Annotated in this window: 56 protein-coding genes and 1 tRNA gene (1 of these 57 only partly in view); 30 read left to right on the top strand and 27 right to left on the bottom strand. The window is 65.8% G+C overall.

All coding sequences use genetic code 11. The features are described from left to right. Positions 1–330 carry the start of a DUF2865 domain-containing protein gene (locus F9K20_RS12215; RefSeq protein WP_291001882.1) on the bottom strand. Its footprint begins 768 nt before the window's first position, so 330 of the gene's 1,098 nt are visible here — the first part of the coding sequence; its start codon is at positions 328–330; its stop codon lies beyond the left edge, outside the window. Between the two features lie 363 nt (positions 331–693). Between F9K20_RS12215 and cysS the strand changes: the two genes are divergently transcribed. The 5 genes from cysS to F9K20_RS12190 are packed head-to-tail and all read left to right on the top strand — an operon-like array spanning position 694 to position 5,617. Continuing rightward, positions 694–2,112 (top strand): cysteine--tRNA ligase, encoded by a 1,419-nt coding sequence (gene cysS / locus F9K20_RS12210; RefSeq protein ID WP_291001879.1) that lies wholly within the window; start codon positions 694–696, stop codon positions 2,110–2,112. Continuing rightward, positions 2,109–2,609, top strand: a complete 501-nt coding sequence (locus F9K20_RS12205) for a GFA family protein (RefSeq protein WP_291001876.1) — start codon at positions 2,109–2,111, stop codon at positions 2,607–2,609. Before cysS ends, F9K20_RS12205 begins: the two co-directional genes overlap by 4 nt. Beyond that, a complete protein-coding gene (locus F9K20_RS12200) occupies positions 2,606–2,728 on the top strand; it encodes a hypothetical protein (protein WP_291001873.1) in 123 nt (40 codons plus the stop codon). Before F9K20_RS12205 ends, F9K20_RS12200 begins: the two co-directional genes overlap by 4 nt. Positions 2,729–2,735: 7 nt before the next feature. After that, on the top strand, positions 2,736–4,346 hold the full coding sequence (cimA, locus tag F9K20_RS12195) for a citramalate synthase (RefSeq protein ID WP_291001870.1): 1,611 nt from the start codon (positions 2,736–2,738) through the stop codon (positions 4,344–4,346). Positions 4,347–4,396: 50 nt separating this feature from the next. Then, entirely contained in the window at positions 4,397–5,617 is a 1,221-nt protein-coding gene (locus tag F9K20_RS12190) for an MFS transporter (protein WP_291002004.1), read from the top strand. Positions 5,618–5,625: 8 nt separating this feature from the next. Here F9K20_RS12190 and F9K20_RS12185 read toward each other — a convergent pair whose 3' ends face one another. Beyond that, a complete protein-coding gene (locus F9K20_RS12185; RefSeq protein ID WP_291001867.1) occupies positions 5,626–7,119 on the bottom strand; it encodes a peptide MFS transporter in 1,494 nt (497 codons plus the stop codon). A 188-nt stretch (positions 7,120–7,307) separates the two neighbouring features. Between F9K20_RS12185 and F9K20_RS12180 the strand changes: the two genes are divergently transcribed. Beyond that, positions 7,308–7,583 (top strand): hypothetical protein, encoded by a 276-nt coding sequence (locus tag F9K20_RS12180; protein ID WP_291001864.1) that lies wholly within the window; start codon positions 7,308–7,310, stop codon positions 7,581–7,583. Positions 7,584–7,653: 70 nt separating this feature from the next. Here the strand turns inward: F9K20_RS12180 and meaB are convergent, their stop codons facing one another. Continuing rightward, complete coding sequence (meaB, locus tag F9K20_RS12175) at positions 7,654–8,664, bottom strand: methylmalonyl Co-A mutase-associated GTPase MeaB (protein ID WP_291001859.1); 1,011 nt, start codon at positions 8,662–8,664, stop codon at positions 7,654–7,656. Between the two features lie 46 nt (positions 8,665–8,710). Continuing rightward, complete coding sequence (locus tag F9K20_RS12170; protein ID WP_291001857.1) at positions 8,711–9,706, bottom strand: zinc metalloprotease HtpX; 996 nt, start codon at positions 9,704–9,706, stop codon at positions 8,711–8,713. Positions 9,707–9,731: 25 nt separating this feature from the next. On the opposite strand from F9K20_RS12170, the gene F9K20_RS12165 reads away from it, so the two are divergent. Together F9K20_RS12165 and F9K20_RS12160 are read left to right on the top strand one after the other, a co-directional pair. Then, positions 9,732–9,890: a DUF5993 family protein gene (locus F9K20_RS12165; protein ID WP_291001854.1), complete on the top strand. Its 159-nt coding sequence runs from the start codon at positions 9,732–9,734 to the stop codon at positions 9,888–9,890. Between the two features lie 18 nt (positions 9,891–9,908). Further along, positions 9,909–10,451 carry a disulfide bond formation protein B gene (locus tag F9K20_RS12160; protein WP_291001851.1) on the top strand — a complete coding sequence of 181 codons (543 nt, stop codon included), beginning with the start codon at positions 9,909–9,911 and terminating at the stop codon, positions 10,449–10,451. 15 nt (positions 10,452–10,466) lie between these two features. On the opposite strand, the gene F9K20_RS12155 is transcribed toward F9K20_RS12160, so the two are convergent. Further along, positions 10,467–11,099, bottom strand: coding sequence for a TIGR00730 family Rossman fold protein (locus tag F9K20_RS12155; RefSeq protein ID WP_291001848.1), 633 nt, complete (start codon positions 11,097–11,099; stop codon positions 10,467–10,469). Between the two features lie 256 nt (positions 11,100–11,355). Here F9K20_RS12155 and F9K20_RS12150 point away from each other — a divergent pair, with 256 nt between their 5' ends. Further along, a complete protein-coding gene (locus F9K20_RS12150) occupies positions 11,356–13,023 on the top strand; it encodes a hypothetical protein (protein ID WP_291001845.1) in 1,668 nt (555 codons plus the stop codon). 100 nt (positions 13,024–13,123) lie between these two features. Continuing rightward, positions 13,124–15,070, top strand: a complete 1,947-nt coding sequence (locus tag F9K20_RS12145; protein WP_291001842.1) for an ABC transporter ATP-binding protein/permease — start codon at positions 13,124–13,126, stop codon at positions 15,068–15,070. Positions 15,071–15,163: 93 nt separating this feature from the next. Here the strand turns inward: F9K20_RS12145 and F9K20_RS12140 are convergent, their stop codons facing one another. Then, positions 15,164–15,589, bottom strand: a complete 426-nt coding sequence (locus tag F9K20_RS12140) for a pseudoazurin (protein ID WP_291001839.1) — start codon at positions 15,587–15,589, stop codon at positions 15,164–15,166. A gap of 198 nt (positions 15,590–15,787) precedes the next feature. Between F9K20_RS12140 and F9K20_RS12135 the strand changes: the two genes are divergently transcribed. Beyond that, entirely contained in the window at positions 15,788–16,552 is a 765-nt protein-coding gene (locus F9K20_RS12135; protein WP_291001837.1) for a hypothetical protein, read from the top strand. On the opposite strand, the gene soxZ is transcribed toward F9K20_RS12135, so the two are convergent. Together soxZ and F9K20_RS12125 are read right to left on the bottom strand one after the other, a co-directional pair. Continuing rightward, on the bottom strand, positions 16,549–16,875 hold the full coding sequence (soxZ, locus tag F9K20_RS12130) for a thiosulfate oxidation carrier complex protein SoxZ (RefSeq protein WP_291001834.1): 327 nt from the start codon (positions 16,873–16,875) through the stop codon (positions 16,549–16,551). The genes F9K20_RS12135 and soxZ overlap by 4 nt on opposite strands. A 10-nt stretch (positions 16,876–16,885) precedes the next feature. Further along, positions 16,886–17,344 carry a thiosulfate oxidation carrier protein SoxY gene (locus tag F9K20_RS12125; protein ID WP_291001831.1) on the bottom strand — a complete coding sequence of 153 codons (459 nt, stop codon included), beginning with the start codon at positions 17,342–17,344 and terminating at the stop codon, positions 16,886–16,888. 113 nt (positions 17,345–17,457) lie between these two features. On the opposite strand from F9K20_RS12125, the gene F9K20_RS12120 reads away from it, so the two are divergent. Next, positions 17,458–18,777: an NAD(P)/FAD-dependent oxidoreductase gene (locus F9K20_RS12120; protein WP_291001829.1), complete on the top strand. Its 1,320-nt coding sequence runs from the start codon at positions 17,458–17,460 to the stop codon at positions 18,775–18,777. A 27-nt stretch (positions 18,778–18,804) separates the two neighbouring features. Here the strand turns inward: F9K20_RS12120 and F9K20_RS12115 are convergent, their stop codons facing one another. The 4 genes from F9K20_RS12115 to F9K20_RS12100 all read right to left on the bottom strand — a co-directional run bounded on the left by F9K20_RS12115 (position 18,805) and on the right by F9K20_RS12100 (position 22,162). Beyond that, a complete protein-coding gene (locus tag F9K20_RS12115; protein WP_291001827.1) occupies positions 18,805–19,611 on the bottom strand; it encodes a DUF2182 domain-containing protein in 807 nt (268 codons plus the stop codon). A 3-nt stretch (positions 19,612–19,614) separates the two neighbouring features. Then, positions 19,615–20,244: a DUF1326 domain-containing protein gene (locus tag F9K20_RS12110; protein ID WP_291001824.1), complete on the bottom strand. Its 630-nt coding sequence runs from the start codon at positions 20,242–20,244 to the stop codon at positions 19,615–19,617. Between the two features lie 262 nt (positions 20,245–20,506). Continuing rightward, positions 20,507–20,668 carry a hypothetical protein gene (locus F9K20_RS12105; protein WP_291001822.1) on the bottom strand — a complete coding sequence of 54 codons (162 nt, stop codon included), beginning with the start codon at positions 20,666–20,668 and terminating at the stop codon, positions 20,507–20,509. Between the two features lie 264 nt (positions 20,669–20,932). Further along, positions 20,933–22,162 (bottom strand): aminotransferase, encoded by a 1,230-nt coding sequence (locus F9K20_RS12100; protein ID WP_291001819.1) that lies wholly within the window; start codon positions 22,160–22,162, stop codon positions 20,933–20,935. Positions 22,163–22,382: 220 nt separating this feature from the next. Here F9K20_RS12100 and F9K20_RS12095 point away from each other — a divergent pair, with 220 nt between their 5' ends. From F9K20_RS12095 to F9K20_RS12070, 6 genes are all read left to right on the top strand, one after another. Then, the gene (locus tag F9K20_RS12095; protein ID WP_291001816.1) at positions 22,383–22,601 is read left to right on the top strand and encodes a hypothetical protein; all 219 of its coding nucleotides are present in this window, start codon (positions 22,383–22,385) and stop codon (positions 22,599–22,601) included. A gap of 173 nt (positions 22,602–22,774) precedes the next feature. Continuing rightward, positions 22,775–24,229, top strand: a complete 1,455-nt coding sequence (locus tag F9K20_RS12090) for a FecR family protein (RefSeq protein WP_291001814.1) — start codon at positions 22,775–22,777, stop codon at positions 24,227–24,229. 241 nt (positions 24,230–24,470) lie between these two features. Further along, on the top strand, positions 24,471–26,957 hold the full coding sequence (locus F9K20_RS12085) for an acyl-CoA dehydrogenase (protein ID WP_291001812.1): 2,487 nt from the start codon (positions 24,471–24,473) through the stop codon (positions 26,955–26,957). A 65-nt stretch (positions 26,958–27,022) separates the two neighbouring features. Further along, positions 27,023–29,029, top strand: a complete 2,007-nt coding sequence (locus F9K20_RS12080) for a 3-hydroxyacyl-CoA dehydrogenase NAD-binding domain-containing protein (RefSeq protein ID WP_291001810.1) — start codon at positions 27,023–27,025, stop codon at positions 29,027–29,029. A 24-nt stretch (positions 29,030–29,053) separates the two neighbouring features. Then, positions 29,054–30,358: an acetyl-CoA C-acetyltransferase gene (locus tag F9K20_RS12075; protein WP_291001808.1), complete on the top strand. Its 1,305-nt coding sequence runs from the start codon at positions 29,054–29,056 to the stop codon at positions 30,356–30,358. Between the two features lie 244 nt (positions 30,359–30,602). Beyond that, entirely contained in the window at positions 30,603–31,922 is a 1,320-nt protein-coding gene (locus tag F9K20_RS12070) for a cyclopropane-fatty-acyl-phospholipid synthase family protein (protein WP_291001805.1), read from the top strand. A 236-nt stretch (positions 31,923–32,158) separates the two neighbouring features. Here the strand turns inward: F9K20_RS12070 and F9K20_RS12065 are convergent, their stop codons facing one another. After that, positions 32,159–33,886, bottom strand: coding sequence for a long-chain fatty acid--CoA ligase (locus F9K20_RS12065; RefSeq protein ID WP_291001802.1), 1,728 nt, complete (start codon positions 33,884–33,886; stop codon positions 32,159–32,161). 399 nt (positions 33,887–34,285) lie between these two features. Here F9K20_RS12065 and F9K20_RS12060 point away from each other — a divergent pair, with 399 nt between their 5' ends. The 6 genes from F9K20_RS12060 (at position 34,286) to F9K20_RS21305 (ending at position 39,106) form a co-directional block, all read left to right on the top strand. Continuing rightward, the gene (locus tag F9K20_RS12060) at positions 34,286–34,558 is read left to right on the top strand and encodes an acyl carrier protein (protein ID WP_291001800.1); all 273 of its coding nucleotides are present in this window, start codon (positions 34,286–34,288) and stop codon (positions 34,556–34,558) included. Positions 34,559–34,698: 140 nt separating this feature from the next. Further along, positions 34,699–35,943: a beta-ketoacyl synthase gene (locus F9K20_RS12055; RefSeq protein WP_291001797.1), complete on the top strand. Its 1,245-nt coding sequence runs from the start codon at positions 34,699–34,701 to the stop codon at positions 35,941–35,943. Between the two features lie 283 nt (positions 35,944–36,226). Continuing rightward, positions 36,227–36,616 (top strand): cyclophilin-like fold protein, encoded by a 390-nt coding sequence (locus F9K20_RS12050; protein ID WP_291001794.1) that lies wholly within the window; start codon positions 36,227–36,229, stop codon positions 36,614–36,616. Positions 36,617–36,829: 213 nt separating this feature from the next. Next, positions 36,830–36,973, top strand: a complete 144-nt coding sequence (locus F9K20_RS12045; protein WP_291001791.1) for a hypothetical protein — start codon at positions 36,830–36,832, stop codon at positions 36,971–36,973. 92 nt (positions 36,974–37,065) lie between these two features. Further along, on the top strand, positions 37,066–37,659 hold the full coding sequence (locus F9K20_RS12040) for a methyltransferase domain-containing protein (protein ID WP_291001788.1): 594 nt from the start codon (positions 37,066–37,068) through the stop codon (positions 37,657–37,659). An 88-nt stretch (positions 37,660–37,747) separates the two neighbouring features. Next, positions 37,748–39,106: an APC family permease gene (locus tag F9K20_RS21305; RefSeq protein WP_367115880.1), complete on the top strand. Its 1,359-nt coding sequence runs from the start codon at positions 37,748–37,750 to the stop codon at positions 39,104–39,106. Here the strand turns inward: F9K20_RS21305 and F9K20_RS12030 are convergent. Then, positions 39,063–39,138: transfer RNA gene (locus F9K20_RS12030), tRNA-Ile, on the bottom strand. The two genes, F9K20_RS21305 and F9K20_RS12030, sit on opposite strands and share 44 nt — an antisense overlap. Before the next feature lie 147 nt (positions 39,139–39,285). Between F9K20_RS12030 and F9K20_RS12025 the strand changes: the two genes are divergently transcribed. Next, a complete protein-coding gene (locus F9K20_RS12025; protein WP_291001782.1) occupies positions 39,286–39,990 on the top strand; it encodes an SIMPL domain-containing protein in 705 nt (234 codons plus the stop codon). Between the two features lie 72 nt (positions 39,991–40,062). Here the strand turns inward: F9K20_RS12025 and F9K20_RS12020 are convergent, their stop codons facing one another. From F9K20_RS12020 to F9K20_RS11985, 8 genes are all read right to left on the bottom strand, one after another. Beyond that, positions 40,063–40,971: a carbon-nitrogen hydrolase family protein gene (locus F9K20_RS12020; RefSeq protein WP_291001779.1), complete on the bottom strand. Its 909-nt coding sequence runs from the start codon at positions 40,969–40,971 to the stop codon at positions 40,063–40,065. Positions 40,972–40,989: 18 nt separating this feature from the next. Further along, positions 40,990–41,580: a GNAT family N-acetyltransferase gene (locus F9K20_RS12015; protein ID WP_291001776.1), complete on the bottom strand. Its 591-nt coding sequence runs from the start codon at positions 41,578–41,580 to the stop codon at positions 40,990–40,992. Between the two features lie 17 nt (positions 41,581–41,597). Continuing rightward, entirely contained in the window at positions 41,598–41,972 is a 375-nt protein-coding gene (gene panD, locus F9K20_RS12010) for an aspartate 1-decarboxylase (RefSeq protein WP_291001773.1), read from the bottom strand. Positions 41,973–41,999: 27 nt separating this feature from the next. Beyond that, entirely contained in the window at positions 42,000–42,428 is a 429-nt protein-coding gene (locus F9K20_RS12005; RefSeq protein WP_291001770.1) for a ketosteroid isomerase-related protein, read from the bottom strand. A 111-nt stretch (positions 42,429–42,539) separates the two neighbouring features. After that, positions 42,540–42,692 (bottom strand): hypothetical protein, encoded by a 153-nt coding sequence (locus F9K20_RS12000; protein ID WP_291001768.1) that lies wholly within the window; start codon positions 42,690–42,692, stop codon positions 42,540–42,542. A 167-nt stretch (positions 42,693–42,859) separates the two neighbouring features. Next, entirely contained in the window at positions 42,860–43,165 is a 306-nt protein-coding gene (locus F9K20_RS11995; protein WP_291001765.1) for a hypothetical protein, read from the bottom strand. Between the two features lie 239 nt (positions 43,166–43,404). Beyond that, entirely contained in the window at positions 43,405–43,737 is a 333-nt protein-coding gene (locus F9K20_RS11990; protein WP_291001763.1) for a hypothetical protein, read from the bottom strand. 70 nt (positions 43,738–43,807) lie between these two features. Next, positions 43,808–44,686 carry a TIGR01459 family HAD-type hydrolase gene (locus F9K20_RS11985; RefSeq protein ID WP_291001760.1) on the bottom strand — a complete coding sequence of 293 codons (879 nt, stop codon included), beginning with the start codon at positions 44,684–44,686 and terminating at the stop codon, positions 43,808–43,810. Between the two features lie 347 nt (positions 44,687–45,033). Between F9K20_RS11985 and F9K20_RS11980 the strand changes: the two genes are divergently transcribed. Then, entirely contained in the window at positions 45,034–45,669 is a 636-nt protein-coding gene (locus F9K20_RS11980) for a Pr6Pr family membrane protein (protein WP_291001757.1), read from the top strand. Between the two features lie 27 nt (positions 45,670–45,696). On the opposite strand, the gene F9K20_RS11975 is transcribed toward F9K20_RS11980, so the two are convergent. Together F9K20_RS11975 and F9K20_RS11970 are read right to left on the bottom strand one after the other, a co-directional pair. Continuing rightward, positions 45,697–45,825 (bottom strand): hypothetical protein, encoded by a 129-nt coding sequence (locus F9K20_RS11975; protein ID WP_291001755.1) that lies wholly within the window; start codon positions 45,823–45,825, stop codon positions 45,697–45,699. 93 nt (positions 45,826–45,918) lie between these two features. After that, a complete protein-coding gene (locus tag F9K20_RS11970; protein ID WP_291001753.1) occupies positions 45,919–46,209 on the bottom strand; it encodes a hypothetical protein in 291 nt (96 codons plus the stop codon). A 251-nt stretch (positions 46,210–46,460) separates the two neighbouring features. On the opposite strand from F9K20_RS11970, the gene F9K20_RS11965 reads away from it, so the two are divergent. Further along, the gene (locus F9K20_RS11965; RefSeq protein ID WP_291001751.1) at positions 46,461–49,208 is read left to right on the top strand and encodes a LuxR C-terminal-related transcriptional regulator; all 2,748 of its coding nucleotides are present in this window, start codon (positions 46,461–46,463) and stop codon (positions 49,206–49,208) included. Here the strand turns inward: F9K20_RS11965 and F9K20_RS11960 are convergent. Continuing rightward, a complete protein-coding gene (locus F9K20_RS11960; protein WP_291001749.1) occupies positions 49,193–49,960 on the bottom strand; it encodes a Crp/Fnr family transcriptional regulator in 768 nt (255 codons plus the stop codon). The two genes, F9K20_RS11965 and F9K20_RS11960, sit on opposite strands and share 16 nt — an antisense overlap. 186 nt (positions 49,961–50,146) lie before the next feature. Between F9K20_RS11960 and F9K20_RS11955 the strand changes: the two genes are divergently transcribed. Then, positions 50,147–50,422 carry a hypothetical protein gene (locus F9K20_RS11955; protein ID WP_291001746.1) on the top strand — a complete coding sequence of 92 codons (276 nt, stop codon included), beginning with the start codon at positions 50,147–50,149 and terminating at the stop codon, positions 50,420–50,422. Positions 50,423–50,522: 100 nt separating this feature from the next. Then, complete coding sequence (locus F9K20_RS11950) at positions 50,523–50,966, top strand: hypothetical protein (protein WP_291001743.1); 444 nt, start codon at positions 50,523–50,525, stop codon at positions 50,964–50,966. 91 nt (positions 50,967–51,057) lie between these two features. On the opposite strand, the gene F9K20_RS11945 is transcribed toward F9K20_RS11950, so the two are convergent. Both F9K20_RS11945 and F9K20_RS11940 read right to left on the bottom strand, forming a co-directional pair. Continuing rightward, positions 51,058–52,083 (bottom strand): nucleoside-diphosphate kinase, encoded by a 1,026-nt coding sequence (locus F9K20_RS11945; RefSeq protein WP_291001740.1) that lies wholly within the window; start codon positions 52,081–52,083, stop codon positions 51,058–51,060. After that, the gene (locus tag F9K20_RS11940; RefSeq protein ID WP_291001738.1) at positions 52,064–52,759 is read right to left on the bottom strand and encodes a hypothetical protein; all 696 of its coding nucleotides are present in this window, start codon (positions 52,757–52,759) and stop codon (positions 52,064–52,066) included. Before F9K20_RS11940 ends, F9K20_RS11945 begins: the two co-directional genes overlap by 20 nt. 747 nt (positions 52,760–53,506) lie before the next feature. On the opposite strand from F9K20_RS11940, the gene F9K20_RS11935 reads away from it, so the two are divergent. After that, the gene (locus F9K20_RS11935; protein WP_291001735.1) at positions 53,507–54,028 is read left to right on the top strand and encodes a hypothetical protein; all 522 of its coding nucleotides are present in this window, start codon (positions 53,507–53,509) and stop codon (positions 54,026–54,028) included. The last annotated feature ends 179 nt before the right edge of the window (positions 54,029–54,207 follow it).

The following is a 54,207-nucleotide window of genomic DNA, read 5'->3' as shown; positions in this document are numbered from 1 at the left end:
CATGCCGCTCGAGCGCTGGCCGTCCTGGACGAGGCGCTGCTCGAGTTGCAGACATATCGGGTTCTTCGTCGACCAGTTGACCGCCGGGGCGGACTGTGGCGGCGGCATCTGCGCGCCGGGGGCAGGCTCGGGGCGTGGCTGCATGGTCGGGGACTCGCCTTGCGCGGGCGGCGGCTCGCGGTAAACCGGCTCGTCGGGAATGGGCGGACGCTCGGGCTCGGAATTGCTCCACGGCCACCAGCCCTGTGCCAGTGCCGGGCAGGCAGCGGAGATTGCCGCGGCGAGGATCGCAGCGCCAAGAGCCTGCCGCCGGACACGTGCTTTACGCATTGTCAATTCTGTCCTGCCGTGGGCCCCTGCCACCACCGGACCCTTTGCTTGGCTGGTGCGGTGCAACTATGGACACCATGGGCTAGGGGGTCAATGCGGAGCAATTGGGGCGACTGGTCGCGCTATCCCGCGGAAAACCAAAGCCAAGGGCCAAGTTAACTCGGTGCTCGCTTGACGAGTGAAGCCGAGTTTGCGCATAACGGCGGCCATGAAGCGCAAGCTGCCCACACACGCCGTCAATCTGTGCGGCATTATCATTATTTCGAGCTAGCAATCACCGCTGGCGCGCGGCGCGCTTCTTTGCCCAAATCCTGAGACAGAGAAAACGCCCCGCCAGCGGCTCCCGGGGACCTAGGGACCGTCATGGCCGAAGCGCATCCTCTGATGCTCTACAACACGCTGACGCGCCGCAAGGAGGAGTTTGTGCCTCTCAATGCGCAGAACGTGCGCATGTACGTGTGCGGGCCGACCGTCTACGACTACGCGCACATCGGCAATGCGCGGCCCGTGATCGTGTTCGACGTGCTATTTCGCCTTCTGCGCCAGATGTACGGCAAGGAGCACGTCACCTACGTGCGCAACATCACCGACGTCGACGACAAGATCAACGCCCGCGCCGCCGAGGAGGGCGTGTCGATCCGCGCGCTCACCGAGCGCACGGCCAAGCAGTTTCACGAGGATATCGCGGCCCTCGGCGTGCTGCCGCCGACGGTCGAGCCGCGTGCTACGGAGCACATCGAGGAGATGAAGGCGCTGATCGAGGCGCTCATCGCCAAGGGCCATGCGTACGTCGCCGAAGGCCACGTGCTGTTCCACGTCCCCTCGATGCCCGACTACGGCAAGCTGTCGAACCGCTCGCTCGACGAGATGGCAGCCGGGGCCCGCGTCGAGGTGGCGCCCTACAAGAAGGACCCGATGGACTTCGTCTTGTGGAAGCCGTCGAAAGCGGGCGAGCCGTCGTGGCCGTCGCCGGCCGGCATCAAGGAGCCGGGGCGCCCGGGCTGGCACATCGAGTGCTCGGCCATGGCCGAGAAGCACTTGGGCGAGGTGTTCGACATCCACGGCGGCGGCATCGACCTCGTCTTCCCGCACCACGAGAACGAGATCGCGCAATCGCGCTGCGCGCACGCAACCCCTGTCATGGCGCAGTACTGGCTGCACAACGGTTTCCTGCAGGTGGAAGGCGAGAAGATGTCGAAGTCGCTCGGCAACTTCATCACCATCCACGACCTGTTGAAGGAGTGGCCGGGCGAAGTGGTGCGTTTCAACATGCTGCGTACACACTATCGCCAGCCCATCGACTGGACGAAGAAGGGCCTCGAGGAATCGCAGGCGACGCTCGATCGCTGGGGCGAGATCAGCGACCGCATCGGCGGCTCGCTGGTCGAGGGGCTGCTGCCCGACCTCGCCGTCATCGAGGCCCTCAAGGACGATCTCAACACGCCGCTCGCCATCGCGCGGCTGCATGAGCTCGCCAAGGAGGCGCGTGGAGGTAACGAGTCGGCCGGCGAAAAGTGGCTGGCTTCCGCCGAATTTCTCGGTTTCGACGTGTCGCGCTGGCACGCCCGCGCCCAAAGCTCCGAGCTCGTCGAGGTGACCGACCCCGAGCTTGCCCTAAGCGTCAAATCGCTGGTGGCGCAGCGCGGGGAGGCGCGCAAATCGAAGAACTTCAAGGAGGCCGATCGCATCCGCGACGAGCTGGCGGCGCGCGGCGTAATCTTGAAAGATGCCAAGGATCCGGCGACCGGTGAGATCGTCACAACCTGGGAGTTGGCGCGATGACAGCAGAGCAGGCTGAGGCACGCGAGTGGAGCGGCGGCTGCCAGTGCGGCGCCGTGCGTTTCAAGGTGGAAGGACCCTTGGGCGAGCCGAGCGTCTGCTACTGCCGCATGTGCCAGAAGGCGACCGGCGGCGCCTTCGGGCTTTACGTGCGCGTCGACTACGCCAAGCTGAAGTGGACGCGCGGAGCGCCCATGCACTTTGTCTCCTCCAACGTCGCGCGCCGCGGCTTCTGCGAGAAGTGCGGCACGCCGCTGACATGGGAGTTCAAGGACTGGCTGGATGTGACCGTCGCTTCGTTCGACGAGGCGGCCAAGATCGAACCCGTGGTGCAGATGGCGATGGACGAGCAATACCCTTGGCTGTGGCGGCTCGACGCCATCGCGGTGCGCGAGCCTGCGTCCGATCCGGAGTATGCAACTTATCTCGCCTCGGTGGTCTCCTATCAGCACCCCGACCACGACACCGAGGTCTGGCCCCCGGAAGGACGCAAGGCATGAGCGAGGATTGGCACAAGGACACACCGGAACCGCGCCACTGGCTGTTCTACGTGCTGGTGAAGATCGGCATCGCCGCCTTCGCCATCTGGGTGGCGGCGCGCAGCTTCGGATACGTGTGAGTCAGTGATGAGCAAGGAACGGCTTTACCTGTTCGATACGACGCTGCGTGATGGCGCGCAGACGACGGGGGTCGACTTCTCCGTCGAGGACAAGCGCCGCATCGCCGCCGTGCTCGACGAGCTGGGCGTCGACTACGTCGAGGGCGGTTTTCCAGGTGCCAACGCCACCGACACGCAGTTCCTCGGCGAGCCGTCGCTGCTGAAGACGGCGAAGCTCACCGCCTTCGGCATGATCAAGCGGGCCGGGCGCTCGGTGTCGAATGACCCGGGCCTGCAGGCGGTGCTGGCTTCGCGCGCGCAAGCCATTTGCCTCGTCACCAAGTCGTGGGACTATCACGTGCGCGTCGCCCTCGGCATCAGCAACGAGGAGAATCTCTTGGCGCTCGAGCAGTCGGTGAAGGCCGTCGTCGAGACCGGCCGCGAGGCGCTGATCGACTGTGAGCACTTTTTCGACGGCTACAAAGGCAATCGCGACTACGCGCTCGCCGTTGCCCGCACCGCCTATGAGGCGGGAGCGCGCTGGGTGGTGCTGTGCGACACCAACGGCGGCACGCTACCGCACGAGGTGGAGCGCATCGTCGGCGAGGTGGCGAAAGTGGTGCCCGGCGCGCACCTCGGCATCCATACCCATAACGACACCGAGAACGCCGTCGCCAACTCGCTGATGGCCGTACGCGCCGGTTGCCGCCACGTGCAGGGCACGCTCAACGGCATCGGCGAACGCTGCGGCAACGCGAACCTCACCTCCATCATCCCGACGCTGCTCTTAAAGAGCGAGTTCGCCGACCGCTTCGAGACCGGCGTCACGCCCGAGCGGCTGCGCACGCTGACGCACGCCAGCCGCGTCCTCGATGAGATCCTCAATCGCAATCCGGATCGGCACGCGCCCTACGTCGGCGAGAGCGCCTTCGCCACCAAGGCCGGCATCCACGCCTCGGCCATCGTCAAGGAGCCGCAGACCTACGAGCACATCGCACCGGAGGCGGTGGGCAATCAGCGGCGCCTGCTCGTCTCCAAGCAGGGCGGCAGGTCGAGCATCCTTGCCAGCATCGAGCGGTTGGGCATCCCGATCGGCAAGGACGACAGCCGGGTCACGAAGCTGCTCGAGGAGGTCAAGCAGCGCGAGGCCGCCGGCTACTCCTACGAGGCGGCGGAAGCCTCCTTCGAATTGCTGGCCCGCCGCATGCTGGAAAGCGTTCCGCGCTACTTCTCCGTCGACAGCTTCCGCGTCATGGTCGAGCGCCGCCACAACGCGCGCGGCAAGCTCGTCACCGTGTCGGAGGCGATCGTCAAGGTGTTCGTCAACGGCGACAACGAGCCGCTGTGGTCGGTCGGCGAGGGCAATGGCCCCGTCAACGCGCTCGACCGCGCGCTGCGCAAGGACCTCGGCCGCTACCAGAAGCACATAGATGGCGTCGAGCTCGTCGACTACAAGGTGCGTATCCTAACGGGTGGCACTGAGGCCGTGACGCGGGTCCTGGTCGAGAGCCACGACACGCTCACCGGCAACCGCTGGTTCACCGTCGGCGTTTCGCCCAACATCATCGACGCGAGCTTCGAGGCGCTGCTCGATTCGATCAACTACAAGCTGATGAAGGACAACGCCCAGGCCGCGTGAGGAAGAGAGCGCCGCCCGGGCTTCTGACGGGGAGCGCCAGGAGGTTTGCCATCGAACCGGCGCAGAGCGGTCTGCGGGCGATCCCGCGCGGCGTGTGGGTCCTGGGCCTCGTCAGCCTGCTCATGGACGTCTCCTCGGAGATGATCCATGCATTGTTGCCGATCTATCTCGTCGTCGTGCTCGGCACCTCGGCGCTCACCGTCGGGTTCATCGAGGGCATCGCCGAGGCGGCGGCGCTGATCACCAGGATCTTCTCCGGGGCGCTTTCCGACTGGCTCGGGCGGCGCAAGCTGCTGGCGGCGATCGGTTATGGCTTGGCGGCCTTCACCAAGCCGATCTTTCCGCTCGCCAACAGCGTCGGCTGGCTCGTCGCGGCCCGGTTCATCGATCGCGTCGGCAAGGGCATCCGCGGCGCGCCGCGCGACGCGCTCGTCGCCGACCTCACCCCGGCGCCGCTGCGCGGCGCTAGCTTTGGCCTGCGCCAGGCGCTCGACACCGTCGGCGCTTTTCTTGGACCGCTGATCGCCATCGCCCTCATGATGCTGACGGGCGACAACTTCACGCTCGTCTTCTGGGTCGCAGTCATTCCTGCCTTCGCCTCGCTCGGCCTCATCGTCTTCGGCGTCGGCGATGCACCGCGCACGCAGGTGGAGAACGGGGCCAAGCGCCTGCACTGGCGCGACGCAAAGAACCTCTCCGCCGCTTTCTGGGCAGTAGTGGCGGCGGGAACGCTGCTGACGTTGGCCCGGTTCAGCGAGGCATTCCTTCTGCTCAGGGCGCAAAATGTCGGTCTCGGGGCGGCACTGATCCCGTCGATCCTTGTCGTCATGAACATCGCCTACGCCTTCTCCGCCTATCCCGCCGGCGCCGCCTCCGACCGCATCGGCCGCAACGGCGTGATGGTGGCAGGTATCGCGCTGCTCATGATTGCCGATCTCCTGCTCGCGGCGGCGACGTCGCTGCCTCTCGTTTTCATCGGCACTATCGTCTGGGGGCTGCACATGGGCTTCACGCAGGGGCTGATCGCGACGCTCATCGCCGATACGGCGCCGGCAGACCTGCGCGGAACCGCTTTTGGCCTCTTCAACCTCGCGGCGGGCATCGCCACGCTGCTATCGAGCGTTATCGCCGGCGTGCTGTGGGATGTCGGTGGGCCGGCGATGACCTTTATCGCCGGGGCGGTCTTCGCGGGCGTTGCGCTGGCGGCATTCATCGGCCTCGCGCGCTGGCAGATTGCGCGCTCGCACGGGATGGACCGCGGCGCAGCCTAGGCGGCCTCTCAGCGGACGCCGCGCATCAGGTGCTTCAGCCATGGGATGAGCGCGACGAGGGCCAGCGTCGCCGCCCCGACCATCGACGCCTGCTGCAGGAAAAACGTCGACAGGGCGCCGGGGTCGCTGGCCGTGAAGCCGCCGCCCAGCACGCCGGCGAGCTTGTTGCCCCAGGCCATGGAGAGGAACCAGACGCCGAGCACCAGGCCGACAAGTCGCGCCGGCGCCAGCTTGGTGATGGTGCTGAGGCCTACCGGGCTCAGGCACAGCTCCCCGACCGTCTGCAAGAAGAACAGCCCCACCAGCCACAGCGGGCTGACGCGCCCTTCGGCGGTGAGCATCGCCGCCGGCACCATGAGCAGGAACGACAGACCGAGAAAGAACAGCCCGAAGGCAAACTTCACCGGGCTCGATGGCTGGCGCGGTCCGAGCCGCAGCCAGAGGAGCGCGAACAGCGGCGCCAGGAGGATGACGAACAGCGGGTTGAGCGATTGATACCAGGCGGCTGGGAAGGACCAGCCGAACACCTCGTTGCGCGTCAGTTCGAGGCCGAAAAGGGCGATGCTGATGCCGGCCTGCTCGAAGATGGCCCAGAAGAGCATCGACGCGATGAAGAATACGAACATCGCGGCCATGCGCTCGCCATCGATATCGCCGCGCGCCGCGAACCAGAAGATGGCCGCGACCGGCAGCAAGAGGAATGCCGCGCGCAGCCACTGGAAGCGCGGCTCGTCGGAGAGCACCGTGAGCCCCATGATGGCGAGCGCGCCGACGATGACGATGAAGCTCGTCGCCCACGATCCGCCGGCCACTGGCGGCGTGCGTCCCACATTTTCCAGGCGCTTGGCCTGCAGCACGTAGCCGATGAGCCCGAGGGTCATGCCAACGCCGGCGGCGCCGAAGCCCCAGTGCCAGCTGGCGGCCGGATCAAAACCGTTGGCGGCGAGCCAGCTCTTGAACAGATCGCTCTGGGCGAGGAAGCCGGTGACGAGCGGCGCCAGCAGGCCGCCGATGTTGATGCCCATGTAGAAGATGGAGAATCCAGCGTCGCGGCGCTCGTCGGCCGGCGCGTAAAGGCCGCCGACCATGGCGCTGATGTTGGGCTTGAAGAGGCCGGTGCCGAGGGCCACGAGGGCGAGCCCGAGATAGAATGTGATCTCGGCCGGTACCGCCAGCGTAAAGTGGCCGAGCGCAATGATCGTTCCGCCGATGATCACGGAACGGTGCGCGCCGAGATAGCGGTCGGCGATGAAGCCGCCGGGGATCGACAGCAGATAAACGGCCATCGTGTAATTGCCGTAGATGCGCGCCGCCTCGACGGCGGAAAGCCCAAGCCCGCCGGCCGGCATCGGCGCGACGATGAACAGCGTCAGCAGCGCGCGCATGCCGTAGTAGGAGAAGCGCTCCCACAGCTCAGTGAAGAACAGCGTCGAGAGGCCGCGCGGCTGTCCCGCAAATGCCATCGTCCCCGAACTGCCGGCGCCCGCGCCCGTTTCTGCCATTCTTTGTCGTTTGCCCCGCCTGCTTGGTTCAGCAACGTTCCGCAATGGGCACAATAGCTACAAGTTCTTTTACTGGACACCAACGGATCGGGCGCAGGCTGAGCGCAATACGCGGCAATCTCGCCACCAACTCCTCCGATGGAACAGGTGCGATTCCCTACGGCGCATCTGAAGGAAGGTCACCCAGGATGAACACCAACGCCATCTTTGCGATCGCGACTGTTCTCGCACTCGGCGGTTCTGCGACCACGTCCGTCGCGCGCAATTTGCCCACAAACGAGCCTGGCGCGGCGCCGGCGACCGCTTCGGGCATGTCGATGCCGAAAGATTCCTCGATCAACTATGGCTCGCGTGCTCAGGTGCGGATCTATCGCCCTGACGGCATCTACGACGTCCGCGACGGATACTATGTGCTCAGCCCCTCGGGTTTCGGCGACGCTGACACCGATACGCCGGACGATTGATTGCTGCACTCAACTTGGCGGTGCGTGGTCAGGAGGGCGCCCCCGACGGGCGCCCTTTCTATCTCGGCCCTCACTTGTCCAGCAGGCGCCGCGCCGCTTCCTCCGGGCCGATGGCGCCGGCGAGCACCTGGTCGGCGAGGGTGTCGAGCGCTGTGGGGCCACCGGCGCGCACGCGCTCTGCAACGAGGTCGGAGGCGGCACGGGCAATGAGGTAGCGCGCCCGCCGCCGCCGTCGCGCCAGCGGGCCGGCAGTCTCAAGCTCGCGCCCCATCGTGGAGACGGCCGCGACGAGCTGCTGCACGCCTTCGCCGGTCGTCGCCGTCGTCTTGAGGACGGGCACGGAATGACGCCGCATGGCGCGGATCGACAGCGCCCCGACGAGCTGCTGCAGCGTCTGTTCGGCCCCGGGGCGGTCGCCTTTGTTGACCACCATGATGTCGGCGATCTCGAGCAAGCCCGACTTCATCGCCTGGATGTCGTCGCCCAGTCCGGGCGCGGAAATGACGACGCGCACATCGGCCACCTCGGCGACGTCGATCTCGCTCTGTCCAGTGCCGACCGTCTCGAGAAGAATGACGTCGCGGCCTGCCGCGTCGAGCGCGTCGATGACGCGGACGGCGGCCGGCGACAGTCCACCCAGGTAGCCGCGGCTCGCCAGCGAGCGCACGAAAACGCCGTCGTCGTCGAGCGCCGCCGTCATGCGGATGCGGTCGCCGAGGATGGCGCCACCCGAGACCGGGCTCGAGGGATCGACGGCGATGACGCCGACGCTCTTGCCCGTGCCGCGCAGCTCGGCGATCACGGCGTTGACGAGCGTCGACTTGCCGGCGCCGGGCGGCCCAGTGAAGCCGACGACCAACGCGTGCCCGAGGTAGGGCTGCATGGCGCGCAACAGGATCGGCGCCGCCGTCGAAAGCCGCTCCAGCTCGGTAATTACCAACGCGGTGGCGCGCCGCTCGCCGGCGCGCATCTTGTGCACGAGGGCCGTGGCCTGAGCATCGGTCTCGATGCGCTCCCTGGCCCCAGAGGTCGTCGTCTCAGCCATCACCGGCTGATACGCGTAAACGGCCAGGGCGCGCAAGCGCGGCCTGCTGCCTCGTCCCCTGGAACCACAGCTACTGCCGTCGCTAGAACCATACGCCCGGCCAGCGATAGCGCGGCCGCATTTCGATGGGGCCGACGCCGATGAGCGAGATGCGCGGTCCTTCGGCGATGTCGAGCGGCGGCATGGGCGGCGCCTGGAAGGTGTTGAGTCGGGCGATGCGCCGCTCGGACGGCGGTGGGGCAAAGCGCAGCATCGACGGCAGCGGCACCTTGCGCGCCGGCACCGGCGGGATGAGGTCCTCGAGTGGCGAGCCCGGCGAAGCGTCGAGGCGCGAGATGGCGGAAGCGACGCCGAGCGGATCGCCGGTCAGCAGCGCCGCCGCCCGATCGACTTCGATTTCGCGCGCGCGCGACAGGGCGAGCTGCAGAAGCGTCATCAAGGCCGGTGCGAGGATCAACAGCACGACGCTGAGCCACGGCACTGGCTCCCCGCCGCCGATGCCGCGCAGAAGGTTGAGAGCAGCCAGCGCCAAGCCGATGTAGTAGAGGCCTTGCGCACAGCGTGTGACGACGTCGGCAATGCCGAGCACGAGGAGATCGCCGCGTTGCGCGTGCGCCACCTCACGCGCCAACACGGCCGCAACCTCGCGCATGGTCAGACGGCGCAGCAGTCCTTCGGTGAGGGCCGTGGCGAAGCGCTGGGAGGAGCCGACGGAGAAAGCGCTGAGCAGCATGCTCGGTACGACGTAGAGCCGCGGCGCATAGCGCAGGCCGGCACGGCGCGCCAGCTCCGCCGTGATGTGGTCGAACTGAGCGAGGTCCCCGGCCTGGTAGGGGCGCGCGCCGTAGATCAGCATCATCATGCTTGGGGCGATGCGTGTCGCCAGCACGACGATGCCGGCGGCCGCCAGCACGGCGATGGCCAGGGCGCCGCGCCCGAACTCCGGCCACAGGACGCCGGCAGTGAGCGCGCCGAAGCCGCCGAGCAGCACGGCAGCCTGCGCGTAGTTGGCGAGAGCTGCACCACGCTCGATAGGCCGACTCGGATTATGCTCCGCTTCCATTGTCATGCCGGGCATCAGAGCCTAACCCGCGAGCCGTAGCATGGAATTCTTCATCGCCTTCTTCAATTTTGCCCTCGCCATGTGGCTCGCATGGCGCCATGAGGCCCCCTCGGCGACCTACGTGTTCTTTGCCGGCCTGGTGTTTACCGCCGCACTCTATCTGCGTCACGCGACCGATGCGCTGCCCCTGTCGTTCTAGGGAGCTGTAGTGGTGGATATGAGCCCGAAACTGGCGATCACCCTCAATGCTTTGGCGCTGTACGCCATCTCGGTGGTACTACTCGTCGCCTTCTATTGGCAGCTCGCCTACGACGAGCTGCCCTGCCCCCTGTGTCTGTTGCAGAGGGTGGCTTTTACGGCCCTCGCCGTCGGCCCGATCCTCAACATCCGCCACGGCCCGAGGCCGCAATACTACGGGCTCGTCGTCATCGCGGCGCTGATGGGGGGCGCCATCGCCGCCCGGCAAATCCTCTTGCACATCATGCCGGGAGATGTCGGCTACGGCTCCGCCTTGCTCGGCTACCACTTCTATACCTGGGCGTTCCTCGGCTTTGTGGCAGCGATCCTCGCCGCCAGTGTGATGCTGATGTTCGCCCGCCAGTTTGCGCCGTCGCAGACCGCCTCCATGCGCGGCCCGTTCGAGAACGCGGCGGTATGGCTGATCATTGCCCTCACGGCGCTCAATGCGGCAAGCGCGCTGGCCGAGTGCGGTCTTTCGGGCTGCCCGGCGAACCCGGTTCGCTACCAGTTGCTCAACTGAGGCGGCCGGCTGGCGTCAGAACTTCGCCAGCACCGTCTCGTCCGACGGGGCCGGGCGCTTTTCCCAGGCGCCGACGATCGTCGGCACGATCTTGCCGGCGTCATCGACCACCGTGAAACGCACGTCGAGGCCAGGGCGGATGAAGGTATCCGCCTTCATGTGCGTCAGCAGGCTGAGGAAAGGTGTCCAGAAGCGATCGATGTTGGCGACGACGACCGGCTTGGTGTGGCGGCCGAGCTGCACCCAGGTGAGCTGCTCGACGAGCTCCTCGAGCGTGCCGACGCCACCCGGCAGCGCCACGAATGCGTCCGAGCGGTCGAACATCAGCCGCTTGCGCTCGTGCATGTCCTCGGTGACGATGATCTCGTCGACGTCGCGCATCATCGCTTCCTTCTCGACGAGGAAGCCGGGGATGATCCCGGTCACGCGACCACCGTGCTCGAGCGTTGCGCGCGCCACCTCACCCATCAGGCCGAGGCTGCCGCCGCCGTAGACGAGGCCGATGTCGTTGCGCGCCAGCGCCTCACCCAGCGTTCGGGCCGCCTCCCTGTAGGTTGAGTTGAGACCCAGCCCCGAGCCGCAGTAGACGCACACGTTGCGCGCGCCGTCCGCGATCTTCTTCTTTCCGTTCAACCGCTTCTTGCTCATTCAAACTTCCGTCGTTTCAACAAATTGCCCCATGGGGGATGTCTAATATGGGTATCGGCAGCGGCGTGTGACAGCGCCGCCCAAGGACGCCAGCGGCTAGGGTCGCTCCGTTATCCGATTTTTTGATGTCGGTTTGGCGCGCTGCCGGAGTTGTGCTTAATGGGGTGCCGTAGCAGGCGGCAGTCTCAGAGAACCGCCATAAACAACGGGTATCCCGCCGTATGCCGGCGAGGATCAACGGGAGCGGAAAACGCTGATGACGGGTATGCGTTCCCTCTTCGTGCTGGCGATGCTCGGCGCGCAGGGCGCCGTCGCGGCCGACAATGAGCCGCCGCATGATGCGCCAGCACTGCGCCAGCGGGCCGAGGATCTGGCGCGCGCCGCCTCGCAGCGCTTCACCGACATTCTCGCCGGCGAGACGCAACCGCAGACGGCACAAGGCGCGGCACCGCAGGCACCGACGGATAGGCGCGACGGCGAAGCAGGCACCTTTGCGCCGGTCTGGGATTGGTTGGCGCGCTCGGCAAAATCCTATGACGACGTGGTGATCGCGCAGCTCAAGAACTCCGATGGCTGGACGGTCATCGTGCAGCGCGCGGGTGAGACGACACCGGTGCCGTCATCGCCGCCCCCGGCCGCCGAACCGGAGCCGCCGCAGCTCCGTGGCTGGAGCGGCCTGATGGAGATGGCGCGCGATTGGCTGGCGCGTGCCAATCGCTCCTACCGCACCCAGATCGTCACACCGCTGCGCGAGCCGGCGGCAGGAACGGCGCCGAGCGAGACCGCACCGGTCGCGGCCGAAGAGCAGATCAAGCGCGAAGCAGAAGCCGAGGCGGAGGCACGCCGCCGGTCCGCCGCCGCCAAGCGCGCAGCCGAGGAAGCCGAGGCCAAGCGCGAGGCTGATGCCGCGGCCGAGCGTGAAGTCGCGGCCGCCGCGGCAAAGCGGGCAGCCGAGGAGGCGGAGTCAAAGCGGCGCATGCAGGAGCAGGCTTCCGACGCTCAGCGTCGGGCGAATGAGGAGAAGCGCCGCGCGGCGGTCGCCGAAGCCGAGCGCAAGGCCAAAGCCGAGGCACGTGCCAAGCTCATCGCGGAGGCCGCGGAGGCGCGCCGCAAGGCAGATGCAGAAGAAAAGCGGCGAGCCGCCGAGGCGGAAGCCAGTCGCAAGGCCGAGGAGGCCAAGCGGCAGGCCGCGGAGGCCGATGTCGCCGAGCGCAGGGCCGTGGCGGAGGCCGAGGCCGAAGCCAAGCGCAAGGCCGAGATCGATGCCGAGGCAACGCGCCGCTCGCAAGCGGCTGCGCGGGCTAAGGAAGCAGCGCGCGCCGAGATCGCCAAGGCGCCAACGGCGCCGGCTCCCACTGCGTCGCAGCCCTCACCGCCGCCCACGCCGAGCGCGAGGGAAGCTGGAACCCCGAGCGCGGCCGCGCAGCCTCCGCTGCCGATCGCCAAGGAGAACTCCGCCGTAGCGGTGGCGCCCGCAACCTCCGAGGGAGAGAGGCCCGCGGCACCGTCGGCGTCGCGTGACGCCACGCCCAAGGCGCGCGAGGAAACGGTGGTGGCCGAGGCACCGCCGCCGCCGACCGCAAAGAAGAAGGTGGCGAAACGCTCGGTCGCCAAGTCACGCGCCAGCAAGAAGAAGGCGTACGCCTACCGGCACAAGAGCCGCCACGCCCACAAGCATCGCAAACCGCGCCGGGGCTACGCGCACGTCCGCAAGCGCTTCCTCCAGCCGGTCGACCTCCTGTACGTGGAGCGCCACTGTGCGTGCCGCTGCGGTCGCGTATTCGCCAAGCCGCACAGGACCCACCGCGTCCGGCACGTCTATGCACCCGTGCGCGTCTATGCCGGGCGCCCTTATCGCGTGCGCCCGCACAAGCACCATCCCGGGCGGCTTACCTATCGGCGCCACCGCCACTATATTGACTGAGGCCGTCCCAGACGCCGCTTAGATCAAAAGTCTGCCGATGCCGCTTGCGCGCGTCGGTGTTGCCGCGCGCAATAACCAACCGTCCAGCCAAGCAGGTCTCATGTCGTTTCCGCCCGCGATCCCGGCCGCTCCCAGCGACGAGCGCGAAGAGGACTATTCGGCCGCGCGTGCCAGCCATTGGGACGCCCTGCTCGGGCTGCTACCGCTGGTGTGGCCGGCGAACCGCGCCGATCTGCGCGCGCGCGTTGTGCTCGCCTTCGGCGTGCTGCTCATCGCCAAGCTGGTCACCGTCGCGGTGCCCGTCTTCTACAAGGACGCCACCGACATGCTGACGGCGGCGGCCGGCAAAGGCGCCGCGCTCGACGTCGGTAGCAGCGTCATGATCGGCATCGTCATGCTGATCCTCGCCTATGGCACGGGCCGCGTCCTCATGATGGCGCTGACCCAGGTGCGCGATGTCATCTTCACCGAGGTAGGGCAGAACGCCGTCCGCCAGCTCAACAACCGCACCTTCGAGCACCTGCATCGATTGTCGCTGCGCTTTCACCTCGAACGGCGCACCGGTGGGCTGTCGCGCGTCATCGAGCGGGCGACGCGCGGCGTCGAGCTCATCATCCGCATGGGCATCTTGAACGTGGTGCCGACGGCGCTCGAGCTGCTGCTCGTCTCGGGGATGCTGCTCTACTACTTCGATTGGCGCTACGTGGTGATCATGTTCGCCACGGTTGCCGCTTACATGTGGTTCACGTTCGCCGCCAGCGAGCGGCGCATCGCCATCCGCCGCGAGATGAACGAGAGCGACACCGAGGCCAACACCAAGGCGATCGACAGCTTGCTGAACTTCGAAACGGTGAAATACTTCGGCAACGAGGAGCTGGAGGCGCGCCGCTTCGATGCCTCGATGGCGCGCTACGAGCGGGCGGCGATCAAGACCTTCCGCTCGCTCGGCGTGCTCAACACCGGCCAGATGCTCATCTTCACCGTCGGCATGACGGCCTGCATGCTGCTCGCCGCACGCGGTATCGTTGCCGGCACGCACTCGGTCGGCGAGTTCGTGATGATCAACGCGCTGCTCATCCAGCTCTACATGCCCCTCAACTTCATGGGCATGGTCTATCGCGAGATCAAGCAGGGGCTCGTCGACCTCGAGGCTATGTTCGCGCTGCTCGGTGAGCGCCCCGAGATCAAGGACCGCCCCGGCGCCAAGCCGCTCCTCGTCACCAAGGGCGAAATCCGCTTTGACGACGTCACCTTCGCTTACGATGCGGGCGGTCGCCAGGTGCTCGGCAACGTCGCCTTCACCGTGCCGGCGGGCAAGATGGTGGCCATCGTCGGGCCGTCGGGTGCCGGCAAATCGACCATCAGCCGCATCCTGTTCCGCTTCTACGACATAGAGCGCGGGCGCGTGACGATCGACGGGCAGGACATTCGCGACGTGACGCAAAAGAGCCTGCGCGCCGCCATCGGCGTGGTGCCGCAGGACAGCGTGCTGTTCAACGACACCATCTTCTACAACATCAAGTACGGCCGCCCGGACGCCACCGATGCGGAGGTCTATGCGGCGGCGAGGCTGGCACAGGTCGACGCCTTCATCCGTACGCTGCCGCAGGGCTACAAGACCATGGTCGGCGAGCGCGGATTGAAGCTGTCGGGCGGCGAGAAGCAGCGCGTCGCCATCGCCCGCACCATCCTCAAGGGCCCACCCATCCTCATCCTCGACGAGGCAACGAGCGCGCTCGACAGCCACACCGAGAAGGAGATCCAGGATGCCCTCGACCAAGTGGCGCGCGATCGCACCTCGCTCGTTATCGCCCACCGGCTGTCGACCATCGTGCACGCCGACAACATCCTGGTGCTCGACAAAGGGCGACTCGTCGAGCAGGGCACGCACGGCGAGCTGATCGCGAAACGCGGCCTCTACGCCAGCCTGTGGACGCGTCAACGGCAGGCGGAGAAGGCGCGCGAGGAGCTGGCGCACGTGCTCGAGGATGCCGAGCGCGAAGGCGCGCTGCGCGCCGAGGACATCCGTCTGATGACGGCGAAGTAGGAAAACAAGACGCCGGCCGCCTGGGGAGCGGCCGGCGCGGGCAGACGGCGAACGGGTGCCATCCAGGGATCGTCGTCGACCCGATCGGTTGCGTCAGGGATTGAGCTGCTTGAGGAGCTCGTCCCAACGCTTCTTGGCGCCCCCAGGCGCCTTGAAGGCATCAAGCTGGTCCTTGTTGGTGTTGGTCGGCTCGCCGGCTACGATCAGCGCCACCATCCCCATGGTGTAGTGGGGGCGACACTTGATGCCGTAGATGCCCGGCTTCTCGGCCACGAACTCGGCGTCCTGGTTCATCTCGCCCTTGAGCGGCTCGACGCCCTCCGGCCACACCTCCGTGATCGCCTCGGCATTGTGGCTCTTGTCGACAATGACGAATTTCACCGTGTCGCCCGGCGCCACCTTCAGGAATTCGGGCTCGAACACCATGAACTTGCCCTTGCCATTGGTGTTCTTGATCTTGATCTCGTGCTCGGCAGCGAGCGCGGCAGAGCCGGCCCAAGCGAGCGAAAGTGCAGCCATAGTCGCGAGCCTTGCGAACCTCATGTACCGTCCCCCGAAGTATCTATACCAAAAAAGTATAGAAAGAGGGCCGCAGCTGTCAATGCGTCGGCCGTTGCGGAGCGAGTCAATTTGTCGGGCTGCGCCTGAGACGCGTCAGCGCACCGGCAGCCGTTCTGAGCTAGGCTTGCGCCAGGAGCGAGGTTTGGGCGCTCGCAGATGGGATATGCAATGTGGGAGCAACTCAGGCCTTGGCTCGAGGCGCGCGGGCGCGAGGCGGTGCATGCAGCGGCCCTAGCGGCGCGGCTCTTGGGCCGCGCGTTGCTCTCTACCTGGACGTTGGTGCGACCGGCAGTGGTGCTGACGCTCAACGTTGTCGCCGCGCTCATCCTCCTGTTCGAGGAATGGGGCTGGCGACCCCTATCGAACCTCGTTGCCCGGCTGGCCCGCTTTCCGCTGTGGGCGAAGACCGAGCTGTGGATCGCCGGTCTGCCGCCGTACGGCGCACTCATGGCGCTGGGTGTGCCGAGCGCTATCCTCATTCCGGCCAAGCTGCTCGGCGTCTATCTGCTCGCCACCGGCCATCTCATCACCGCGACGATGGTCATCGTCGCCGCCAAGCTCGCCTCGACGGCGCTCATCGCCCGCATCTTCCTGTTGACCAAGCCGGCACTGATGCAAATGGGGTGGTTCGCGCGCACTTATGAAACCTTCGTGCCTTGGCAGGAGGCGCTGTTCGCGCGCATCCGCGCGTCGTGGGTTTGGCGCTACGGCCGCATCGTCAAATGGCGCATGGGCAACTACCTGCGCGACGCATGGCGGCGATGGCGCCCGCGGCTCGAGGCGGCATGGCGCGAAATGCAGCCGCGAATTGCCGATCTCGGCCAGCGTCTGCGTGCTGGAGCACGCGATGTGTGGATGCGCCTCGCCAGCGCACGCCGCGGCGCGCCGCGCCAGCTGCCGCCGCCCGGGCGAAACCGCTAGGCGACGCTGAGCGGCACCTTCTCGACCGTAGTGGTGCCGCCGTCGTCGAGCCAGGTCAGCGTCAACGTGCCTGGCCCTGGCACCTTCAAGAAGAAAGCGATGTAGGGATTGGCGGCGATGCCGGAGCCGAGGGTGGCGGAAAACACCTCCTCACCCTCGAAGCTCGCCGTGAACGTATGGATGATGTCGCGCGGGATGATGTTGCCCGCAGCGTCCTTGCGGTTGCCCGTCTCCATGACGTGCGTCGCCAGCGTCTTGATCTCGACGATCTCGCCGGGGTTGATGGCCTCTGGCAGCTTGATGCGCGGCGGCTTCTTCATCATCGCTCCATCCTCAGATCCCGCAGCCGCCGACCTTCACGTCGACCTTGCGCCGCGTCATCAGGATGCGGCCGTCGCTCAGCTCGGCGATGGCGACGACGTCCTGCGTCTTGGCGAGGCGCATGCGGCTGGTCACGCGCGCCTTGCCCGACAACAGCGTGAAGCGGAAGGTGGCCACGGCGGCGCGGGGGTTGGCGGTCGATAGAAGGTGCACCGCCTCGACGTAGCTCTCCGGCGTCATGGAGCTGTCTACCGCCAGCGCCACTGGCACGTAGTCGCCGTTGTCGACGCTCTCCGGCAGATCGAGCATCAGGCCGGCCTCTTGTGGGGTCGCTTTGCCAAGCAAAGCCTCGAGTGAGGCCTTGAACTCGGCGCTTTCCTCGGCCGCCGCCTCGGCGCGTACGCCATCGAGGAGTACCATGAGCGCCGCGGCCGCGCTGGCGTGAAGCAGAAAAGTTCGTCGGTCGAGCATCTTACGTTTATCGTCCCGCGGCGCCATGCATATCGACAACGGGTATGTTGCCGGGGCTTCCCGGCCCGGCATACGATATCGGTAACGACGGGCCGGGAACAAGGCACCACGACATGATCGATCGCAGGGAGTTCGGGCGGCTGTTCGGAGGAGCGGCGCTGGCAGCGGCAAGTCCGGCGCTCATCGGTGCTCCAGCGCTCGCCAAGGGAGGGGCCAGGGTCGTCATCGTCGGCGGCGGGGCTGGGGGTGGCACCGTTGCCCGCATCCTCAAGACCGAGGAACCGCAACTCGACGTCACCGTCATCGAGCAGCGGCCCATCTACACGTCCTGCTTCAACTCCAACCACTTCTTCGGCGGGTTCCGCACCTTCGCCTCGCTGCAGCACAGCTACGACGGGCTCAGGAAGCTCGGCATTAACGTCGTAACCGACACGGCCGCGGCAATCGACACCGGCAAGAGAAGCGTCAGCCTGGCCGGCGGCGCGACGCTTCCCTACGACCGGCTCGTGCTCTCGCCCGGCATCGACTTCAAATACGACGCCATCGAAGGCTATTCGGCGGCGGCCGCCGAGATCATGCCGCACGCCTGGAAGGCAGGTCCGCAGACGCTGCTGTTGATGAGGCAGCTCGAGGCCATGGACGACGGCGGGGTCGTGATCATGACCGTGCCGGCTAATCCATACCGCTGCCCACCGGGGCCCTACGAGCGCGCCTGCATGATCGCGCATTTCCTCAAGACGCATAAGCCCAAGTCGAAACTAGTGATCCTCGATGCCAAGCCGACCTTCTCCAAGCAGGGGGCGTTCGAGGAGGCGTTCGAGAGGTACTATGCCGGCATCATCGATCTGAACCTGACCAACGAGATCGACGATTTCCGCGTCGTGCGCGTCGATCCCAAGACGATGGAGGTGCAGACTGCCTCGGGTACGAAGCTGAAGGGCGCGGTCGTCAACGTCATCCCGGTGCAAACGGCGGGCAACATCGCCATCCAGGCCGGCTGCGCCGACCCCGGCGGCTGGTGTCCGATCAGGCCGGAGAACTTCTCCTCCGCCAAGGTCGATGGCATCTACGTCATCGGCGATGCCGCCATCGCCGTCGAGATGCCGAAGTCGGCGTACACCGCCAACAGCCACGGCAAGGTCGTCGCCGCCGATATCCTCGCCGCGCTGGCCGGCGGCGAGCCGGCTGTCGCGCGCTACCGCAACACCTGCTGGTCGCTGCTCGCCGCGGATGATTCGATCAAGATCGGCGCCGACTACACGCCGGGCGAAAAGGACGGCAAGCCGATCCTGGTTCCGAACGGGCCGTTCGTGTCGCAGAAGGGGGAAAGCGCCGAGGTGCGGCGGAAGAATTACGCCGAGGGCCTCGCTTGGTACCACGCCATCATCGCCGATGCCCTCAACGACAACACCGCTCTGTCTCACAAGGGCTGATGCGCAAGGGCGCCAGCGGCGCCCGGGCTATGCCGGCACGAGCAGGGCAGCACCGGCGAGGAGCAGCAGCGCCGCCGACGGGTTCGCCAGGTTGGCGCCGAAGGGGGCGAGCTTTTCGAGCAGGACCAGCACCGCGAGCCCCGCAATCCACACGAGATTCATGATGCCGGCGGCAAACAGCAGTAGCATCAGCGCCCAGCAGCAGCCGAGACAGTAAGCGCCATGCAGGACCCCCAGACGGAACGCACCGCTGCGTCCGCGGCGCCAGTGCCGCGACAAGAATTCTGCGGGCGAGCGACATTGCGCTAGGCAGGCCATCTTGAGCGGTGATAGCTGGTAGAGGCCGGCGGCAATCAGCAGCCCCGCCGTGAGCCAACGCTCCGTCGACCACATCATCATGCCGTCGATGAGTCCCGATCGCTCGAGGGCGAACTGCAGGGCCGTGGCGAGGGCACTGAAGCCGAGCCACGCAACGAGGTAGCCTGCGCCGAAATCGGCGGTGGGGACTAACGCGCCTTCGTCCATGCTGTTTCCGTGGCGGACGACGCGGGCGTACAGCAGGATCGTGGGCGCCGCACTCGGAACCATCATGGCGATCATCATCACCCACCACATGGCGAGCATGGTGAGCCAGTACGCAGGCGACCAATCCCCTTGCATCATCAACGCCGGGCGCGGGGGTGGAAACTGCCACGTCGTCATGGCGAGGGTGCTCATGCCGGTGCCAGAGCCGACAAGCACCCAGAGCCACGCGAGGCCCGTCAAGACGGCGAGCGCGCCCCAGATGATGGCCCGCTCGCGCCGCAGTAGCAATTCAAGCGCGCGCTCGGCCATACCTCAGCGCACCATACCGGTGTGGCAGAGATGGATGTGCGCGAACTGTCCGTAGGTATCGGCGAGCTCGTAGCTGACCGGACCCTGCGTCGTCGACCAGCCGCGCCCGATCTCTGCAGCGGCGAACTCGAAGCCATTGGGCTGCTCGATGCGCACCCGGTGCTCGGCCCCGGTGATGGGGTTCACGATGGGCGCCCCGCGCATCTCGAGGACGCCGTCGATGCGGGCGCGCGCCGTGCGTGCCTCGATGTCGAGCTCTAAATCGATGTCGGCGATGATCGGCTCGTGCAGCGTATCGCAAGTGGAGGCGAAGATCTGGAACACCGTCGCCCCAGGCTCGGTGTCCTCGCCGCGCAGGATGCGTCGCAACGCTTCGTGCTGCTCAGCCGTGGCGCGCTTATCGATGACGTGCACGCCCTCACCTTTGCCTTCGTGAATGGGTCCGGGCCAGCGGAAGATGCCCGCTGCCTTGAGGCCGTCGAGCCGGGTCGTTCCGTGATGACCCTTCTCGATGTCGAACACCGCAAGCCCGCGGCAGTCTCCATGCGTGGGAAGCGCGTTGAACTGGCAGGGACAGCCATAGGCGCAGTTGCAGTTGCCGAACTCGCGGCCTTTGATCTCCCAAGGTGTCATGAGGTCCTCCTTTGCGCGCGAGCTTCTACGCCAGTCGTTGGCGCTTCCGCCGAATATGCGCCCGTACGGCAGCGATGCAAGCCGCTCGGAAAGTTGCGGTCGGTGAAGCGGCCACCAGGGAGCGACCTGCTGCACGGGCCGCTGGCGGCATAGGGCAAGGTAGTCGGCGAGCACGGCGCTGCCCCAGCACCGCGCCGTTGATCGAGTTGCCACTTTCCCAGCCGAAGATGCGGGGGCTGGTCGGGCAGCCTGCGCATGAAGATCAGATCGAGATCGACCCACACGCCCAGTCTTTGTTCCAGCCCCCGATGCGGAAGTGATCGCTAAAGTGGTCGGGCTTCTTCTGCTGCAAAGGACCGAGAGAAGCGTCGTAAAGCACTTCGCGCGCATCCTCGATGCGGGCATCGAGGCGCTGTTGCCTCAACTGCGCGGGCTCATAGGAGCAGATTGTCAGATCGTGGCCCCGTAGCAAGCTCCATCTACGTGACCGGCGCCGACCAATAAGCGAAGACTCGCACCCCACCCCGTGAAAGAAGCCGGAACTCCGTACGTCAGTCGATACGCAGAGGGCTGGGGGGTTCGCAAGCTGAAATATGCAACGCCACGTGGCGATTGCCGTGCCGCAACAGAAACGCCGGTCACAGCCAATATGCTCTGACCGGCGCTCCATGCTTAACGTCGACGGTGGCTACGCGGCCTGGGCGTAGTAGCTCTTCAGCCCGCTCATCACCTTCTGCTTGTCAAATTCGGCGCCCATCTCCAGCATGGCGTCGGCAAAGCGGCTGACGATCTCGGAGATCTGCTCCGGCGACAGCTGATTGAGGATGCCGATGCGGATCTGCACCGGCTCGGACAGCGTGGGCCAGATGCCGAAGCCCTTGGCGCGGGCGCCGGCCACGAGGTCCTTCTCCTTGCCCTTGAGCTTGCCCGGCAGATTGAGCACGACAAGGCTCGTCATATTCGACGTGACGTCGCAGCCCATGGCCTCGACCGCTTGCCTCAGCGCGCGCTCGTGATAGGCGTAGTCGGACGCTTTGCGGCGGCGGCCGTAGCCGAGGATGATGCGCAGCGCCTCGTGGAAAGCGGCCACCGCGTAACACGAATGCGTCTGGTGGTAGACCGCGTTCGGTACGTCCTTGCCGTCGACGATGCCCCAGTGGCGGGCGTCGAGAATCGGGTGATGCACGTACGTGCGGCAGCCCCGCTTCTTGACCATCTCGATGGCCTTGTCGGTGAAGCTGACCGGCGCGTAAGTGAGCGGCAGCGACAGCACGCCCTTCTGCGGGCAGGACGCCCACGCGACGACGCCGGGGTAGTCGTCGATGCTGAAATCGGCGACGCCGAGGCTCGATACGGCATCGACAATGCCCATCACGCCGTGCTTCAGGCAGGCATCAGAGAAGCCCTTCAGGTCATTGATGCGGCCCGAGCCCGTCTCCCAGTGGGCCATGAACGCCCACATGGGCTTCTTCTCGGCCAGCGCCTTATCGACCGTCTCGCCGGTGACCGACTGGCCATGCGGCGTCTCGACGATCGTCACGCTGGCCGGCTTGGGGTTGAGAGAATCGGCAGCCAGTTCCTCGGCCGTCGCCGCCTTCATGCGGATCGTGAGGCTGTCGATGCCCGAGAACGTGCCGTTGGGGAAGGCGACGACCTTGTCGCCCGGCAGGATCAGGGACAGCACGCAGTCGAGGCCGGAGAAGCCCGTGCCGGCGACGCCATAGGTATAGACGTTCTTGGTGCCCCACAGATCGCGCAGCATCTCCTTGGCTTCGAGCATGCCGCGCACGACGTCTTTCTGCATGTGGTCGGCAACGCCCGTCTTGGCGAAGCGCTCGAGCACGCGCGGGTCGGTGTTGCCCGGTCCCGGGCCGGCGGCGAGAGTCTCAGGGATCTCTAGAGTTGGATAAATCTTCATTGCATCCTCCGATTGCTCGCGCGCGGGGTCGTTCGACTTCTGTCCTGGCCGCAAGGCGATTTCCGACGAAAGTAGTAGGGCAGACCCAGCACCGGCGGCAAGGTAAGAAACGTCGCTTGCGGTGCGCCGCAACGTGAGGCCGGGCGTTTCTGCGACGCAACAGCGGCGCGGGGCGTTAAGGTAGTGGAACGGAGGTTGCAGTCGCATCAGGGAGCTGACGATGATCGGAGCCAACTCGATAGGCGTGGGTCGGTGCTACGTGACGCCCAACCGCGAGGTGTGGAAGGTCGTGGAGCTCGACGGCCAGAAGCTCACCTACGTGGCGCGTGGTAAGCTGGCCTTTCCGACGTGGGACGAGGAGTCGCGGCGCCACACGACGCGGGAGACTTTCGCCAGGGACGTCGAGCGGGAGGTTCCCTGCGACTGGCACGCGCCCTGAGCTGCGGCTGGGCGCCCTGATGGTGAAAGGCAAAAGCCTCGCCGCAATCCAAACAGGGAGTTAATCGGCAAGGCGTATCAAGGGTCTGTGAAGGCGATCCTGTTCCCTAGGGAACACCTCTCCACTTGCAGGTCGGCTATGGATGGGGCGCGATAGCGGACGGCTAACTCGTCATGCGCCTCGGACTACGAGCACTGATCGGCATGGCGCTGCTCTGCAGCGGGATGCCGGCTATTGCCGCGCCAGGTGATGACATTGGCGCGGCGGTAAGGATCGTCAACCTCGTCACCGCTGCCTATGAGACCGACGAGCGCCCCCTGGCCATGGGAGACAGAGTGCGCCAGGACGAGCTGATCGTGGTCAGCAGCGACGGCACCGGCGAAATCCGCTTGCGCGACGACACGCAGTTGGCGCTGGGGCCAGGGTCGAGGTTGCTGCTCGACGAGTTTGTCTATAACCCTGACATTTCTGGCGGCGCCATTGTCCTCAATCTCGCGAAGGGCGCCTTCCGCTTCGTCACCGGCATAGCCGCCAAGCCGGCGTACGTCATTCGCACCCCGTCGGCGTCCATCACCGTGCGCGGCACGATCTTCGACGTCTACGTTCAGTCGAGCGGCCTGTCGTGGCTGTTGCTCATCGAAGGCGCCATCGAGGTGTGCAACGAAAGGGGTGAGTGCGGGCTGCACGACGAGCCCGGCAAGCTCATTCGCATCACGCCGGAAGGTGAGGTTGGCAATCCCGTCAAGTGGGCCAGCCTTGAGAAGGACGGCGAGCCGTTCGAGGCGGCGTTCCCGTTCGTCGTCAGTCCGCCGTCGTTCGACAAGGACCCCATATTCACGCCTGAAGACATCGTCGACGGCACCGTTCCCGATGCGCCCACCGATGGCGGCAAGGACGACGACGTCGAGGAAGCCAACGAGGGTGGCGGGACCGCCCCTCCACCGTCGACCACGCCGCCCTCGACGCCACTGCCGCTCAATTGCTGGACCGGCTGGAAAGAGGTTCCCAGGGGCTGGAGCGAGGCAGGCTGGCGGGTGAAGGCGCGCCGGCGCGGTGATCAGGCCGTCTATTGCGCGCACCGCGTGACGCTGCCATCGGACGATCTTGTCGTCCCCACAAAGCCGCGGTGCTCGGGCGGCAACCTGATCCTGCTGAAGACGATGCCGCCGCGCTGGCGCTGCGTCTGCCCGGACGGCACGACGCGCGTGCGCACCGGCAGGAATGCGTACGCGTGCGAAGCCTCTCCGGACAGCCCGCAATCCGATCCGAAGTCCGAATGCCTGGCCAAAGGCTGGAAGTGGACACGCAAGGGCTGCGTCAAGCCGGACAGCCACTGCCCGAAGGGCTACATCGGCACGCCGCCCAATTGCCTGAAGCTGCCGTCGCTGAGCTGCCCGAACGGCTATGTCGGCAAGCCGCCCAAGTGCCGCAAGCTGCTGCCGATCAAGTGCCCGAAGGGGTTCATCGGCAGCCCGCCGAATTGCCGCAAGTTGCCGCCGATCAAGTGCCCGAAGGGCTACACAGGCCGGCCGCCGAACTGCACCAAGGTGACCCTCGACAGCCCGAGCAAGCAGCTGAAGAGCATCAAGAAGCAGCTGCAGAAGCTGAAGGCTCTCAACAAGGACTGAAGCCCGATTAGCGCCGTCAGCCGCCCGGCCTCGTTACCGACTTGCAGGTTCATCTTCCCGTCCGAAAGGGGCTATACTGCCCGCTTTCACGAGCCGGAACCGGCGCCTCGCGCTGTCCGGTCAGGTGCAATTGGCACGCTCGGAAAGCTCGCATTGAGCTTAACGCCAACGCAATGAGCCGCACGTTAGGTTGGCGTCTGAACCGGACGAGGCCAAGGTACGACGGCGGAGGCACAAAGGCATGGTCGAGCTTCTGTTTTGCGTCGCGCTGCTGGCCGGCGTCCTCGCCCTCGGTATGTACAAGGCGCCCCTGTGGGCGTGGGCTGGCGCCCTTGCCATCGCGGCCTTGATCTGGAGCAGCGACGCCGTGCACGGCCAGACGGGGCTGTTCGGCTTCCTGATGTGGCTGTTCGTTGTCGGTTTCGCCGTGCTCGCCATCCCCGCGGTTCGCCGCGCCGGGGTCGCGGCGCCCATCTTCAAGTTCGTCAAGGGCACGTTGCCCAAGGTTTCCGACACCGAGCAGCAGGCGCTGGAGGCCGGCACTGTCGGCTTCGACGCCGAGCTGTTCTCCGGCACGCCGGATTGGGACAAGCTGCGCGCTATCGCCCCCGTCGTCCTGACCCCCGAGGAGCAGGCCTTCCTCGATGGGCCAACCGAGGAGCTATGTCGCCTCATCGACGACTGGCAGGTACGCCATCAGCAGCGAGAGATCCCCGACAAGATCTGGGATTTCGTCAAGTCGCACGGCTTCCTCGGCATGCTCATCTCCAAGGAGCACGGAGGTCTGGGTTTCTCGGCGCAGGCGCAGTCGCTGATCATCGGCAAGATCGCCTCGCGCTCGCCGGACGTCGTGACAATCGTTATGGTGCCGAACTCGTTGGGGCCTGGCGAGCTGATCGAGAAGTACGGCACCGAGCAGCAGAAGCACCACTATCTGCCGCGCCTCGCCAAGGGCGAGGAGATCCCATGCTTTGCACTTACGGGACCGACCTCGGGCTCCGACGCTGCCACCATGCGCGACATCGGCACCGTGATCCACGGCCCCGATGGCAAGCCGGCCATCCGCCTGTCGTGGGACAAGCGTTACATCACGCTGGGCCCTCGGGCTACGCTGCTCGGCCTCGCCTTCCGCCTGTTCGATCCGGACAACATCCTCGGCAAAGGGGAAAATCTCGGCATCACCGTCGCCATGATCCCCACCGTGCATGCGGGCGTGCAGATCGGGCGGCGGCATCTGCCGGCCGGCAATGCGTTCCCCAATGGTCCCAACTGGGGGCGCGACGTTGTCATCCCGATGGATTGGATCATCGGCGGCGAAGCCATGGCCGGGCAGGGCTGGCGCATGCTCATGGAGTGCCTCGCGGCGGGACGCGCCATTTCGCTACCCTCGTCGGCCACGGCCGGCGCCAAGGCCATGCTGCGCTTCACCACCGCCTACGCGCGCATCCGCCGCCAGTTCGGCCTGCCCATTGCGCGCATGGAAGGCATCGAGGAGCCATTGGCGCGCATGATCGAGACGGCCTATGCCAGCGAAGCGGCGCGCGCCGTCACCGCCGCCATGGTGTCGCGCGGCGAGCGCCCGTCGGTCATCTCGGCGTTGATGAAATACCAGACGACCGAGCGCATGCGCCGCGCCGTCAACGACGCCTTCGACATTCACGGTGGCCGCGCCATCTGCGATGGCCCGACGAACTACCTGCAGTCCGCCTACCAGATGGTCCCCGTGGGCATCACCGTCGAAGGGGCCAACATCCTGACGCGCACCCTCATCACCTTCGCGCAGGGCGCCCTACGCTCGCACCCTTACCTCTACCGCGAGGTGCAGGCGGCGCAGGACCCTGATCAGGAGCGCGGCCTCGATGCTTTCGACCGCGCGCTCGGCGACCACGTCGCTTTCTCCTTCTCCAATGCCTGCGGCGCCTTCTTCCACAATGTCACCGGCGGGCTGTTCGCGCCTGCACCCGAGAAGTCCTTCGACACGGCCAATTGGTACCGTCAACTGGCGCGCTGCTCGCGCAGCTTCGCCTTCGTCGCCGACCTCACAGTCGGCGCGCTCGGCGGCAGCCTGAAGACGAAGCAGAAGCTCTCCGGGCGGCTCGCCGACGCGCTCGCCGAGCTCTACATCCTGGGCTGCGTGCTGAAGCGCTACGAAGACGACGGACGCCTTTCCAGTGATCGCACGTTCGTCGATCTCGCCGCCCAAAATGGTCTCTACCGCTTTCAGGAAGCGCTGCGCGGCGTCGTCGACAACTTCCCGGTCGCACCGGCGCGCTGGGCGATGCGTATCGTCGCCTTCCCGCTCGGCAACCCCTATCGCCCGGCGTCTGACGCGCTCGGCCATCGTGCCGTCAAGCTGGCGCTCGACGCGCCCGAAGTGCGCGACCGCCTGACACGCTACATCTACGTCTCCAACGACCCCGACGACCCGACTGGCCTACTCGAGGTGACACTGAAGAAGACCGTCGCCGCCGAGGAAGCTGAGAAGAAGCTTGAACGCGCCATCCGCGCGGGCACAATCCGCCGTTATCACAGCAACGACTGGATCGGCGAAGCGATCGACAAGGGCGTCGTGACCGAGAGCGAAGGCCAGCAATTGCGCGAGCTGGAAGCGCTCACCGCGCGTGTCATCGCCGTCGATCATTTCGATCCGGACTCGCTCAAGCCCAACTATCGGACGAGCGCGCTGGGGCATAATTCGCGCGGCGTCGAAAGCGCCGCCGCAGAGTAGGATTGATCGCAAGGCTGCACCGCGCCTCCCGCAGGCGTTGCGTAAGCTGCGTGAGAGGAGTTGCGATGTTCAAGGCCGTATCTCGTCCGTTGCCCAACCTCAAGGATTGGCGCTTCTTTATCGATCAGTGGGGCATCGCCTGGGCCGAGTTCGACCGCGAGGGCGAGAGCCAGAACTCGCTCGGCCGCCGTCCGCTGGAGGAATTGGCTGAGATCGTCGCCGAGGTCGAGAAGGGGGCGCGGGATAAGTCCATCCGCGGGCTCGTCATCACCTCGGCGAAAGAGCGCGGCTTCGTCGTCGGCGCCGACATCCGCGAGTTCGCCGGCCTCACCACCGAGAGCGACGTCATCGAAATCCTGCGCCCGGTGACCGCGCTGTTCGACCGCATCGAGCGCCTGCCCGTACCGGTCGTGTGTGCCATCAACGGCTTCTGTCTCGGCGGTGGCCTCGAGCTGGCGCTGGCCTGCCACTACCGCATCGCCACGCGCGACCCGAGCACCAAGCTCGGCTTCCCCGAGGTGAAGCTCGGCATCTTCCCTGGCTTCAACGGCACGGCGCGGTCGATCCGCCAGGCCGGCGCGCCGGCCGCCATGCAGGCGATGCTCACCGGCAAGATGCTGTCGGCTTCGGCGGCGCGCGGCAGCGGCCTCCTCGATCAACTCGTCGACAGCCGCGGCGCACTGCCCTGGGCGGCGCGCAAGGCTGTTCTGCGTAACCGCAAGTCCAAGCCGGCGAGCTTCGCCAAGCAGCTCCTGACCAAGTGGCCGGCGCGCGATCTCCTCGCCAAGCGCATGCGCGCCGAGGTCGCCAAGAAGGCGCGCGAGGACCACTACCCGGCGCCCTACCGTCTGATCGACCTGTTCGAGCGCTACGGCGGCAACGACGAGGCGATGAAGGCGGCCGAGACGCGCGCCTTCGCGCCGCTGATGGTGTCGGACCAGTCGCGCAACCTGCGCCGCGTGTTCTGGCTGTCGGAGCTGCTCAAAGGCCAGGCGCCGAAGAAGCTCAACTGGCGTCCTTCCCGCATCCACGTCATTGGCGCCGGCACCATGGGCGCCGACATCGCTGGTTGGTGCGTCGCCCGCGGCATGGAGGTGACGCTGCAGGACGTATCGGCGGATCAGATCGCCAAGGGCATCGCCGCGCAAGGCAAGCTGTTCGCGCGCAAGTTCAAGACCAAGGCGCAGCGCGACGCGGCCAAGGCGCGGCTCATCGCCGATCCGAGCGGAGAAGGGATCCCGCGCGCCGACGTCGTCATCGAGGCGATTGTCGAGAAGCTCGACGTTAAGCAGAAGGTGCTGGGCGAGGTCGAGGGCAAGATGAAGCCCGGCGCCGTGCTCGCCACCAACACCTCCTCGCTCTTGATCGAGGATATCGCCTCGGGCCTGCCAGATCCCGGGCGGCTCATCGGCCTGCACTTCTTCAATCCGGTGGCGTTGATGCCGCTGGTCGAGGTGGTGCGTGGGGCGCAGACGCGCGAGGATGACGTCAAGCGCGGGGCAGCCTTCGTCGCCGCTATAGACAAGTTCCCGCTCATCACCAAGAGCGTGCCGGGCTTCCTCGTCAACCGCGTGCTAACGCCCTACATGTTCGGCGCCATGCTGCGCCTGGAGCATGGGGAGGACAAGGAGCGCATCGACGAGGCGGCGCGCAGCTTCGGCATGCCGATGGGTCCCATCGAGCTCGCCGACACCGTCGGGCTCGACGTCTGCGCGCACGTCGCGCACATCCTCAAATATTCATCGGAGGGCTCCAAGCTCGATCGCCTCGTGGCCGAAGGCAAGCTCGGCAAGAAGACGGGCGAGGGCTTCTACGTGTGGAAGGACGGCAAGCCGGAGAAGACGGGCCGCACCTTCGACAAGGCTGAGATGGAGAAGCTCGGCCGCGACCTCGTCGAGCCGCTGATCGCCGAGGCGCAGAAGTGCGTCGACGCAGGAATCGTCGAGAACGCCGACCTCGTCGATGCCGGCGTGATCTTCGGGACCGGCTTTGCGCCGTTCCGCGGCGGACCGTTGCACTACAAGGCGGCGCAGGCGCCGAAGCCGGCCGCCCAGGCCGCCGCCGCAGAGTAACAGCGAAGGAAAAGGCAGCTCGAGATGCAACGTTTCCTGAGACGCGTGGCGGTGATCGGCGGGGCGCGCATTCCCTTCTGCCGCTCCAATAGTTTCTATGCCGACCTCTCCAACCTCGACCTCATGACCGGCGCGCTGAATGCGCTGATCGACCGCTACAACCTCAAGGGCCAGCACATCGACGAGGTGGTCGGCGGCGCCGTCATCACCCATTCGAAGGATTTCAACCTGACGCGCGAGGCGGTGCTCGGCACGCGCCTCAAGCCCTCGACGCCCGGCATCACCATGATGCAGGCGTGCGGCACCAGCCTGCAGGGTGGCATTGGCAGCGCAGCCAAGATCGCCACCGGTGAGATCGAGTGCGCCATCGCCGTCGGCTCCGATACCACGTCGGATGCGCCCATCGTCGTGTCGAAGAAGCTGGCGCAGCGCCTCACCAAGGCGGCGCAGCAGAAGACCTTCATGGACAAGCTGAAGGTGTTCAAGGGCTTCGCACCAGGTGAGTTGGTGCCGGCGGCGCCTGCCAACGCCGAGCCGCGCACTGGGCTGTCGATGGGCGAGCACGCCGAGCTCATGGCGCAGGAGTGGGGCATCACGCGCGCCGAGCAGGATGCCTTTGCGCTCGAGAGCCACCGCAAGACGGCCGAGGCCTACCGCTCCGGCTATATGGACGATCTCGTCACGCCCTTCGCCGGCGTCTATCGCGACAACAACATCCGCCTCGACGCGACCCCCGAAAAGCTGGCGACGCTCAAGACCGCCTTCGAGAAGGGCGAGCGCGGCACGCTGACCGCCGCCAACTCGACGCCGCTCACCGATGGCGCCGCCGCGGTGCTGCTCGCCTCCGAGGACTGGGCGAAGAAGCACGGGCTGCCCGTGCAGGCCTACCTCTCCTACTCGCAGACCGCGGCCAACGACTTCGTCGGCGGCGATGGCTTGCTCATGGCGCCGACCATCGCCGTCTCGAAGATGCTTGAGCGTGCCGGCCTCAAGCTGCAGGACTTCGACTTCTACGAGATCCACGAAGCGTTCGCCGCCCAGGTGCTGGCCACGCTGAAAGCTTGGGAGGACCCGGTCTACTGCAAGGAGGTGCTCGGCCGCGCCGAGCCGCTCGGTTCCATCGATCGCGCCAAGCTCAACGTGCGCGGCTCCTCCATCGCCATGGGGCATCCGTTCGCGGCGACCGGCGCGCGCATCGTCGGCAACCTCGCCAAGCTGTTGTCCCAGCAGCACGGGCGCGGGCTTATCTCCATCTGCACCGCCGGCGGCATGGGCGTCGCCGCCATCATGGAATCGAAGGACGCCGCCGAGCTCCACCAGGCCGCCTGAGCCGGTACTGCTGTCATCCTCGGCCTTGTGCCGAGGACCCACGGCTCAGGAAATGATGTGCTTAGTGGCTTGGTGCTGCGCGCCCAATGCGGTCCCTCACGTCAAATGCATCGGATTGATCCTCGGGACAAGCCCGAGGATGACAAGTGGGGAGGGCTCCCCGATTGGCACAGCCACTCGACAGCGGCGGGAAGGTGTGCGAGGCACGCCCGGCAACTATCGGCAAAGCGGGGCGCGCATCCATATGGGCAAGAGCAAGAGCGACAGGGCGGCGCGGCAACTCGAGGCCGCACGCGCGCTGGCGCGTGAGCTCGCCGACAAGCTCGACCTCAACGCCTCGTTGCGCCTGTGGGACGGCTCCGTTACGCCGCTTGGCAAGAACGTCACCGGCCCGTTCGAGATCGCCATCGCCGACGCCGGTGTCATCGGCTCGCTGTTGCGCTGGCCGACGCTCGACAACTTCATCCGCCACTACGTCGACAAGGGCCTCGACTTCTCCGGCGGCACGCTGATCGACATCGGCGCTCAGCTCAACAAGGGCGGCCGCTCGGTGAAGCTCAAAGGGCGCGACGCCTTGAGGCTCGCGCGCCAGCTCTCGCCGTTCCTCTTCGCTCGCTCCGTCGACGCCGCCGACGACCAGGGCTTTGCCGGCGAGATCTCCGGGCGCCGGCGCAAGACCGCCGACAACAAGGATTACATCCAGTTCCACTACGACCTGTCGAACGACTTCTATGCTCTCTTCCTCGACCCGGAGATGGTCTACTCCTGCGCCTATTACACGGACTGGAGCAACGACATCGCGCAGGCGCAAGCCGACAAGCTGGAGATGATCTGCCGCAAGCTGCGGCTGAAGCCGGGCGATCGTTTCCTCGACATCGGGTGCGGCTGGGGCGGCCTCATCTGCCACGCGGCCAAGAGCTACGGCGTCACTGCCCACGGCATTACCCTGTCGGAGGAGCAGCTCGCCTTCGCCAGGGACAAGATCAAGCGCCTCGGCCTCGAGGACAAGGTGAAGGTCGAGCTCAAGGATTATTCGATGATGACCGGGGAGTTCGACAAGATCGCATCCATCGGCATGTACGAGCACATCGGACTCAAGAACATCCCCGGGTACATGTCGAAGATGAACCAGCTCTTGAACCAGGACGGGCTGTTCCTCAACCACGCCATTTCCCGGCGCGCGCCCAAGCAGGGCTGGTTCAAGCGCCGCCTGCGCCCCGAGCAGCGCGCCATCGCCAAGTACATCTTCCCTGGCGGCGAGCTCGATGACATCGGCCATTCGCTCTTCGCCATGGAGCGCGCCGGCTTCGAGGTGCAGGACGTCGAAGCGTGGCGCCTGCACTACGCGCGCACCTGCAAGCTGTGGTGCGAGCGGCTGACGGCGCGGCGTGAGGAGGCTATTCGCTACGTCGGCGAAGAGAAGTACCGCATCTGGGTGGCCTATCTCGCCGGCGTCTCGCTGGCCTTCTCGCGCGGCACCCTGCGCATCTTCCAGACGCTCGTCTCCAAAACGGCGAAGCGCCCGCCGGCGCTGCCGCCCACGCGCGCCGACCTCTACCGCTAGGGCGTCACCCGTCACCTGGCTGGCGCGTTTGCAGCGCGCCCAGCCGACCCCTCCCGTCACGGCGAAGCGTCATGGCGTAGCCATGCTTCGCATGAACCCCGCATGGACGGGAGAGGTTTGGTTGCACTCCAGTTCCGGGATCTAACCTCTCCCAATGGGAGAGGTCGACGCGAGTGCGCGAGCATGAGCGGCGGGTGAGGGTTACAGCCCGAGCCCGAGGATGACAGTGAAGGCGCTCAGAGGTTGCCCTTGGCGGCTTCCTCGGCTTTCAGCTCCTTTTTCGACAGCTTGCCGATCATCGTTTTGGGCAGCTCGTCGCGGAACTCGATCGCCGACGGCATCTCGATCTTGGAGATGCGCGGCTCAAGGTGGATGAACATCTCCTCCACCGTAACGCTGACGCCAGGCTTTAGGCGAACAAATGCCTTCGGCGCCTCGCCCCGCTTCTTGTCCTTGATGCCGATCACCGTCACCTCTGCCACCGCCGGGTGCTCGTAGATCGCTTCCTCGATGCGCCGCGGATAAACGTTGAAGCCGGAGGAGATGATGAGGTCCTTGATGCGGTCCTCGATGTAGAAGTAGCCGTGCTCGTCCATGCGCGCGACGTCGCCCGTGCGCAGGAACTCGCCGACCGTCTGCTCGGCCGTCTCCTGCGGGCGCTTGTAGTAGCCGCTCATCACCTGCGGGCCCTTGACGCAAATCTCGCCCTTCTCGCCCAACGCCACCTCCTTGGTTGGGTCGGCGAGATCGCGCAGCGAGATTACCGTGCCGACGAGCGGCATGCCGATCGAGCCGATCTTCACCGGACCTTCCAGCGGATTGAAGGTGACGACGGGGGAAGTCTCCGACAGGCCGTAGCCTTCCACCACCTTGGAGCCGGTGATGGCCTCGAAGCGCTGCTTCACCTCGATGGGGAGCGCCGCACCGCCCGACAGGCAGAACTTCAGCGAGGAGAGGTCAAAGCTGTCGATCTTCGGGTGATTCATGATGGCGTTGAACAGCGTCGGCACGCCCGGCATGATCGTTGGCTTGGTCTTGTCGATCAGCTTCAGCGCGTCGCCGAGCGCGAACCGCGGCATGATGATGATCTCGGCCGCGTGCGCGATGCCAAGGTTCATCACCACGGTCAGGGCGAAGACATGAAAGAACGGCAGCACGCCGAACACGCGCTCGACGCCATCCTGAACGTCGGGGGCGGCGGCCGCAACCTGCTGCACGTTCACGTAGACGTTGGCATGAGTGAGCATGGCGCCCTTGGGCGTGCCCGTGGTGCCGCCCGTGTACTGCAGCACGGCGACGTCCTTCAACGGATCGATGGGCACCGGCTCGGGGCGTCCAGCGCCGGCCATCACCTCGGCCTCGAGAACGATCTTCTCGCGCTGCGGCGAGGCGAGGGGGCGCGCGAGCTCCTTGGAGCGGAACAGCCTGAACAGCGCCGCCTTGGTGACGGGCAGCAGCGCGGGGAACGAGGCGACGATGGCGCGCTTCAGGCAGTTCGCCTCGAGCAGGGCCTCGACCTTGTCGAACAGCACCTTCAAGTCGAGCGTGACCATCAGCTCGGTGTCGCTGTCCTTCACCTGCTGGCTGAGCTCGGCCACCGTATAAAGCGGGTTGAAATTGACAACCGTGCCGCCGGCTTTCAGCACGGCAAAAAAGTAGACGATGAAGGTCGGAGAGTTGGGCAGGAACAAACCGACTTTGGTACCCTTCTTGACGCCGAGCCGCTGCAGCCCGAGCGTGGCCCGCTCGACCTGCTCGCCGATCTCGGCGTAGCTGAGGGTCTTGCCGAGGAAATTGCTGCAGGTCAGTTCGCCGAACCGTTCGACTGCGTCATCGAGCAGCGTATAGAGCGGCGCGACCTTAAGAGGCATATGCCAATCGACGCCGGGCGGGTAGTGATCGAGCCAGGGCATTCTTGGCTGCGACGCGTTGGCCGGAGCCGGAGGGCGGACTGTCGTCGTCATCCTCGAGCGTCTCCCCAGGCGAGGCTCCTATTATAGGGGCGAGCCCCTTGCCGGACCGTTGCCGGGCCCCTGGCGCATATCCTATAACAGGACCTTGAAATCCGCCTTGTTATTGAACACGTTTCCGGGGCGCCGGCCAAGAGCGGGGCGGTTGCAGCGGCGGCCGGCGCAACGGTTGTGAAGAGGTTTTGCTGTACCGTACAAGACAGCAAACGCATGGGAGCCATTCTATGCGTGGTGCCGGCCGATCGTACAGGTCGGCTGGGGCCCTCGCGGCTAGACTTGCTAGGCGTTTAAGGATATGTGACGCCTCAGCTTGTTGTGCTACTGGGCTTGCCCTAGGTAGGAACGAAGTGATACGGGCCCCAGGCTTCAGTGGAGCGGGGGTGGGAGACTGATATGGACGAAGTTGGCACCAAGATCGTCGAGATCCTGAAGAAGCACATGAAGGAGCCGCGCGACGACATCTCGCTGTCGACGCCGCTCACGGATCTCAAGATTGAGTCCCTCGATCTTGCAATGATCGTTTTTGATATTGAAGACACCTTCGGCATCGAGATTCCCTACAACGCGAACGAGGACGTCGAGGACTTCAAGACCGTCGGCTCGGTTGTCGACCGCGTCAAGGAACTGATGGCTAAGGGGCCTGCGGCAGCCGGCGCCAAGGCCTGACAACGAACGGCACCGGGGGGCGCACTCGATGCGCACCTGGGCCGATCTGGCGAGCTCCCTCCGACAAGGCAGTTGCCGGCTCGCACGTTAGCTTATGTCGCGGTGCCGCTGCGCCGCTCACAACCGGCAGGTATTACTAGATGGCAAACGCGAACGGCGCTCGCCGCGTCGTGGTGACAGGGATGGGCGTCATCACGCCGATCGGTCTCAACGTGCCCGACTTCTGGGCCTCGATGAAGGCCGGTAAGTGCGGGGTCAGCGAGCTCGGCGGCTTCCCGCTCGAGGATCTCAAAATCCTCATCGCCGCGCAGATCAAGGATTTCGATCCCAAGCAGCGGCTGAAGCATTTCCAGCGCGACAAGCTCGTGATGCACGCCGATCGCTACTCCTGGTTTGCCGCCGCGGCGGCCGACGAGGCGGTGAAGCAGTCGGGCCTCGAGTTTCCGATCGCCAACCCCTACCGCGCCGCCTGTATCGTCGGCTCCGGGGCCGGCGGTCTCGTCACCTACGAGCAGTCCTATCGTGCCCTGTTCCTCGAGGGCAAGCGCGCCACGCACCCACTGACCCTTTTGCGCATCATCGGCTCCTCGGCCAGCGCCCACGTCGGCATCGAGTTCGGCATCAAGGGACCGACCTTCGCCACCTGCAGCGCCTGCTCGACGGCGACGCACGCCATTGGCATCGCGCGTGATTACATCCGCAACAATATGGTCGATGTGGCCATCGCGGGCGCGTCGGAGTCGGTCATCAACTACGGGACAATGAAGGCCTGGCAGGCGCTGCACGTCTTGTCTCCGGAGGGCTGCTTCCCGTTCGCCAAGAGACGCAACGGCACGGTGCTCGCCGAGGGAGCCGGCATTCTGGTGATGGAGTCGCTAGAACACGCGCAGGCGCGCGGGGCCAAGATTCTCGCCGAGATCGTCGGCTACGGCATGTCCTCGGATGCCAAGGACATGGTCAACCCCGACATCGAGGGACCGAACGAGGCGATGCGGGCGGCTCTCAAGGACGCGCAGCTTTCGCCGTCCGACGTCCAGTACCTCAATGCTCATGGTACGGCGACGACGATCAACGACGCCAACGAGACCCGGGCGATCAAAACGGTGTTCGGCAACCACGCCAAGAACCTCGCCATCTCATCGACGAAGTCGATGCACGGCCACCCGCTGGGCGCCGGCGGCGGCATCGAGGCAGCGGCCTGCATCAACGCCATAAACGAGAGCTGGGTGCCACCGACCATCGGCCTCGACGAGCCCGATCCGGAGTGCGATCTCGACTACGTCCCGAACGTCGGCCGCAAGCTCGATGTCACCTATGCGATGTCGAACTCCTTCGCCTTCGGCGGCCTCAACGCGGTGCTGATCTTCGGTCCCGCGCCGGCCTAAAAGCCACACGCCTTCAAGCACCATGCGCGCCACGCCCGTCCAGGCGTGGCGCAATTGCATACGATCCAGTCTTGCATCCGAGCCAGCGCAGGTGCCCGTCGCTCCCACATTTTCGAGCCAAGCGAACGGGATAGAGCGCGCCCACGCGCACCCCCGCCGCCCAAATTTGCCTCTGCAACAGGGTGTGGCAGCAGCGGCCCGCCTCCCGGGGTATTGCTGCCGCCTCGTCTCAATGAGAGAGTGGCGGCAACGGCGGCGCGAGACTGACCGGCTTGGGAGGCGCATGATGCGCGAGATTGTGATCCGTGCTGGCAAGGTGGCCATTCGCGCTCGGCTATTGGAGACGCCGACCGCCGAACGGATCTGGGCGGCCCTGCCGATCCACGCCGAAGCGAAGATGTGGGGGCGCGAGGTCTACTTCAATGCGCCCGTGAGCTCCGATCCCGAGCCCGGGGCCCGCGACGTGATCAACGCCGGCGAGATCGCCTTCTGGCCGGATGGCGACGCCATTGCCATCGGCTTCGGCCCGACGCCGGTGTCACGCCGCGGCGAAATTCGCATGGCGAGCCCGTGCAATATCTGGGCGATGGCGCTCGACGACGTCAGCCGCCTGAAGTCGGTGCATGCCGGCGAGGGCATCTCCATCGTGGATGCCAACGGCCACGACGCCTGAGCCCCAGTTGGCGAATGCAGCGTTGTCAGCGGCTCAGGCACGCGGGACTGAACACTGACCCACTCTCTACCTGGTGCGGCAGGCCAAGGGCGCGCGCAAGCACAATGGGGGTCGGTGCAAGCGCCGCGCCGTGCGTCAGAAGCCTTGGATCCAAATTCCAACTGGCGACGTTCTTGCATCTTTCTTGAAAATGCATATCCGAAAAGGGAGGCAATGCAGATGGATCTGCTGTTACAGCTTCTCGTCGGGGTCGCGGCGGCGTGGATCACGCCGGATCCGGTGCCGCAGCAAGGCCATCCTTCAGGCTACGAGAAGCACTGTACTGACGAGCGCTGCCGGTTACAGCTCGCGCGCTGACTGCGCGTGGCGGTGCTGAGGGCTCGCGCGGAACCTTGCGCACGGCGCGCCGTTCCACTCGCGCCGCTGCGTGCAGCCAGCCGAGGTGTCCTATGGAAAGTCCACGCGCATTCTCACACCCTGCCGCAGCGGCCTTGGTGCTGCTTCTGGCGCTGTTCCTTCTGGCCCCGGGCGGTCCGGTTCCCCACGCCGAGGAGGTCAAGCTCGATGCGCCCTACTACCCGACGCCGCAAGCCATCGTCGACAAGATGCTCGACATCGCCGAGGTAAAAGAAGGCGACTACGTCATCGATCTCGGCTCCGGCGACGGGCGCATTCCGATCACGGCAGCGAAGCGCTATGGCACGAAGGGAATGGGCGTCGATATCAATCCCGTGCGCGTGCAAGAGGCCAAAGCCAACGCCGTCAATGCTAGGGTTCAGGACAAGGTCGAGTTCAAGCAGCAGAACCTGTTCGAGACCGACATCAGCAAAGCTACCGTGCTGACGCTGTATCTCATGCCACGCGTCAACATGGAGCTGCGCCCGCGCATCCTCGCCGAGCTGAAGCCCGGTACGCGCGTCGTCTCGCACGCTTTCGACATGGGCGACTGGAAGCCCGACAGGAAGGTCATCGTGGAGGGCCGCACGATCTACATGTGGGTCGTCCCCGAGAAGAGCCAGCGGCAGTCGAACAAAGGCGGCTGATGCAGTCTGCAGGAGCGGCGAAGTGAGCGATCGGCCCAGTCCTAGTTCCAATCAGCTTCCACTGCTCGGCGTGACGCAGGCGAGCGCGATGCTGATCGGCATCGTGGTCGGTATCGGCATATTCAAGACCCCGCCCGTCGTCGCCGCCAACGTTGACAGCGCGCTGGCGTTTATAGGGCTATGGGCGGCCGGTGGCCTGCTGACGCTGGTCGGCGCTCTCTGTTATGCGGAGCTCGGCACGTCGCGTCCCCATGCGGGCGGCGAGTACCACTACCTGAAAGAAGCCTATGGGGATGGTCTAAGTTTCCTGTTTGCATGGGGGCGCATGACCGTGATCCAGACGGGCGCCATCGCCGCTGTCGCCTTCGCCTATGGCGACTACGCCGCGGCCGTCGTTCCGTTCGGCTCGTCGGGCGCCGCCCTGCACGCAGCGGCGGCCATTCTCGTGCTCTCCGCCCTGCAGCTCGCCGGCACGACATCGAGCGGGAAATTGCAGCTAGCGCTGACCGTGGCAGGGGTGACGGCGATCCTCATCGTGGCCATCGCCGGCTTTATGGCGGCGCCCGATCTGGGGCCGCAAGGCCACGCCAATGTCACGAGCGACAGCGGTGCCGCTGGACTGGCACTGGTGTTCATACTTCTCACCTACGGCGGCTGGAACGAGGCAGCATATTTGTCGGGCGAGATACGCGATGTCCGGCGCAACATGGTGCGCGTGCTGCTCATCGGCACGGGCATCGTGACGGCGCTCTATCTGCTCATCAACGTCGCCCTGGTGCTGAGCGTTGGGCTTGACGGGTTGCGGCAGGAGAAGCTCGTCACCGAGCCCGTCGAGAAGGTGCTCGGTACGGGAGGCGTGCTCGCCGTGGCTCTGATTGTTTGCGTTGCCGCGCTGAGCACGCTGAACGGGACGATCTTCACAGGGGCGCGTTCGATGTTTGCGCTGGGGCGCAGCTACCCACTGTTTGGCCGGCTCGGCGACAGAAACGCTGGCAACGGCGCACCCTCGACCGCCATCGTGCTGCAGGCAGCCATTGCGCTGAGCCTCGTAGCCTTCGGCGCCACCACGCGCGACGGCTTCACCGCCATGGTCGAATACACGGCGCCGGTCTTCTGGATGTTCATGGCGCTGATCGGCTTGTCTTTAATCGTCTTCCGTTGGCGCGAGCCCCAGCGGGATCTTCCGTTTCCTGTACCGCTCTATCCGCTTACCCCGATCGTGTTTTGCGCCACCGCGCTCTACCTGGTGCACGCCAGCATCGCTTACACGGGCGTCGGGGCGCTGGCGGGCCTCGCCATACTGGCGAGCGGGGTTCCCGTCTATCTGCTCGCGCGCCGAAGCGAGATCTCGGCTCAGGCGGCGGCAGGCGGCCTCAGCGCGGCCGGCCGAGCGAGCGGGGAAGTGGTGGGCCCGCCAGGATTCGAACCTGGAACCAGACGGTTATGAGCCGCCAGCTCTAACCATTGAGCTACGGGCCCGCACCCCGCGAGACTCAGCGCGTAGCGGGCAGGGGGCCCCTCATACCAGACTTAGTGCTGTCGCTGAAACCCACTGATTTCGCCGCGAATCCTCCGCGAAGCGCGGCTATATGTTGGTGCCAGCAGCAACCTCCTCAAGGTAGAAGAATGCGCTCCCTCAGAAAATATGTACGCCCCGCCATCGTGGGGCTCGCCCTCATCGGCGCCATCCCGGCGCATGCCGAGGAGGATAAGCCGCGCCGCACCATCACCGTCACGGCCAGCGGCAGCGTGACGGTCGAGCCCGATCAGGCGCGCATCACCTCGGGCGTAATGGCCGACGGCTCAACCGCGCGCGAGGCGCTGTCGAAGAACACCGAGGCGATGCAGAAGGTGATCGCCGAGATGAAGGCGTCCGGCATCGACGCCAAGGACATCCAGACCGCCTCGTTCCGCGTCGAGCCGCGCTACACCCGCCCCGTCGAGGGGCAGGCGGCGAAGATCGACGGCTATAGCGTCACCAACGAGGTGCAGGTGCTGGTGCGCGATCTCGACAAGCTGGGCGACATTCTCGACCGGCTGGTCACCGCCGGCGCCAACCAGACCGCGGGACTGAACTTCGAGGTCAGCAAGGCCGAGATGCTGCTCGATGAGGCGCGCAAGGAGGCAGTAGTGAACGCGCGCCGTCGCGCCGAGCTTTACGCGGCGGCGGCCGGGGCCGAGGTCGGCGAGGTGCTGACGATCACGGAGGGCGAGGCGATGGCGCCCCCGCGCCCAGTCTTTGCGCGGGCGATGAAGGCGGAGGCGGTGCCGATCGAGCGCGGAACGGAGACGCTGGAGGCCAGCGTCACCATAACCTGGGCGCTGCAGTAGTCGTGAAGTAGTGAAGTGGTGAAATGGTGAGTGCTCATGACCTCACGATTTCACCATCTCACCATTTCACTGTCATTCCAGCATGACGATCTCGACCTTGTCGGCGAGCCTGACGGCGCCCGGCTGGTTCGGCCAGTCGACGTAGTTGCGCATCTCGCCGGAGGAGCGCAGATGGCGCAGGCGCGCCAGGTCGACCGTCGCCGCCACCCACTGCGCCGCGTTCAGCTCACCCTGCGCCAGGACGCCGGTGTCCGACACCGTCTGCTCGGCCGGCACGTAGATGCCGGCGGCGCCGGTGTTGCGGTCGACGGCCGGCGACCACAGCGCGTCCCCGACCGTCGGGCTGACGATGGCGGCGATCTGGTTCTCCAGCGCGCGCGCCCGCGACCCGGTGCGCACGCGGTGATAGCCCGAGAGCCGCTCGGTGCACGAGGGCACCAGCAACATCTCGGCACCGGCTTCCGCCATGGCGCGGGCAAGCAGCGGGAACTCGCTGTCGTAGCAGATGGTGACGCCGATCAGTCCCAGCACGGTGTCGAAGACGCGCACTTGGGTGCCGGCCGAGATGCCCCAGTCGGTCTCGAACGGCGTCATGATCAATTTCTCCTGCACGCCGACGCTGCCCTTCGGCGTGACGAGCTGGGCGGCGTTGACGTAGCGGCCTTCGCCCTTGCGCGCCGGGCCGCTGCCAACGAGGATGTGCACGCGGTGCTTGGCCGCCAGCTCCTGGTGGAGGCCAACGCGGTCGACCTCCAGCTCGGCCACCGCCTGCAGCGTCGCGTCGAGATCGCCGTAGACCTTCTCGCCGAGCGCTGCGGCCTGCTCGATCGCCGCATATTCGGGGAATACCAGCACTTCGGCGCCAGTCTGCGCGCCGTCCGCGACCCAACGCGCGATCTTGTCCCGCCAAGCTTCGAGCGTGGCCGGCTGATCAATCGGATACTGGGCGGCGGCGACCTTGAGGGTCTGGCGGTGGCTCATGACGGCGCTTTCGGCCGCTCAGAGCGGCTTCATCCAGAACTGCATGGCGTGGTCGGTCTCGTGGTCCTGGTCGATGTCCTTCCACGCGTAGGTGGCGATGAGCCCCTCGACGGGAGCGTAGCCGCGCTTTCGCCAGAAGGCATCGAGGGGAACGTAATCCTTCGGTTTTAATGGGTGATCGTCGGGGCGCACGACGCGGCAGAAGGTCGAATGCGTGAAGCCGCCGAGCTTTCGCGCGTGCGCCTCGCGCCCATCGAAGAACGCGTGTCCGAGCCCGTGGCCGCGGTGCGATTTAAGCAGTACGGATTCGCCGCAGTAGAAGATCTTGTTGAGGTCGAAGCCTGCCTTCTCGAACGGCTCGGCGAACTCGTCCGCGTGCTCGATCATCGGCGCTGCCGTCGAGGCGCCGACGATCTCCTCGCCGTCCTTGGCGACGATGCACACGGCGCCCGGCGCCGCCGCCAGCCTGGCGAGGTACTTCTCCTCGTACTCCAGCGTGCCATCGTAGAGATATGGCCAGTCGCGGAACACGACAATGCGCAGCCGCGCCAGCGCCGGCAGCACCGAGCGGATCTCCTCGCCCGTTAGAGACTTCACCTCCAGCGCCATGGATTTCCTCGGGGCGGCTATTCGACGGTCGGCTTGTCGGTGATGCGCTCGATCTCGTTGGCCGGGCCCAGCACGACGATCTTCGGCTTGTGTGTCTTAGCTTCGGTGAGGTCCACCGCCGCGTAGGAGCAGATGATGATGCGATCACCGACGCAGGCCTTACGCGCTGCCGCGCCGTTGAGGCCGATGACGCCGCTGCCCGCGCGGCCCTCGATCACGTAGGTGGTGAAGCGTTCGCCGTTGTCGATGTTGTAGACCTCGATGTGCTCGTTCGGCAGGAAGCCGGCGGCTTTGATGAGGTCGGCGTCGATCTTCAGCGAGCCCTGATAATGCAGGTCGCATTCGGTAACGGTGGCCCGGTGCAGCTTGCACCTCAGCATGGTGACGAGCATTGCGCTTGAACCTTGTTGGGAGCCGGCTTAGCCGGAAACCTGCGCGATCCAGTCGGTCAGGTTGTAGTAGGTGGTGACGCGAGCGATCTTGCCGTCGCGGATGGCGAAGAAGGTCCCCGCCGGCAAAATATATGTCTGGCCCTTGGCTTCGGGAAGCCCGCTGTCGGTGGCCTTGTAGACGCCGTGGACGTTGAACTCGGCGGCCGCGCGCTGCCCGTCCTTGCTCACCATCACCACGATGTTCTCGAGCTTCTCTTTGTAGTGGTGGTCCATGCGCGCGTTGAAGGCCTTGAACTTGTCGAGGCCCTGGCGCCGCTCACCCTGATTGACGTCGTGGATGACGTCATCGGTGAGGCAGGCGATCATGCCGGCGCTGTCGCCGGCGTTGAAGGCGTCGTAGTAGCGGCGGATGAGGGCGGCGGTCTCGCTCCGCACCTTGCTTTCGGCGTCGCTCATGGTGGCTCCAGATACTGCGGTTCGGAGCGCTCCTTAGCAGGTCGTCGAGCGCCCTGCTACCGCCCGCGGTCGCGACATAGGGCGCTCACGGACCGCGGATCTCGCCGCTATTCAGAACCGGGCGCGATGCCAGGCGATGAGGTCGCCGGTCTCGCCGACGGTGCGGCCGATGGCGCGCACGATGCGGCGCATCCAGCGGGGGAGACGCTCGGCGTGCACGGCGTCCTCTAGGTAATCCTCAAGGTCGTACAGCAATCTGGTCATGAACCACCCGCATGGCTTCGAGAGGTGGTGGCGTTGGCGCACCCCGGCATTGCAGCCCCCAGTCAGCGGTGAGTCGCTTACCGGTTGGTTAACCGCCGGCGCGCGCAAAAAAAAGGGCCGGGCGCTTCGATGGCGCGCGGCCCCAGTCTGCGGTGCGGATGTTCAGATCAGCGGCGGTTGCTGGCGGAGCGGCGGGCGATCTCGGCCTTGGAGACCTCGCCGGCGGCGACCAGGGCGGCGATGCAACCCTTGGACAGCTTATAGCCGACGGCGCGCATGCATTTGCGCGTCTGGGCGCTTTCCGGATCGTAGGCGCTGCAGTTGCTGAGATAGTCGTTGGCACAGGCGTTGCGCACCTGCGGGCTGACAGCGTTTGCCTGTGGGACCGCGGCGATGGCCGCGATGAGCGCAACCGCGGCGACGAACGCAGCGCGGTACGCATGTAACTGGAAGCCGGGGGACGTTGCGGTCATTGCCTTCATTCCTTTACGAGGTCCTCAATACCCTGGATCCCGGAAGTACCAGCAAGGCGCACGCGTGACTGTCCCCGCGGTTACGGGATCGCTCGCGGCCTTCGAGCGAGACAAAGGTTTGGACGGTTGGGTGACGACAGACGGGGGTTAAGCGTCTGCCGGAGAGCATGGACCGTTAAGGTAACTGGCCGGTAAATGGGCGGGAATTGCCGAGCTATGAGGCGCGCTTAGCGGGGCTGCTAGCCGCGGCACGGGCGGCCGTCGACGTCGGCGCTCCAGCCGCTCTCGGCCTTCGTGTAGCGCACCGATTTGCTGCGCGCGAGCGACCAGCGCGCCCAGACGCTGCCATACTCGAAGTTGGTGAAGTCGGCCCACGAGCGCGCGGCGGCGGCCTGGGCAGCGGCCTTGGTGCGGCCCGAGCCTGATCCCGAGTGATAGTGATCCGACATGCACAGGCGGCCGCCTTCCTTGCGCAGATCGTGCGAGTAGGCAAGGCCCGTGTCGTCCGCGAGAGCCCCGGCGGAAACTGCCAGCGAGCCGATGGCGATGATGGCAAAGCGAGCGCAGCGCATGACCGTCCCCCCTATGCTGGACCGCCGAAAGTCTAGACCCGCGCCTTGGCCTCCGCAACGGCGCACAGGGCTACCAGACGAGCCGCTCCATCACCGCGATGGGGCAGGGTGCCGGCGGCGCGAATAGGCGCGCCAGCTGCTCCGGGCAAAGGCTGCCGGAGCCCATCGTCTCCTCGCGGTGAATGCCGGAAGCCACGAAAATGGCGTCAATTCCGAACGCCTCGGCACCCTTGAGGTCGGTGCGCAGGCTGTCGCCGATGGCGATGATGCGCTGGCGCGGCACCTCTCTGCCGCGCAGTCCTTCGGCGGCGGCGCGGGCGGCCTCATAGGCGTTGGCGTGCGGCTTGCCGGCCCAGAACACCTCCCCGTCCATCCGCTCGTAGAGATTGGCAATGGCCCCGGCGCAGAGGAACTGTCGGCCGCCGACGTCGACGACGAGATCGGGGTTGGCGCACACCAACGGTAGATGTCGTGCCCGCGCCTGCTCTAACAGTGGGCGATAGTCGTCGGCCGTCTCGTTGACGTCGTCGTTGAGCCCGGTGCACAGAATGGCATCGGCCGCGTCTATCCCGACGCGTTTGCCGCCAAGGCGCGAGAAGGTGGCGGCATCGCGCTCGCCTGGACCGATACAGAACAGATGCGCATAGCCTTTGTCGGCGATATGGCGCAGCGCTATCTCGCCGGAAGCGATGATGTCGTCGTAGGCCGCGCGCGGCACGGCGCGAAGATCGAGCATCGCAGCGACGCGCTCGCCGGGCACGGGCGCGTTGGAGACGAGGATCACCGTGCCGCCGCCGGCACGAAACTGCAGCAGCGCATCGCACGCCGCCGCAAAGCCGCGATGGCCGTCGTGCAGCACGCCCCAGACGTCGCAGAACATGACGTCATAGCGCGACAGGAGCTCGCCGGCATGGGCGAGAACGGGAGGCGGCGAGGTCGGACGCGGCATAGGGCGTGCTCTCGGGAAGAACTGAGGCGGGTGTCATTACGTTTTGTCAGCGGGAATGCCAAGGAGAACTCGCGGCGACGGCATGCAAGAGCGCAAAGCACCGCCGAAAAGGCGGCTGGCACGCGAGACGCCGGGGGAGGGCGTACCGCAGCGCCAGCGCGGGGCCGGGAAGGCCGTCGGGCAGCGGGCGGACCCGCAGCGCGGCAACGAGCTCGCGGACCCCGTCTCATCGAGCGCCACCGCGACGCGCGCAATCCCGAAGGCACCTGAACGCCGGCGCCGATTCTGGCGAGCCGATGCGGCTATGAACTATAGTCGGCAGCGAGCAGCCGAGGGTCACGCCGCAGATGCTATGCACGATCTACCGCGCCGCTGCGGGGGCCTTCACCGTGTTCGCCGTCGCCATGCAGTACGGGCTGCTGGTGCGCTATGAGACGCTGAACGGTCTTGGCGTCTCGTCGATCAAGTTCTTCAGCTTCTTCACCATCCTCGCCAACCTCCTTGCGGCGGCCGCCTTGCTCGTGCCGCTGATCGCGCCGCGCTCTTCGCTCGGGCAGTTCCTGGCGCGCCCGTCGGTGCGCACGGCGATTGCCGGCTACATCATCATGGTGGCGACGATCTACTATCTGCTGTTGCGCGATCTCAGCCAGCGTCAGGGCTGGCCGCTCTACTTCGAGCGCACGCTGCACTACGTGACGCCACCGTTGTTCGTACTCGACTGGGCGCTGTTCGTGACTAAGCGCGAGGTCCACTGGAGCGTCGGCTTTGCTTCGCTCGAATTTCCACTCGCCTACGTCGGCTGGACGCTCATCCACGGCGCCATGAGTGGCTGGTATCCCTATCCCTTCATCGACGTCGCCGAGCTTGGCTACCCGCGCGCGCTGGTGAACGTCGCCGGGCTGATCGCGATCTATCTCGCGCTGGTGGCGGCACTCGTCGCCGTCGGGCGACGCATCGGGCCGCAAACGGATGGCAGCGCCTGAGGACGCCTACACAGCTGCCGACGCAGCCTACCTCGCGTCGATCTTCACGCCTGGCGCGTCGATGCTGATTCCGTGGCGCGACTGCTCGTAATAGAGGTAGCCGAGCACGGCGACGGCAATGACCAGCACGGCGATGACAACAGTCTTGGCGTCCATGGATGCGCTCCTACCGCGACTTATCGAGCGTCTAACCGAGTGCCATATCACCGCCCCGCCGGCAAGCAGAGCCAGTCAGCAGCGGTCGAGCGACTAAAGCAGCGTAAAGGCCAATCCGGTCTTGGGGTCCCTGCCGCCGCGATAGACGTAGCATGCGTCCGGGTTGTCGGAACCGCAGCTCCATGACGACGGCGCACCGGCGGAGGTGCCAGCCGCTTCGCTGTCGATCGATGTATCGACCGTATTGACCTGCCACTGAAGTGCAGGGGCGTCTGTCACATTGTGCGCACAAGCGCCGAGGGAAAGTGACATCGCGCTGACGAGGAAGAGAGTGAGGCGGCGTGCGGGGTCGCGCTCCGACGCAATACCATTCAAAGCGAACATTGTTTCAGTTCCAACGCGGGCTCAGATCCGAACAATTGCGGTCCAAGATTGCGGCGCCGCTGCCCGTTGAGCAGTCCCCTGATTGGGGGAATGTCACGATTGGCGCCGGGGGATCGGGCGCATTGGCCGGCGCTGCACGCGCTCCAATCGGCTAATACCTCTCATTCTCATTTTAAATTGAAGCCCCTCCCAGCATGGCCTAACATGGCATTTCAATGGGCGCGTATTCTGTGCGTGGGGAGCGCGCGCAGATGAGTGTGATGGGATTGACGCAGGATTTTGGTCACCCCGTCTTGGTCGACTTGCCGCGTATCGCGCTGACCAAGACAGTCCCTCCTGCGGTTCGCAAGTTTGCGGTTCAACGCCCGGAGCTGATGAAGTTCCTCGACGGCGCCGCTGCGCGCCGGGTCATCCTGTTTAGAGCCCCGGCCGGGTACGGAAAGACCATCATCGCCGCTGAATGGAGCCAGCGCTTGCGGGAGGCGGGATCGCTCGTCGCCTGGCTCAGCCTCGACAGCGACGACAACGAGCCGGGAGCGTTCGCTTACCATCTCGCGCGCGCTTTCGAGAGCGCGGCGACCAACCTCGGGCGCGAAGCCATCGAGCTGTTGCAGGCGTCTAACCTCATTCCCGCGCGCAACGTCATCTCGTCGCTGCTCAACGCGGTAGCGGAGACCGATTGTGAGACCTACCTGTTCCTCGACGATTTCCACGTCGTCTCGGATGCGCGCTGCCACGAGCTGATGAAGATGCTCGTCCGTTATGCCCCCTCGACCCTGCATCTGGTGCTCATCTCGCGCACCGAGCCGCGCTTTTCACTGTCGCGCCTGCGCTTGGAGGACGAGCTTGTCGAGATCGATGTGCCGCTCTTGAAGTTCAAGCCGCAGGAGATATGCGACTTCCTCGGCGATGCCCTGTGCCACCGGCTAGGCAAGGCGGGCATCGCCAAGTTGCACGCGACAACGGAAGGATGGCCCGCGGCCCTGCAGTTGTCGCGCATTGCGCTGACGAACTCCGCCGATCCGGTGGCGCATGTCCGCACCATCTCGGGTACGTCACGCACGATTTCCGAATACTTCGAAGACACGCTGGCCACGGAGCCGGAGGAGGTCGTCGACTTCCTCCTGAAGACGTCCATCCTCGAGCAGATGAACGGCTCGCTGTGCAGCGCCGTAGCCGGTACTTCGGAAGAAGCGGCAATTCTCGAAGCCCTGGAGCGGGAGCAGTTCTTGCTGGTGCCGCTCGACGAGTCGGGGAACTGGTACCGCTACCACAATCTGTTGCGCGAATTTCTTCTCGACCGGCTGCGCACCAGGATGGGCGATCAGCTTCAAGACCTGCATCGCCGTGCCTGCCGCTGGTATGCCGCGCGCCAGATGTGGAGCGAAGCGGTCCACTACGCCATCGCCGCCGGCGACTACCCGCTGGCGCTCGAGTTCATCGAGAACTGCGCCATGTCTATGGTGGCGAGAGGGGATCTGCTCACGCTGCTCAGCTGGGAGCAGCAGCTACCCAAGGAGCTGATGAGCGGCCAGCTCGAAGTCAAGCTGGCACTTGCCTGGGGCATGAGCCTCGTCACGCGCTTCAAGGAGGCGGAGGTGCTGCTGACGCAGGTGGAGGCGGGAACGCACGCCGCCCTGGGCAGCGACTTGTGGTGGCGATGCCGGGCGGCGCGCGCGGTGTTCTGTGCGCTCACCGAGGACAGCGCACGCGGGCGCGACATCGCGCTGGAATGTCTCGCCGGCTACAAATTCGACGCCTTCAACTTCAATGCGCTATGCAACGTGGTGCGCTACGCCTACTTGAAGTCCGGCGATTGGAAGGCGTTCTATGCCGTCCCCAATCCCGATCCTTCTGCCGGCGAGGCATCGTACGTGCTTCCCGAAAACTACCGCCTCTGCCTCTACGGCCTTGCAGCCGTCAAACAGCTGAGGTTCGACGAGGCGTTCGATTTCTATGCGGTGGCACAGTCGCTGGCGGAAAAGTACGCGGGCGCAAAGTCGGTATCGGCCTCGATGCTCACCGCCCTTATCGCGCGCCTGGAGTATGAGCGCGGCGACGTTACGGGTGCCGAGGTGCGGGTGCTCGACGCCCTCGAGCTCATCGAGACGACGGCGTTCCACGAAGGCTTCCGCAATGCGTTCTTCGTGCTCGTGCGCGCGGCCGCGGTGCGCGGCGACTATACGCGAGCCATGAGCCTTCTCAACCGCGCCGAACGGTTGAGCTGGGAGCGCGGTTGGGGCGTGGTCGTCGCCATGCTGCTGGTCGAGCGCACGCGCCTGCTCCTGGCCAACGGCAACGTAAGCGAGGCACTCGCCCTAATGCCTGCATTCGATGAGCTGCACGCCAAGCACGCAGCGGACCTCGGCGCCTCCATCCGCACCTGGCGCCTGGTTGCGAAAGGGCTGATCGACGCGGCCTCGGAGAATCTGGAGGATGCCGCTGCCGCGCTGAGTGAGGCATTCAGCGGCCTGCTTTCTACCGACGACCGCTTTATCGCGCTGCGTGTCGGAATTGACCTCGCCGTCCTCTATGACCGCCTGGGCTTCTTGGCGAAATCGCATGCCCTTCTCAAGAAGCTGATGGCTTGGGGCGCCGAGGCCAATATGCCGAGCTTCGTGCTCGATCACGAACGGCGGATTGTGCCGATTCTCCTGAAGGCGCGAGACGCCGCCGTCTTCGACGGCGACGATCTGGCCATCAGGTTCGTCAACGGGCTGCTGCTTCAGCTGCGCGAGCGGCTGCAGGCGATGCGCAAGTCGGCGGCGGCGCGGCCACCCGATGAGCTGACGGCGCGTGAGCGAACGATCGTCGAGTTCATCGCGCGCGGCAGGTCGAACAAAGAGATCGCCCGCGAACTCGGTGTCGCACCAGAGACGATCAAAACTCACCTGAAGCGCATCTTCCAGAAGCTTTCGGCCGAATCCCGCGCGCAGGCCGTCGTCCGAGCGCAAAGCCTCGGCATGCTCAAGACGGGCGCTGCTCAGGCGGCTCTATGAGCCGGCAGGAGCTGTGGCGAACGCGCGGCGCCATGGTCGTTGTTCGGCCAGATGCCGTCCGCCATCGCCTCCAGCGCCGGGATGTCCAGGAGGCGCAGATCCTTTCCCGCCGCCGCGATAAGGCCGCGGCGCTCCAGCTCGACGAGCAGCGCCGCGAGGTCGTCCAGCGTGAGCTGCAACAGATCGGCGATGAAGCCGCACTTCCAGGAGTCCTTGATGATCGCTGCCGGGCGTCCCTGCTGCACGTTGGTGCGCGCCGAGGTGACGAGTAGCGCCGCAACGCGCTCGATCGGCCGCCGCCGGCCAGCGCTGCACAGCTCGTCGCGCCGTGCCTCGAACTCGCGCTCGACCGAATGCGCCAGCATCGCCTGCGCGCGCGGGTCGTTCTTCACCAGATCCGGCAGCGCGTCGAGGGGATGACAGGTGACGCTCGAGTCGAGCAGGGCGCGGGCACTCAGGTGATGCTTCTGCAGGAAGCCGAGGCCGGCATAGTCGCCCGGAAACAGGAACTCGATGATCGACTGGCGGTCGGAGCGGCCGGTCTCATAGAGACAGATGGCGCCGCTCTCCACCCGATAAAGATGCGTTCGAGGATCGCCCGCCCTGAAAATGAAGGCATTGGCGGCGATCTGTTGCGGCGCAGCAGTCGTCTCGGCGGGGGGAGCCGCGACGGGGGAGTTGGAAAACGCAGGCTCGATGGGGGACGGGTGCCCACCTTTCCCACTGACGCCGACTAAAGACAGCCAAGCCATTTGGCTTCCCCGAACGCAAAACTGAGGGGGCGGCGCGGAATTTCGCCGCCACTCGAGAAAAATAGCCTCTGGGCGCGGTATTGTCTGTCCCCTGAATGGGGGACAGCGGCCCGTAGGATCCCGCCTGCAGACTACTCTGCCGGCGTCGGCGACCTACATTTCTTCCTGCGACAAGGAGGAGCCGAGATGAGTTCGTCGAACATGCGGGCAATGGCGGTCGCTGCGGCCGCGCTGGCCGTGCCTTTGCTCGCCGCCAGCGAGACCGAAGCCCGCCGCGGCGTGAAGCCCTATTACTCGGAGACGTACGAGACCAAAGGTCCGGTGCGCGGCTACGAAGGCTTCCTGTTCCCCGACTACTACTGCTCCTACAAGCGCTACCCCAACCGCGATTGCAGTGTCGATGCGCGCGGGCGCGAGCGGTGCCGCGTCACGGGTTGGCGGCTGGAGCAGACCTGTCAGTGACGGGCGGCCGGGGCTGATGACATCGCTTCCGGCCGGTTCCCCTCGGTACAGTTACATGTCCCGGGCGGTGCTATTATATTCGCTTTAGTGGATGTCGCTCATGGCTGATGTACGTGCAAAGCTGGCTGCCGGAGCTCTGGTCGTCTTTGCGCTGGGTGGGAGTGCCCCTGCCTATGCCCACGGCGTCGAGCGTGTGCGCCGCGAGCTGACCGAGCAGGGTTACGAGCAGCTCGAGTTCCAGAGGACCAAGCCCCCGTTCAAGCTCGATGCTTGCCGCGACGGTCAGCGCTATCACCTGCACGTCGACTTCTACGGCAAGCTCACGGAGCAGACTCTCCTCGGCCCGTGCAATGGCGGAGAGGCTCAAGCACCTGCGGAGGAGCCGACAGTAGAGGCCAAACCAGCGGAGCTGCCCAAACCGGCGTCGCCAGCGACCGCGCCGGCGAGCCGCGGCACCAAGACTCCACCCAAGCCAGCGGCGCGCGAGCTTTGCTCGAGGTACTTTGCGGAGATCGGAAAGACGCTCCAAGTCCCTTGCGAATAGTGCCTTGCGAATAGTGGACGTGACGATGGCGTGCGGGCGCGAGCGGCCGCGTCACCGGGTGGCGGTTGGAGCAGACCTGCCAGCGCAGGTTCTAGGCAGCGTTGCGCATCGCCTCGGCAAGCAGGTCGGCGGCAAAGCCCGAGTTCTTATCCTCCGTCTGATTGAAAACGTAGGCCGCCGCGCTGCCCTCGCCCAGCAGCGGGTTCTTGGCCAGGGCGGCAATGTCCTTCTGCCGCAGGCCGCGCTCGAGCAGCATGTGCCCGAACGGCGTCGCGCTCGGGCGGATGACTGCGCTGCCGGCGTGATCGGAGAAGAAGCGGCAGTATTCGAGCATCGCTTCGAACGGCCCGGCGGAGCAGTGCACGCCATTGGTTGCCGTCGTGACCTCCGGCAGGCCAAGCTCGTGGCTCCTCGCCCGCAACGTTTGCCGGATCGATCCCTCGGCGGCGCGGGCGGGGTCGGTCGCGCCAGTCATCTCCTGCCTCAGCACCGCCCAGTCGGTATCGGACCAGCATTCGAACACCACGAGCGCTTTGCCGGGACGCGTGTAGTGGAGCAGCTGCTGCGGGTGGAAGGCGTTGAGAACGACCATCCGCTCGCCCGCTACGTTGAGGACGCTGTAATATTTGCCGCTGGCGATCTTCTTCGATCCGAGGCTGTCGACGATGACGTTGAGGGCGAACGCGGACACCTCCGGATAGCGCTGCAGGAACTCGTGCGCTCCGAGAATGCCCTTTATCCCCGGGCACTCGGCCTCGAGCTTCTGCAGCGTCGGCGGGGAGAGGGCAGCGCGTCCCAAACGGGAGGCGCGATTGATCACGCCGTAGTGCTCTTCCATGATTTTGTGCTGCGCGAGGTAGGCCCCGTTGAGCACGCGTACGGCGCCGGTCTCGACTCCGTGCTTGCGTAGGGCGGCGGCGATGAGGTCGAGGATGGCGCCGAGCTTCACGCCCTCGCGCACGGCCAGCAGCTCGGGCTTCAAGAAGAGGACGAAGTGATTGCGTTTGTCGGGCTGGCGCTCGCCGAGCGGGACAAGCCATTGGTCGGCGGGCTGCTCCGCCGCGCTCACGTCGGTCACGGCCCTGATGATGTCGCGCTTAAGATGGTCCTTGCTCATCCTTGGCCTCGCCGCCCAAGTGAAACGCATACACGGCCTCTGCCCGGCACGGGTCGATCCTCTGCTGGCCGACGCTCGCCAGCCAGCGCTTGGCTTCCGGCAGGAGGCCCTTGCCGCGCCGCCGTCTAACACCCGGCGGGCCAAGGTCCTGGCCAAAGTCGACGACATAGACGGCCTCTCCATCGGTCCGCAGCCCGTTGAACACGCACATAGGGGCGAAGCCATGCCTGTCCATGACGGCGGCCAAGCGAAACACCTGATCGGTTAATTGTATGCTGTTGCTCGGGCTGCGCCGCAGCCAGGAGGCGAGCTTTTCCCCCACGTCCTGCTCCACCAAAAGCGCGCGGCCGGCGAAATAGAGCGTTGGCGTAGAGATGCCGCCTTGCGCCAGCAGTTGCCGCCGGTGCACCCACTCGTCGGCGATCTCATTGAGCGTCCGCGAGGTCGAGAAAGCGGTGACGGCCTTCAAGAGGACATCGCGTGTCGTCTCTGCGCTTATGACCTTGAAGCGATAAACGTATGTTTCCGCGCCGCCGCGCCGCCAGCCGTGCCTCTCCTCCAGCCTGACGGCACTCTCGGCATGCTCGGTCAATCCGAGCCGCCACAGCGCTGCGCCGACGGAGTTCGCCTCGGCGAGCCCGCACAGCTCCTTCTCAAGCGTCCATGATACGGCCATTGACCACGCACCCTAAGTCAAACCCCTGCGGTATTCTCCCTATCGGGGGCCCGGTGCGCAACCGTCGGCATTTCCGTGGCCGATGGCGTTTGCAGGCAACTGGTCTTAGTCTCGCGAGCCGTTGGCCCCGAGGCATGAGAAAGAGCGAGGGAGCGCGGGCGCCAAACGACCGCCATCCTAGTAACAATCCGGCAGCCTTTCGGCGCCCGCGTGCGGTGGCTGCAAAGCCGAGGGTGCTCTTCACGACGGCAACGGGCTTCAGGTCCCACCCGGCGCTTCGCGGGCCGGGCTATCATCGCTCAGGACCTAAAGCGGCTGCGCTCCGAAGTTGAATGCGGGAGCGCCGCTGCCGAAGGGCGTCCGTGCGTCCCATTGCTGGGGGCGCCCGGCCTCGGTTCGTTGCCCCGGCATGTGAGAGAGCTAATCTCGCGTCGACGCTGCGAACGGAAAGCAACGCCGCCTCAACCGGGCACCGACCTTGCCCCGCGTCGGCCGCTCAGCTGATGCGTCCCATGACGGGCAGGGATGAGGGGAGGATACGCGCCGCGCGAGGGGCGGGGATATCTGCGCGGCAGGTGTGGCCAATAACGGCCAGGTGAAAACCTCTCCTCGCCGGTTGCGATGGCTTGGCCACGCTTGGCAATCTGTGGGCACGACATCGTAAAAGTGAGCATGGTTTTGTGTTCCGCTCTTCAATCTCTCTTTGCGTTTGTCGTTGAACCTGGCAAGTATCCTCGGGAGCTGCCGATGTTCGTTCTCGGCGATGAGCTCGAAGCAAGTCCAATTGGTCCGATCATGAAGACGCCCAAGTCTGAACCAAATCGGGGGATGATGAATCAAGTGCGTGGTGGTTGGCGGGTCTTCGCCATCGGGACGAAGCCTGCCCTCGGCCCCATCGTGATACTGGCCGCATTGGCGATGGCAACGCCGCCGGCCTTCAGCAAGGCTGGCAGCCTTGCCGGCTCGTGGAGCGGTGGGGGTTGGGTGTCCTTCGCGTCGGGCACCAAGGAGCGGGCGCGGTGCCGTGCACGGTACAGTCGCGCCGGCGGTGACAGCTATGTGCTCAGCGCGACGTGTGCGACGGCGTCGGGCAAAGCATCGCAAACGGCAACCGTGTACGAGGTCAGCCCCAATCGGTATCGGGGCAGCTTCCACAATACCGAATACAACGTGTCGGGAAGCATCCGCGTCGTGGTGCATGGCAACAGCCAGTCCGTGACGCTGTCGGGTGATAGCGGTTCGGCGTCGCTTAAGTTGAGCCGCCGTTAATCCACGCAATATGTGCCAACCTAAGATGTCGCAGTTTGCGCGAGCGGCATTGAAGCAGAGCACGGTTGCTGCGCGTAGCCGATGAGATGCGACAATCGCGCTTGATCGGAGTCAATTCCCCATTTTGAGTAGGCCGCTAGTGTGAGCCTGCCAAGCTCCTCCACCCCCCGGAGCAGCTC

Source organism: Hyphomicrobium sp. (assembly GCF_009026145.1).
In the GTDB taxonomy this organism is placed as follows: Bacteria; Pseudomonadota; Alphaproteobacteria; order Rhizobiales; family Hyphomicrobiaceae; genus Hyphomicrobium_A.
Note: the sequence above shows the minus strand (reverse complement) of the source record. Positions and strands in the feature narration are given on the sequence as shown.

What these genes read in the sequence shown, in the direction of transcription:
- F9K20_RS11965 (WP_291001751.1), top strand. Translation starts at nt 46,461, where the DNA reads ATGAGTGTGATGGGATTGACGCAGGATTTTGGTCACCCCGTCTTGGTC.
- F9K20_RS12115 (WP_291001827.1), bottom strand. Translation starts at nt 19,611, where the DNA reads ATGGCCGAGCGCGCGCTTGAATTGCTACTGCGGCGCGAGCGGGCCATC.
- cysS (WP_291001879.1), top strand. Translation starts at nt 694, where the DNA reads ATGGCCGAAGCGCATCCTCTGATGCTCTACAACACGCTGACGCGCCGC.
- F9K20_RS12060 (WP_291001800.1), top strand. Translation starts at nt 34,286, where the DNA reads ATGGACGAAGTTGGCACCAAGATCGTCGAGATCCTGAAGAAGCACATG.
- F9K20_RS12065 (WP_291001802.1), bottom strand. Translation starts at nt 33,886, where the DNA reads ATGACGACGACAGTCCGCCCTCCGGCTCCGGCCAACGCGTCGCAGCCA.
- F9K20_RS12125 (WP_291001831.1), bottom strand. Translation starts at nt 17,344, where the DNA reads ATGCTCGACCGACGAACTTTTCTGCTTCACGCCAGCGCGGCCGCGGCG.
- F9K20_RS12050 (WP_291001794.1), top strand. Translation starts at nt 36,227, where the DNA reads ATGATGCGCGAGATTGTGATCCGTGCTGGCAAGGTGGCCATTCGCGCT.
- F9K20_RS12015 (WP_291001776.1), bottom strand. Translation starts at nt 41,580, where the DNA reads ATGGCGCTGGAGGTGAAGTCTCTAACGGGCGAGGAGATCCGCTCGGTG.
- F9K20_RS12095 (WP_291001816.1), top strand. Translation starts at nt 22,383, where the DNA reads ATGATCGGAGCCAACTCGATAGGCGTGGGTCGGTGCTACGTGACGCCC.
- F9K20_RS11970 (WP_291001753.1), bottom strand. Translation starts at nt 46,209, where the DNA reads ATGTTCGCTTTGAATGGTATTGCGTCGGAGCGCGACCCCGCACGCCGC.
- F9K20_RS12140 (WP_291001839.1), bottom strand. Translation starts at nt 15,589, where the DNA reads ATGGCTGCACTTTCGCTCGCTTGGGCCGGCTCTGCCGCGCTCGCTGCC.
- F9K20_RS12090 (WP_291001814.1), top strand. Translation starts at nt 22,775, where the DNA reads ATGCGCCTCGGACTACGAGCACTGATCGGCATGGCGCTGCTCTGCAGC.
- F9K20_RS11940 (WP_291001738.1), bottom strand. Translation starts at nt 52,759, where the DNA reads ATGGCCGTATCATGGACGCTTGAGAAGGAGCTGTGCGGGCTCGCCGAG.
- F9K20_RS11985 (WP_291001760.1), bottom strand. Translation starts at nt 44,686, where the DNA reads ATGCCGCGTCCGACCTCGCCGCCTCCCGTTCTCGCCCATGCCGGCGAG.
- F9K20_RS11975 (WP_291001755.1), bottom strand. Translation starts at nt 45,825, where the DNA reads ATGGACGCCAAGACTGTTGTCATCGCCGTGCTGGTCATTGCCGTCGCC.
- F9K20_RS12110 (WP_291001824.1), bottom strand. Translation starts at nt 20,244, where the DNA reads ATGACACCTTGGGAGATCAAAGGCCGCGAGTTCGGCAACTGCAACTGC.
- F9K20_RS12160 (WP_291001851.1), top strand. Translation starts at nt 9,909, where the DNA reads ATGAGCCCGAAACTGGCGATCACCCTCAATGCTTTGGCGCTGTACGCC.
- F9K20_RS12145 (WP_291001842.1), top strand. Translation starts at nt 13,124, where the DNA reads ATGTCGTTTCCGCCCGCGATCCCGGCCGCTCCCAGCGACGAGCGCGAA.
- F9K20_RS11990 (WP_291001763.1), bottom strand. Translation starts at nt 43,737, where the DNA reads ATGCGCTGCGCTCGCTTTGCCATCATCGCCATCGGCTCGCTGGCAGTT.
- F9K20_RS12080 (WP_291001810.1), top strand. Translation starts at nt 27,023, where the DNA reads ATGTTCAAGGCCGTATCTCGTCCGTTGCCCAACCTCAAGGATTGGCGC.
- F9K20_RS11935 (WP_291001735.1), top strand. Translation starts at nt 53,507, where the DNA reads ATGTTCGTTCTCGGCGATGAGCTCGAAGCAAGTCCAATTGGTCCGATC.
- F9K20_RS12205 (WP_291001876.1), top strand. Translation starts at nt 2,109, where the DNA reads ATGACAGCAGAGCAGGCTGAGGCACGCGAGTGGAGCGGCGGCTGCCAG.
- F9K20_RS12025 (WP_291001782.1), top strand. Translation starts at nt 39,286, where the DNA reads ATGCGCTCCCTCAGAAAATATGTACGCCCCGCCATCGTGGGGCTCGCC.
- F9K20_RS11945 (WP_291001740.1), bottom strand. Translation starts at nt 52,083, where the DNA reads ATGAGCAAGGACCATCTTAAGCGCGACATCATCAGGGCCGTGACCGAC.
- F9K20_RS11980 (WP_291001757.1), top strand. Translation starts at nt 45,034, where the DNA reads ATGCTATGCACGATCTACCGCGCCGCTGCGGGGGCCTTCACCGTGTTC.
- F9K20_RS12085 (WP_291001812.1), top strand. Translation starts at nt 24,471, where the DNA reads ATGGTCGAGCTTCTGTTTTGCGTCGCGCTGCTGGCCGGCGTCCTCGCC.
- F9K20_RS12070 (WP_291001805.1), top strand. Translation starts at nt 30,603, where the DNA reads ATGGGCAAGAGCAAGAGCGACAGGGCGGCGCGGCAACTCGAGGCCGCA.
- F9K20_RS12020 (WP_291001779.1), bottom strand. Translation starts at nt 40,971, where the DNA reads ATGAGCCACCGCCAGACCCTCAAGGTCGCCGCCGCCCAGTATCCGATT.
- cimA (WP_291001870.1), top strand. Translation starts at nt 2,736, where the DNA reads ATGAGCAAGGAACGGCTTTACCTGTTCGATACGACGCTGCGTGATGGC.
- F9K20_RS12180 (WP_291001864.1), top strand. Translation starts at nt 7,308, where the DNA reads ATGAACACCAACGCCATCTTTGCGATCGCGACTGTTCTCGCACTCGGC.
- F9K20_RS21305 (WP_367115880.1), top strand. Translation starts at nt 37,748, where the DNA reads ATGCTGATCGGCATCGTGGTCGGTATCGGCATATTCAAGACCCCGCCC.
- F9K20_RS12185 (WP_291001867.1), bottom strand. Translation starts at nt 7,119, where the DNA reads ATGGCAGAAACGGGCGCGGGCGCCGGCAGTTCGGGGACGATGGCATTT.
- F9K20_RS11995 (WP_291001765.1), bottom strand. Translation starts at nt 43,165, where the DNA reads ATGACCGCAACGTCCCCCGGCTTCCAGTTACATGCGTACCGCGCTGCG.
- F9K20_RS12135 (WP_291001837.1), top strand. Translation starts at nt 15,788, where the DNA reads ATGGGATATGCAATGTGGGAGCAACTCAGGCCTTGGCTCGAGGCGCGC.
- F9K20_RS12155 (WP_291001848.1), bottom strand. Translation starts at nt 11,099, where the DNA reads ATGAGCAAGAAGCGGTTGAACGGAAAGAAGAAGATCGCGGACGGCGCG.
- soxZ (WP_291001834.1), bottom strand. Translation starts at nt 16,875, where the DNA reads ATGATGAAGAAGCCGCCGCGCATCAAGCTGCCAGAGGCCATCAACCCC.
- F9K20_RS12000 (WP_291001768.1), bottom strand. Translation starts at nt 42,692, where the DNA reads ATGACCAGATTGCTGTACGACCTTGAGGATTACCTAGAGGACGCCGTG.
- F9K20_RS11960 (WP_291001749.1), bottom strand. Translation starts at nt 49,960, where the DNA reads ATGGCTTGGCTGTCTTTAGTCGGCGTCAGTGGGAAAGGTGGGCACCCG.
- F9K20_RS12150 (WP_291001845.1), top strand. Translation starts at nt 11,356, where the DNA reads ATGACGGGTATGCGTTCCCTCTTCGTGCTGGCGATGCTCGGCGCGCAG.
- F9K20_RS12100 (WP_291001819.1), bottom strand. Translation starts at nt 22,162, where the DNA reads ATGAAGATTTATCCAACTCTAGAGATCCCTGAGACTCTCGCCGCCGGC.
- F9K20_RS12045 (WP_291001791.1), top strand. Translation starts at nt 36,830, where the DNA reads ATGCAGATGGATCTGCTGTTACAGCTTCTCGTCGGGGTCGCGGCGGCG.
- F9K20_RS12005 (WP_291001770.1), bottom strand. Translation starts at nt 42,428, where the DNA reads ATGAGCGACGCCGAAAGCAAGGTGCGGAGCGAGACCGCCGCCCTCATC.
- F9K20_RS11955 (WP_291001746.1), top strand. Translation starts at nt 50,147, where the DNA reads ATGAGTTCGTCGAACATGCGGGCAATGGCGGTCGCTGCGGCCGCGCTG.
- F9K20_RS12120 (WP_291001829.1), top strand. Translation starts at nt 17,458, where the DNA reads ATGATCGATCGCAGGGAGTTCGGGCGGCTGTTCGGAGGAGCGGCGCTG.
- F9K20_RS12075 (WP_291001808.1), top strand. Translation starts at nt 29,054, where the DNA reads ATGCAACGTTTCCTGAGACGCGTGGCGGTGATCGGCGGGGCGCGCATT.
- F9K20_RS11950 (WP_291001743.1), top strand. Translation starts at nt 50,523, where the DNA reads ATGGCTGATGTACGTGCAAAGCTGGCTGCCGGAGCTCTGGTCGTCTTT.
- F9K20_RS12055 (WP_291001797.1), top strand. Translation starts at nt 34,699, where the DNA reads ATGGCAAACGCGAACGGCGCTCGCCGCGTCGTGGTGACAGGGATGGGC.
- panD (WP_291001773.1), bottom strand. Translation starts at nt 41,972, where the DNA reads ATGCTCGTCACCATGCTGAGGTGCAAGCTGCACCGGGCCACCGTTACC.
- F9K20_RS12200 (WP_291001873.1), top strand. Translation starts at nt 2,606, where the DNA reads ATGAGCGAGGATTGGCACAAGGACACACCGGAACCGCGCCACTGGCTG.
- F9K20_RS12040 (WP_291001788.1), top strand. Translation starts at nt 37,066, where the DNA reads ATGGAAAGTCCACGCGCATTCTCACACCCTGCCGCAGCGGCCTTGGTG.
- F9K20_RS12170 (WP_291001857.1), bottom strand. Translation starts at nt 9,706, where the DNA reads ATGCCCGGCATGACAATGGAAGCGGAGCATAATCCGAGTCGGCCTATC.
- F9K20_RS12165 (WP_291001854.1), top strand. Translation starts at nt 9,732, where the DNA reads ATGGAATTCTTCATCGCCTTCTTCAATTTTGCCCTCGCCATGTGGCTC.